Below are 55,957 nucleotides of genomic sequence, written 5' to 3'. Positions count from 1 at the left end.
AGATTCCATCGAATAGGCAAGCACTAGGCGCAACTTGCCCCATCTTTTGTCATGTTTGCCCTGCTCATGCCAACCGCGCAATAAACCGCAAAAATCCACCTCGATCGCTTCGTGTAGAAATATCCGATCCAAGTTTTCAATCGCAATCACTAACGGGCGATCGTCGTCGTTATTTAACAAATATCTTTCAAAAAATTCCTCACAGTTGCTGTTTGCGCCAAACATTTCATCCCAATCATCAGTTGGTTTTGCCTTCACTCCCAAATCACGCCCAATCACCGCACAAAACCACTGCAAGAAGCGATCCATATTTTCAAAGAACTTGCGATCGCATTTTTGCAAATCTAACCATGTGGTGCGACTATCCAACCGCCGCGCTTCTTCCAAGACACGCACCAATAGCGAAGACTTACCCATGCGGTCAGGTGATTTTAAACGCAGTAGGGCATGGGGCATGGCGATCGCTTTAAAGCATTGTTCCTGTTGAGGCGATCGCGGAATATAAAACTCGGAACCAATCCGCACCGCGCCTTCAGGTTCTTCGATCGCTATATTTACCTTCGGTAAAACCTGACTTTCATAACGGCGTTCTAACAACACAGGCGTTTGCGTTTCAGGAATATTTTTGAGAGCAATCAGATTTTTTCCCAACTCAAAAGCATCTTTAACTGATTTCCCCTCAAATAAAGCCCCATAAAATCCCTTGGCAAACTCGATCGCCGCCACATCACCGATCGCCTGATTCATCCCTAAAACGTAAGGCACATAACGGGCGATCGCCTCCGCTTGCACCTTTGAGAAACAAGCATTCAGCACCACGCAATCGATGCCATTTTGGAGAATCCGAAACAAATCTGCTAGAGCCTCAGTGGGTGCGAGTTGCCAAGTGCCATCATCATGTTCTAACACCAACCCATTTTCCGCCGCCCCATGCCCTGAGAAATGCACCACACGCGGTACTTCCTGAAGCAAAATTGGTTGCAAGTCATCGATTCGGACTGCGCCTTTAGTCACAATGGCAAAGCGATCGCGCAAGCTCGACTTCTGACAACATTCCTCAATTTCCCGAAATTCCGCCTCAACCCGCAAGCGATCGGTATTCGCAGGATTCGCCGATAGCAATAATACTTTTTTCTTATCCATTTGCGAGCTTGGGGGAGGCTATTTAAGTTGGAAGCAATGTGTTTTGGTGCGGCGAAGCCTCACTACTCAATTTTAAATGAGTGCCGCCCGAATTATTTAGCATTGTTTAAAAAAGCACCTGAAGGAGCTTTTTTAAACAATGCTAAACTACAAATCATCGGTGTATCGCGCTACTCATGGGAATTATTACCAAACGTTCATCTAAAAAAGTTCGGGCTAACGAAATCCTAATTCGTCTCAAACGGCTTTATCCCGACGCAACCTGTTCGCTTGATTACGAGACACCTGTGCAGTTATTGGTAGCAGTCATCCTCTCGGCTCAATGCACCGATGAGCGCGTGAATATGGTCACACCCAAACTATTTGCACGATATCCCGATGCGATCGCCTTAGCTAATGCCGATCTCGATGAACTCATGGAGTTAGTCCACTCCACAGGCTTTTATCGCAACAAAGCTAAAAATATTAGAAGTGCCTGTGAAATGATCGTGCGTGACTTTGATGGGAAAGTACCAAATACAATGGAAAAACTGCTCAAGCTTGCAGGAGTGGCTCGTAAAACTGCCAATGTGGTCTTAGCCCATGCCTATGGGATCAATGCAGGCGTGACCGTTGACACCCATGTAAAGCGGCTTACTAAAAGACTGGGATTAACCAAATTTGAAGAACCAATAAAAGTCGAGCGGGATCTGATGGGAATGCTGCCCCAACGGGACTGGGAAAATTGGTCAATTAGGATTATTTATCACGGACGTGCTGTATGTAATGCCCGTAAACCTGCTTGCGATCGCTGTGAGCTAGCCGATTTATGTCCATCAGCAAATTATCAAAACCCGTAAAGTTGCGCCCCTGCGGGGCGCAACTTTACGGGTTTTGGTTTGTAATTATTTATGTCTAGCTACTCAAAATAAAAACTTGGCTTTGCCAAGTTTTTACTAGTGGTTGTGAAGTTTTCTAAAGATACGCCCTCTTTATGCAGAGACATCAGCGCTTATTCCCTAAAATGAAGACAAAATTCTCCCTGCAATCTTTAACTTAATAAAGACTTATGACAGATTTTGTAAAACCCTTCAAGAACGATCCCCAACTAGGGAATTTGTCTACACCCGTTAGCGATTCTGCGATCGTTAAGGCTTTTATCGGCAACCTTCCCGCTTACCGCGCAGGCTTGTCTCCTAGCCGTCGTGGTCTAGAAATCGGCATGGCTCATGGCTACTTCATTTACGGGCCATTTGCATTATTGGGACCTCTGAGAAATACAGAATTAGCCAGCCTTGCTGGTCTGTTGGCAACGCTCGCATCTGTTGTGCTGTTGACCGTCGGCTTGTCCTTATATGGTCAAACTGTAACTAAGTTGCAGTCTAGCTCAGCCTTAGAAGCCCCTGCCGAATTAGGTACTCCTGCTGGTTGGAGCGAATTTGCTAGTAGCTTCTTGCTTGGTGGTGCTGGTGGCGCTGCATTTGCATACTTCCTCAACTACCTAGAGCCAATGCAAAAATTCCTTGGTCTGCTTTGGAATTAGATTTATTTTTGGTGTTGTTAACTTCAGCTCCAAATCATATTAATTTAATCTAAATCAGATCCTCAAAAATTTATATCTTAATTCAAGGAAACCCACGACCATGACTGGATACTACGCACATTACTACGTCTCTTTCATCTTCGTACCACTTATTGGTGTAATCCTCCCGATCGCCACCATGGGACTACTTCTCAACTACATTGAGAACTAATTTACAAAATTGGAAAACAGGCTCTTTGTAGTCTTAATTTTCAATATCTTTAAACTCGCTCTTCGTATTTTTTTATCACATTCTCAAAAACAGGAAAGGCGATCGCTACAATGTAGCGATCGCCTTTCCTGTTTTTATAGCTGTCGCCATTCTTGTTAGGACATAAAACCCAAATAGTGTGAGGCGGCGCGAAGCGCCGCCTCACACTATTTGGGTTTTGATTTGTCCTGATACAGATGGCTATAGCTATACCAGACGCTAAGATAAAGCCATTATCTTTAGTTTTATTTCTATGCAATTTTTAAAACCGTCTTCATTTTTGCGCTTAGCGATCGCTCTAGTACTTGCGAGCGCCTGTTTACTAACATCGCCTATCAAGGTCCAAGCAGAAACACTCTCATTTAGCCATGCCCAGTTAAAAAACAGAGACTTTTCAGGGAGAGATCTGGTCGGTTCAGGCTTTGCCAATGCCAACATGGAAGGAGCCAACTTTGAAAATGCCGATGTGCGCGGAGCCGTATTTAGCGCCTCCATTTTAAGAAGAGCAAACCTCAAAGGGGCAAATTTTTCAGGCGGATTACTCGATCAAGCAGATTTTGCTAAAGCCGATCTCAGTGATGCGTTGCTAGTCGAGACAATCTTATTACGCAGCACCTTTGATTTTGTGAATATTGATGGGGCAGATTTCACGGATGCGATCATGGATGGTGGACAACGCAAATGGCTATGCACCAAAGCGAAAGGCACAAACTCGAAAACTGGTATTGATACCAGAGAATCTTTAGAGTGCAACTAAAAAGCCGCCCAATTGGGCGGCTTTTTAAAAGTGTATTTCGTGATTAGCTTGTCTATGGAAGTTTGCTAACCAAAAGTGCGATCGCTACTAAAAGCCCACCTGTGAGATAAAAGAATTTGACCACATGTAACTCATGCCAGCCGCTCAACTCTAAGTGATGGTGAAAAGGAGCCATTTTGAAAAGACGCTTACCCATTCCAGTTTCATCTTTGGTTGCCTTGTAATAAGAAACCTGAGCAATTACTGAAATTGATTCCCAGATAAAAATTGCTCCGACAATTAAAAATGCCCATAGCAAGTTACCAAGGATAGCAGTCGAAGCAAGTGCACCACCTAAAGCCAGCGATCCCGTGTCACCCATAAATACACGGGCTGGATAGCGATTGTGCCAGAGAAATCCTAAATAGCTACCGCTGAGGCACATGCAAAAAATGGCGAGTTCTTTGTTCTGAGGAAACAGTAGTAGCCCCATACCAAATAAGGCGATCGCACCAGTACCACCAGCTAAGCCATCTAAGCCATCGGTGAGGTTGGTCGCGTTGCTACTGCCAAGGAATACAAACAGAGCCAGAGGGAAAAACAGTAAGCCCAGAGGAATCACAAATTTCAGAGGCAAATTAATCGTGGCGATCGCCTGCCAGTTTTGGGTTAAACCTAGCCAAGTACAAAAACAAGCCGCGAAAAATGCTTGGAGTAAAAGTTTGGCTCGTGGAGACAAGCCTTTATTGGAGTGACGACGCAAAATTTTCCAATCATCTAGCCAACCGATAAATGCAAAGGAAAGCGTGAGCAAGCTACAAGCTATGACTTTGTCATTAAAGCCAGACCATACCAACGACAATAAAATTCCGACAGGTATAATGAATATCCCCCCCATCGTCGGCGTACCTTGTTTTTTGAGGTGAGCCTGTGGACCATCTTCACGGATGATTTGACCAGCCTTGAGGCGACGCAACGCGGGTACAGCAAAAGTCCCCAATGCAGCTACACCAGCCCCCCCAAATGTGAATGGTAACAGCAAACTTGAACTTATATTAGGATTCAAGAAAAGATCGACACCAACAATTAAACTTATTAAACCGATTGCTAAACCAAGTGCTAGGCTACTTCCTGTCGGAAATTTTGCTTTCCTAACTCTCACACCAGTATCAACCATTGCCGCTCCTCACACCCACAGTAACCATCACACTTTTTTTAGATCGAACTTTAGATCAGCAGCTTTTTTACGGCTTTGTAACAGATGATTAAATATCACCTGAATATACGCTCTTAGATACCAAATAATGACCGCATTTGTCTACAGTGCAACCATTGAATTTTGATAATTATTGAATCCTTGAACTCAATTTTTGTAAATAGCCCTTTAATTTTAAGTTTATTAAATTGCCGATGACGAGTAAGAATTCTCGACAAATTGCTTTAGAAGCACTACGTTTGATTCAAAGACGCAATGCCTATGCGGATGTAGCGCTTGACTGTACGCTGTCGCGGGCGCGTCAGGATAACATTAATCTCCCAGAAAGCGATCGCCGTCTGATCACGGAGTTAGTGTATGGATGTACGCGCCGCCAAAAAACCCTGCAAGCGGTTTTGCAAAACTTCTCACAAAAACCAACCACAAAATTACCACCCGACTTATTAATAATCTTACACATTGGTATCTACCAACTATGTTTTCTCGATCGCATCAAGCCATCTGCGATCGTTCATACCACGGTGGAATTGGTCAAAGAAAATAATTTAAAGGGCTTGTCAGGATTTACAAATGGGGTAATGAGATCCATACTCAGAGCTAAAGAGAAGGAAGATATTCTTGCTAATATTACCGATCCCGCTAGTTTTTATAGCTATCCTGAATGGTTGATCGAATTATGGCAAAAAGAATTTGGTCAAGAAGCGATCGCAAATATTTGTAATTGGTTTAACCAAACGCCCCATCTTGATTTACGGGTAAATCTTTTATATGCGACAAGGGATCAAGTCCTAGCTGCTTTTGCTGAATCTGAAATCAAAGCTGAGCCGATTCCCTATTTGCCCGATGGTATACGTGTGGCGCAGGGATCAGGGGATGTGAGCCAATTACCCAAGTTTAAAGAGGGTTGGTGGTCAGTGCAGGATGCAAGCGCACAGTTAGTTACTTACTTATTAGATCCACAACCTAATGAGATCATTATTGATGCCTGTGCTGCCCCCGGTGGTAAGACGACACATATCAGCGATCGCCTGAAAAACACGGGCAAAGTCTATGCCTTGGATCGCCTTGCTAATCGTCTTAAAAAAGTTGAACAAAATACGGCGCGTCTGGGGATCACGAATGTGCAAACCGTTGAAATCGATGCCCGTGAATTTGATGCGGACAAAGTATTAGAGTCAAAATGCGATCGAGTCTTATTAGATGTGCCTTGCTCTGGCTTAGGAACATTACACCGTCACGCCGATGCGCGTTGGCGACAAACTCCCGAAGAACCCTATAAACTAGCCAAAACCCAAGCCGAAATTCTGGAACGCGCTATCCAATGGGTAAAGTCTGAAGGTGTAATCGTTTATGGCACTTGCACCCTACATCCTGCTGAGAACGAACAAGTAATTACCCAGTTTTTAATCAATCATCCCGATTGGCAAATTGTGCCGCCGAGTGGTGATAATCCTGCCGCTCATTTTGCCAGCGATCGCGGCTGGGTAAAAGTCCTGCCCCATAAACATGATATGGATGGCTTTTTTATGGTTAAACTCCAAAAAACATAAGAGTTATACGATAGTAGGCTTCGTAAACTCTCGTATAAAAAATATTTGCTAACACTTTCTATATCTAGCTTAAGTACGCTATAATTGCAAACCTATGCCTATAGGTTTTACTAAAAATATTAACAACACAAATAGGCGTAGGATGTAAACCGCAACAAGCTGTAACGGCTACTGCTCTTACATTTCTGGGAGGAAACCAGATAAATTCAAAACAGGAACAAGGAAAAATTTAGTTATGATCAATCGGGCCAAAACTGCCACAACCACCAATGTCGGCTTCACACATGAAGATTTCGCGAAGCTTTTAGATAAATACGATTATCACTTCAGCCCTGGCGACATTGTTGCGGGTACAGTATTTAGCATTGAGCCTAGGGGCGCACTTATTGACATTGGCGCAAAGACAGCAGCCTATATCCCGATTCAGGAAATGTCGATCAATCGTGTTGATCAACCTGAAGAAGTATTACAAAACAATGAAACCCGTGAGTTTTTCATTCTCGCTGACGAAAACGAAGAAGGACAACTAACCCTTTCGATTCGTCGCATTGAGTACATGAGAGCATGGGAACGTGTACGCCAGTTGCAAGCAGAAGACGCAACCGTGCGATCTCTTATTTTTGCTACCAACCGTGGTGGCGCACTAGTCAGAATTGAAGGACTACGCGGATTTATCCCTGGTTCACACATCAGCACTCGCAAGCCTAAGGAAGAACTAGTTGGCGAAGAATTGCCACTTAAGTTCTTGGAAGTAGACGAAGACCGCAACCGTCTTGTTCTCAGTCATCGTCGCGCCCTTGTTGAGCGCAAGATGAACAAGCTCGAAGTTGGCGAAGTCGTGATCGGTGTCGTCCGTGGTATCAAGCCCTACGGTGCATTTATCGATATCGGTGGTGTCAGTGGCTTGTTGCACATTTCCGAAATCTCCCACGAGCATATCGAAACTCCTCACAACGTCTTCAATGTAAATGACGAAGTGAAGGTAATGATCATCGACCTTGATGCCGAACGTGGACGTATTTCGCTTTCCACCAAGCAACTCGAAGCAGAACCTGGTGATATGGTCAAAGACCCTCAACTGGTTTACGCTAAAGCCGAAGAAATGGCTGCAAAATATCGTGAGCAACTAAACGCACCTCCTGCGGTAATGGAAATTCCTGTAGCCGCAGTTGAAGAGGAAGAGTATGAAGTTCCTGATGCAATGGAAGAGCCTGAAATTCCTGAAGAAGTTGTAGCTGAAGCAGTAGAAGAAACTGTAGCTGAAGCTTAGTCAAGACTAACCAAAAACTAAAAGAGAGTTGCGGCGCAAAGCGCCGCAACTCTCTTTTAGTTTTTTATGTCCTGATACACTTGGCGAAGCTATATTTTTGATGTGGTTAAAGGTTATATAGAGTTTGAAAAAGCGTTTAGATGTCTTATTGGTTGACTTAGAGCTAGCACCATCGCGGGAGCAGGCTCAAAAGTTTATTCGAGCTGGCTGGGTGCAGGTCAATCAGCAGGTGATTGATAAGGTTGGTACTGAGGTCAAAGATGACGCAGTGATTTTGGTGAAGCAACGATCGCCTTTTGTGTCCCGTGGTGGTGAGAAATTGGCAGGAGCGCTTGCTAAATTTGCGGTGAATTTGGGCGATCGCACTTGTTTTGATGGGGGGATCTCGACGGGTGGATTTACGGACTGTATGCTGAAGCAGGGGGCTGAGAAGGTCTATGGGATTGATGTGGGCTATGGTCAGGTAGCTTGGGAAATTCGCAGTGATCAGCGAGTGGTGTTGCGAGAGCGGACTAATCTCAGACATCTTACTCCTGAAGATTTATATGCGCCTGAAGATATTGTTCCTGACTTTGCGGTGTTGGATTTATCGTTTATTTCGCTTACTAAAATTTTGCCTTCACTATGGAATTTATTGCGATCGCCGCGCGAGACATTACTGCTCGTCAAGCCGCAATTTGAAGCGGGTAAGGGACAAGTAGGCAAAAATGGGATTGTTCGCGAACCAAAAGTTAGAGCTGAGGCGATCGCTAATGTTTTAGCAACTGCTCAAGGTTTGGGTTGGCAATTTCAAGGTTTAACGCCTTCACCAATTCAAGGTCGGACTGGTAATTACGAATATTGGCTATGGCTAAGTGAGCAGTCTTCAGAAATAGTTACGCCTAGTTTTGAGGAGATTTTGTCAATGGCTCATGGCAATTAAATTTCTTATTATTTCAATCTCGTAAATTGCGGCAAAATAATAGAATTAAATCTATGTAACCTATAGCTTACAGACATGAGAACCTATCAGCCCAGTAATATCGCTCCCTCTCAAGGAGTCGCGATATTAGCTATCTCTTCTTTAGTCTCAGGTGTGGCGATCGGCGGAGCAACCGCATTTATCAGTAAATTTATTTACTTTATTGTTTTATTCCCTCTAGGAATGGGATTTGCAACTGGTGCTGCAATGGGGTTTGCAGTCAAAAAAGGCAAAATTCGGAATCCACTTACTGCTCTTGGATTAGGTATTTTAGGTGGACTGGTTACCTACGGCTCGCTGATGTACGGACAGTACATCAATTTTCAGCAGGAAACCGAAAAAATCATGGAGCGTGAATATAATGTCACCGACAAGAATCAGGCAAAAGAGCAAATCAATAGCTTTTTGCAACAGGAAACTGGTTCTTCAGGATTTGTTGGCTTTTTAAAAATGTCAGCCAAAGAAGGAATTACCATTAGTAGAAGAAGTAGTTCCTTCGAGATCAAGGATAATTTTGCTTATTTACTCTGGTTGATCGAGTTGGGAGTTGTTGGATTCTTAGCAGCTTCCATTCCTTTTAAATCTGCAAACGAACCATTCAACGAAGAAGCTAATGAATGGTATGGAGAGAAACAATGGGTAGGCAGTGCAACAGAGGAATCTAGGGATGAACTCATACGTCTCTTGAATATGGATGATATGGCAGGAGCTTCTGCTTTATTGTCTAGTCAGACTGATGTACCGACTCCTCGCATTGATATTTATTCCCAATCCTGTGCTGGTGTTCCTTTTAGCGATTCTGTAATTACAGTTAGCTATGTCTCCACCAATGCGAAGAAACAAAATGAATTTAAAGATATCTTGACAGGATTGGTCTCAGAATCTCAGCGATCGCTCCTTGTCCCTCAAATATCTACAGCAACCTCTGAAATTCCCCCAGAAGCCTAAATTTATAGCTGCCGTCGATTGTGTTAGGACAAAAGCAAAACCCAAGAAGAGAATAGCGGCGCTTCGCGCCGCTATTCTCTTCTTGGGTTTTATGTCCTCATACACTTAGCGACAGCTATATAAGAATAAAGAAAGGCAGCCATTAGGGCTGCCTTTCTTTATTGCTGGACAAACACAAAACGGCTAGCCGCTTTGTGTTTTGGTTTAGACCGTAGGAATCGGGAAAGTAACACCTTGCAGATAAGCGTCAAAATGCTGTTTGAAATATTGCCATGATGTCATTTCTTCCCCTTCAGTTTTTTCAGATGGTGCATCTCTAAACAGAGGTACACGGGTTTCAATTTCTTTTTTGAGAATCAGTGGTAGCTCGTTAAAATCTTTAACTTTTTTACCAGAGGCGCTATAAATCAGATTCCCTTCACGCCGTCCCATTTTCATCCAAGGTAGCCATGGACCCACCCGATTCCAAGACAAGACTAATTTGGAGACCGTTGTGGTTGTGGGATCTTCGAGATCGGCGATGGGAACAGAGAGTTTAAATAACTCGACGGCATTGTATATCGGGCGATCGCAATATTCAGCAAATTTAGGATCGTCAGCAAGGGGATTAGGATACTGAGCAAATAAATCGAAAATGAAAGTTGCAGTGTCGCCTTCCACCTCGGCAGGAATATTGTGGCGAAATGTACCTTGAATCGGACTATGGGCGACATGTACCACAGATAACATTTCCCCTGTCCAAGGATTTTGCCAATGGCGAATTATCTCTCTAGTCTCAGGATCAAGATATAGAATCACTTCGCGAGAGGTGAAGTCCCATGAGCCATCACCCTTGTCTATACATCGTGCCACATTCATCCCGACGATTTGGAACAACTTACGCTTTGGCTCGTTAGGCATAAAGGAATATAAATAACCACTCCAAGCCAAAAAAGATGGTGTGCCATTAGTGGAACATCTGGTTTTAGCAAACTGCGTAGCCGAAAATTCTCGCGTTTCTGCAAACATTGATTTTCTCGCTATTTTAGGTTTGGATCACTTATCGCTAGCTTCAGTGTACAAAACTTATGCAAAGTAAAAAATATATAAACAAACCCAAATTGTTGGGCTGCCCGCTAAGCGGGCAGCCCAACAATTTGGGTTTGTTTTATATAGCTATCGCCATTTAGGACACAAAAAGTGTGAGGCGGCGCGAAGCGCCGCCTCACACTTTTTAGGTTTTGATTTGTCCTAACAAGAATGGCGACAGCTATAACTATGCTGAGCTACTTAGGAAAAGACAAAATGCTGCTTAATGACATCAAATTTAGTACATTCCCAATAGTCAATGTGAGAAATAATTAGTTCTCCCGCCATATCTAGAGTGAGGTCACTCCAGCCCGTCACACTAATTCTTGGTTTCCAAGGTAATGGTGCATCCCAACTCATTGTCCAGCGAGCCTTGACAAGATTATCGGTGCGGGTGATATCGTGAAGCTCTAGCTTGAGATTTTTAAACCAAAAGGTAATGAAGCCAATCATCTTCTGATATTGCTTGATGCCACGAAAGTTATAGACAGGATCTTTAAAATAGACATCTTCGCTATAGATGCTATAGGTTTGCGCTTCAGGGAATTTTGCATAATCCGCCTTAATAATGTCGAGAATATTGGTCATTTTGCGATCGCCTTTTAAAAATAAGTACGTTTAGCTTTGTGAATAGAATAAATCTAAGTTTTATAGCGCCAAGCTCGAATTGAAAACCAAACCCAGAAAACTACAGCAGGCTTAGCCTACCGTAGTTTTCTGGGTTTGAATATTCTGGGGAGACAACTAAACTGGTCTAAAAACAGCCTTCAACATTCCTGCCTCAGCATCTTGGTGTAATTGAAAGCCTAGTTTGCGACAGAGGCTTTGCATTTTGTCGTTGCTATTGAGGATATAACCAACGATCGCCTCAAGTTTTTCCTCCTTACCAACTTCCAACAGTTGGCGTAATAACTCAGTGCCTAGCCCTTGATGCTGGTAGCGATCGCTAACGATGAGTGCAAATTCTGCTTCGTTTGTGCCATGTAACTTACTGAGCCTTGCTACTCCCAGAATCTCATGCTCTAATGTTTGGGGATTTTTGTAGTCAGCAGCTAAAACGATTTCGCGATCGTAATCAATGAAGCAAATCCGAGTGAGTCGCTCATGGGAAATGCGTTGCTTGAGTTTGACCATGTGGGCATACCGCAAATAGACGCTCTCTTCTGAAAGACTTTGGTGAAACTGCACCATGAGCGGTTCATCTTCAGGGCGAATCGGGCGAATCTTGAGGAGATCTCCTTTCAACGATTCCCATAGCTGCACATACTTAGTGGGATAGGGGCGAATCGCTGGAACGGGACGCTTGTCAATATCGGCGGTTGTATGAAGAACCACTCGCGCATCTAGAGCAATCATCCCCTCAGGAGAGACCGTCAGAGGATTAATATCAATTTCCCGAATTTGAGGCTGCTCAACGATTAGCTGGCTAAGGTTAACCAATAATTGTTCAAGTTTAACGAGATCGATCGCCTTTCGACCCCTGACTCCTTGTAAAGCTTGATAGATGCGCGTTTGTTCCATCATTCGCCGCGCAAGGGTAGTATTTAATGGCGGTAATCCTAAAGCGCGATCTTGAAAGATTTCTACTAATTGCCCCCCCATCCCGAAAAGCATCACTGCACCAAACTGGGGATCGAGACTGCTTCCTAAAATCAGTTCGTAGCCTTCCATCTTTACCATAGGCTGCACAGTGACCCCCAAGAAAGCTTGGGGATCAATAGCACGCACTTTAGAAGCGATCGCCATAAAAGCACGAGTAACGGCTGCGGCATCAGATAGATTTAAACGCACACCACCCACATCAGTTTTGTGAGTAATAGTTTCCGAATGAAGTTTGAGAACGACGGGATAACCAAAGCGATCGGCAATTTCGACAGCTTCGAGATCACTAGTGGCAATTTCGGTCGGTACAGTGGGAATACCATAGGCAGCAAGTAAATTCTTGGACTCATATTCAGTTAATAGACGGCGATCGCTGCTAATAGCTGGCGCTAAGATTTTTTCAGCAAGAAGGCGATCGGGTGCATGTTGATCTGAATCCGTAGGCAAGGAAGGTGTTTCATAGATCCCTCGCAAATTGTAGGTATACCGCCACATATAGTTAAACAATCTAACGGCCGTATCGGGATAGGGATAGGTGGGAATATTTGCCTGATTGAGAATTTGGGTTGCTGCGGCAATTTCTGCACCACCCATCCAACTGGTGATTACAGGCTTGCCTAATTGACTGTAAGCCTTGAGCTTTTCAGCCGTCTGTGTAGGATTAGTCATTGCTTGGGGAGTCAAGATGACGAGTAATCCATCGCTATTGGGATCGTTCGCCACAACTTCTAAGGTCTTGGCATAGCGATCGCTACTGGCATCCCCCAAAATATCAACGGGATTGTGATGGCTCCATTGAGGCGGCAAAAATTGATTAAGTTGCTGTACTGTTTCTGCTGCTAGTTCTGACAATTCACCACCGCCACTGATCAGGGCATCGGTAGCGATCGCCCCAGGCCCTCCCGCATTAGTGACAATCGAGAGACGATTTCCTTTTGGTCTCGGTTGTTTAGAGAGAATCTCAGCCATATCAAATAGGTCGGAAATCGTATGCACCCGCAATACTCCACAGCGTCGGAATGCGGCATTCAGCACTTCGTCACTGCCTGTCAATGCACCTGTATGCGAAGCCGCCGCCTTTGCCGCCGCTTCTGTATGACCGACTTTCAACACAATAATCGGTTTGTCCATGGCAACTTCACGAGCTGCGGAAAGAAAAGCATGGGCATCACCAATCGATTCCATATACAACACAATGCTGTGGGTATGGGGATCATCGCCCAGATATTCAATCAAATCCCCCCAACCAACATCCAACATCGAACCAATGGAAACGAAGGCACTAAATCCCACATTTTCGCCGAGGCTCCAGTCTAAAATCGAAGTACAGAGCGCTCCACTTTGACTAATGAAAGCGACATTGCCTGCACGGGCGATCGTTCCTGCAAAAGTAGCATTTAGCCCTGCGAGAGGATTCATCAGCCCTAAACAATTTGGACCAATAATTCGCATCCCACCCCGTCTTGCTTCGGCGAGAACTTGTTGTTCTAAAGCTTCGCCTGCTTCACCAATTTCTTTAAACCCCGCCGAAACAATAATTGCACCCTTCACCCCCACTGCTACACATTCCCGAATCACCTGTGGCACTGTTGCCGCAGGTGTGGCAATTACGACTAAATCCACGACTTCAGGGACGCTAGCGATATCAGGATAGGACTTAATTCCTAATACACTATGGCGCTGAGGATTAACGGGAAAAACAGTCCCTCCAAAAGGACTACGAATTAAGTTCCATAACAATGTTCTGCCGACACTTCCCTCTCTTTCACTTGCACCAATGACTGCAACAGAGCGAGGATGAAAAATACAATCAAGGGGATGGCGCTGTCCTTTCCAAATATCATGGGCAGGATCACCTACACATATTTGATTCACTAAAACTTTTTCCATGCCATTATCCTAAGCTTAGATATCAAGGTGGATTACCCACCAAGGACAAAACAAGAAAGTCTCTTTTCTATCTCTTCAACTATAGCGGCTTTCAAATGAATAAGTACTTGTACAAAATAAATCATGTAAATCAGTCATGTCAGTATCCATAAAAGCCCGCGCAGCAGTTTCAGGATTGAGCCTCTCTAAGGTGAAGTATTGAGATGTGGACTGGGCTTAATGTTAGCAGCAATGGTCACTACGGTAAAATACAGAAACTATACTATTGAGAATTATGACCCAGAGTATTGTGGCGATCGCTAGTGTGATGATGATGTCCGCAGCAACTAGTTTTCAATCTGTTGCCCAATCCCCTGCCAGTGACGAATGGACTGCTCTCAAAGGCACAGGCAAAGTCGTACTAATGCGCCATGCGCTTGCCCCCGGCACAGGAGATCCGAGTGGATTTCAACTGGGAGATTGTAGCACTCAGCGTAATTTGTCAGAAACGGGACGAGAGCAAGCTCGCCAAGCAGGGAATGAGTTTCGGAGGCGACAGATTCCTGTTAAACAGGTTTTATCTAGTCAATGGTGTCGTTGTTTAGAAACTGCCAAGCTTTTGAACTTAGGAGAGGTGAAGCCAGAACCTGCCCTCAATTCCTTTTTTCGCGATCGCAGTACAGAGGATATCCAAACCGCTCAAACCCGCCGACTGATCACAGAAAATCGCCAACAGGAGGGCGTAGTGATTATGGTGACGCATCAGGTAAATATTACAGCTTTAACAGGGATAGTGCCGCGATCAGGATCTGCTGTAGTGGTACAAGCTAACTCCGCAGGCGAAGTAATTGTAATTGGAGAACTAGATCCTTAAGATAGGACAAAGAGACTGAGGTAAGGGAATACTTTGAAGCATTTATTTGAAGAGTTTAAGAGATATAAGTCTCAAAGAACCTTATTTTTTGTGGCGCGGCAAACGCGCCACAAAAAATAGTTCTTCATTTTACTGCGATACCTTAACTTACAATGAGTGCAATAAGTATTGCCATTGCTGTGACTAAGATAGCAAGTAGAATTTTATATTTAGAGTGAAGTCGATCTTTATCAGTTAGAAGAGTAGGCTCTTCCATATACATCGGAGTTAGAATTGCATAGTTATTGAGCAGTCCTTGATCATCTACGGTATAACCTCTTGAGAGAGGCATACCTGACACAGAACTGGTTTCAAAAGTGGTTTCTTGAACTGCTTCTGGAACTTCTACAGAGGGTAGCTCATTGCTATCACTACGACTATCTGCTACCTTCATTTCGTTGCGATCGATGGTATACATATCGGTGATTCCTCAATGAATAGTTTTATCTCTTCATTCTGTAATTGTACCACTTTCTACGATAGCGAGATCAACGATTAGCGATCACAAGTGTCAAATTACTACCAAAAATTAGTTTCGAGAAGGTCATCATGCTATATCGCTCAATCCTATCTACCTTGTTGATTTTGAATGCTTCGACTTTTTTAGCAAATTCAGCAAACGCCAAAATGCTTTTGCAGCCTTTAACTTCTCAACATAAACTGGCTCAAAGTCAAGCTCCAAAACCTGAACAAAGCAATCTAGATCGCGGTTTTCAGTTAGTGATTGATGGTCGAACTCGGTTGCAGCGTGGAGAGGCTCAAGAAGCAATTCAACTATTTCAGCAGGCGATCGCCATTTTCCAAAAAGAAGGGGATCGCTTTTCGGAAGCAAGAACTCAGAATTTTATTGGTAATGTTTATCTGAATTTACAGCAATTTGATCGGGCGATCGCCTCCTATCAAGGAGCTTTTAAGATTGTTAGTGATCTTCAGTTACAAAATGTTAAGGAAAATTTGCAAGTCAGATTAGATGAAGTCCAGATTTTGCAAAATCTAGGCTTTGCTTTGAATCGGGCTAATAATTGGCGGCAAGCGATCGCCACCTATGAGCAAGCATTGGTAAAAGCGAGAGCCATTAAAGCCCAAGAACGAGAACTGACGATTCTTAATAATATTGGCAATATCTATGTGGAGATTGGACAATTTAGTCAGGGGCTAGAACGATTACAGCAAGCTCTGGCTATTTATGAATCCACGAATAATCAAAAAAGTTCGGCAGGAGTCCTACTCAATATTGGTTTTGCCTATCGACGATTAGGACAATTTGAGAAAGCCCTAAACTTCTATCAGCAATCTCTCAAGATCGTGCAGGTCACAGGTGAGCGCAAAATCGAAACTAGCATTCTCAATAACATCGCAGGGGTATACCGCAGTCAGGGAAAATATTTACAAGCTTTAGAAGCTTACCAAGCTTCACTGGAAGTGTCTCAGCAACTTAACTTAACTAGTCAGGCGGCAACCACTCTCAGTAATATTGGAGTTGTCTATAAGGAATTAGGACAACTAGATAACGCCTTACGTTTTCAAGAATTAGCATTACAAAAAATTCAAAAACTTGGCGATCGGCAAGCAGAGAGTATTTTTCTGAGTAATATTGGTTCCATTTATGATGACAAAGGGAATCTCAAACAAGCATTAAGTTATTATGAAAAAGCCCTTGCGATCCATAAAGAACTCAATGATATTCCTGCTCAGGGCATCACATACAACAATATTGGTGAAATATATCGACTTTCAAAACAGAATGACCTAGCAATTAGTAATTATCAGAAGTCCTTAAAAATTTTACGGGAGATCGGCGATCGCTCTGCTGAAGCAACATCTTTGAGTAATTTGGGGCTAGTATATGCCGATCTCAAACGCTATCCCGAAGCTCTTGATGCGTATCAACAGGCTGCCGCCATCCATCGCCAGTTGGGAGAACGCCGAGGTGAAAGCATTGACCTTAGTAATTTAGGAAATTTATTTGCTAGTTGGCAGCAACCAGATTTAGCAATTCTCTTTTATAAACAATCGGTAAATATCCGCGAATCCATTCGCAAAGAACTGCGATCGCTATCAGTAGCCGATCAAAAAACTTTTACAGGGACAGTCGAAAGAACCTACCGTGATTTAGCAAACTTACTGCTCAAACAAAATCGCATTTTAGAAGCTCAACAGGTACTTGACTTATTGAAGGTACAAGAACTGGACGACTATCTCCAAAACGTGCGCGGTAATGTGGAAACAGCGAAGGGGATTGAACTTCTAGCTCCTGAACAAAGATTTTTAACCGATTATAGTGCGATTCAAAATCGGGCTATTCAAGCGGGGAAAGAACAACTTGATATTTTGAAGATTACTCAAGCAAACCGATCGTCACAGCAAATTCAGCGACTGCGGGAGTTGCTTGATGTCCAATCACAATCATCTCAACAACTGAATACCTATGTGCAGAGTCCCGCCGTGGCAACGATTTTGAACCAAATCAATCAAGGCGGTGATCGCTCAAATGCGTTAAATCTGGAGCAATTCACGGCTCTACAAAAGACCCTCCAAAAAATGTCGCAAAAAACTGCCATTTTCTATCCACTAATTTTAGAAGATCGCTTAGAACTAATTCTTGTAACAGCTAATGGCGATCCGATTCGGCGCACCGTTGCGATTAAGCAAGAAGATCTCAATAGTGCGATCGTGGATTTCCGTTCTGATGTCCGCGATCCAAGTTCCCTTGATATCTTGGACTCATCGCAACGCATATATACTTGGCTGATCGCACCGATCGCGGCTGACTTACAAAAAGCTGGTGTACAAACAATTATCTATGCCCCTGACGGGCAGTTACGCTATCTGCCGATCGCTGCGCTCTATGATGGCAAGCAATGGTTAGTGGAACGCTATGCGATTAATACGATTACTGCCGCGAGTCTCACGAATTTAAGCGATCGCCGCCGCAATAGTCAGCCCCTCGTACTTGCAGGTGCTTTTACCTCTGGCAAATTTATCTTCGATGTGAATGGTCAAACTTTTAACTTTTCTGGATTACCTTTTGCGGGTATAGAAGTTGACAACCTGATTGCCAAGTTGCCTAATTCCACGAAATTGATAGATCGGGATTTTAATGTTAAGTCTACTGTCGCTAAATTTAAACAATACAACATCATTCATCTGGCTACCCATGCCGCCTTTGTGATTGGGAAACCTGAAGACTCCTTTGTACTTTTTGGAGATGGCAGTCGAGCGTCCCTCAGAGATGTGTCCACATGGTCATTACAAAATGTCGATCTCGTAATTCTCAGTGCTTGTGAGACAGGGCTAGGCGGCACACTTGGTAATGGGACAGAAATAATGGGCTTTGGCTATCAAATGGAGTACGCAGGAGCAAAGGCTGCGATCGCATCTCTCTGGCAAGTTTCCGATGGTGGCACACAAGCTTTAATGGATGCTTTTTATGGCATACTCCAAGATACAAAGCTAACCAAAGCTGAAGTATTAGCCAAATCCCAACGAGTGCTGATTAATACTGGTAAAAATAGTAACTTTAGTCATCCTTACTATTGGTCACCATTTATCATTATTGGTAATGGCTTATAAGCATTTTTGTCCGCCTCTAAAGCTTGCCCTATGCCCATAACTAGTGATATCTCTCCGATCGCCACCCTAACGCTTCAAATTATTGCAGTGGCTATTTGGCTTGGATTTGTATTTCTAACTTCAGCAATCCTACGTCGCTTCAAACAAGATCCCGAACTCGTGCGTAAGGTTGTACATATTGGCACTGGTAATGTCTTGCTGATTGCTTGGTGGTTGCAGATCCCGACGTGGCTATGTGTGACCGCAGGCGTAACTTTTACCGCGATCGCCTTAGCCTCGCACTATACAAATATTTTGCCAATGATCCATGATGTGGGTCGCAAAACCTACGGGGTGTTTTACTATGCGCTCAGCATCACGATTTTAGTTGCTCTTTTTTGGGATCAGCATCCCCAATATGCGGTTATTGGTGTGATGGTGATGTCTTGGGGGGATGGCATGGCTGCCCTAATTGGCAAACGCTTTGGTCAGCATACCTTTGTGCATCTCGGAAATAAACGCAGTTTTGAAGGCTCCTTTGCCATGTTTGCCACCAGCTTGATCGTGATGCTTGGTATTTTTGGAATTACCCACGGTATTCAGCCCCGTGACCTTGGAGTTGCCATACCTGTAGCCGCGATCGCCGCCTTACTTGAAGCCTATTCTCCAGGGGGAACTGATAATCTATCAGTTCCTTTATCTAGTGCAGCTTTAAGCTATGTACTCCAATCATTTCTGTGACGCAGTGACAAAGATCGCATCTTCGAGCCAATAGTCTTTCATCTCATCGAATCTTTTCTCTTGGATTCCAGATAAAGGATTTGCTACAGTTATTTTTTCCTTTAGAGGGTCAATCGCTAATAAAGCGATCGCATGTTGGATTCTTGTCCCTGATACTGGCTCCATCACATGCAAAACTGCCATTTGTCTGCGCTTCACCAAATCTGAGATCGTGAGATTGCGTTCATACTAAGGAGCAAGTCCTAATTGCTCCATTGCTTGTATTTCTGAGAGAATATTTGTCCCTTGCCGACTCGTGCCTGCGAGCTTAACGACATCCAACTCTGTAGTCTGTGCTAATGGATTGACCCGCCGTGAAAGTGTAGCAATGGTGGCGGCGGCACAACTGTAGGGCGTTGTCTGCAAGACGACTCCTTTGAGGATTCGAGGAGATTCAAGTAAATCTGTTATCGGCAAATTTTGATAAAACAACAAAAAAACTGATGAAATGCTAATGAGTAGAAAAAGAATTAGTTGCTGTAGGCATTGCCAATCTTTCCAAGCAGATATTTCTAATAAAAGCATCAGCCCTATACAAAAGCTACAAATGAGCAAAACACCTTGCCATGCGTAAGCTCCTACATAAAGTAAAATCCAAGCAGGAACCCAAGGACTATTTTTGCCAGAATTCATCAGGATGATGATCAATATAATGATTCCGAATGTGATGGAACCAATCCAGTAAACTTGCTTTTGATAATGGCGTAATGCATTGTCAGCAGTTAGCCCTTTTTGAGCAAAATATCTGCCAAAGTATGAACCGATCAAGAAAAACATACAAATTGCGATCGCTAGAAACATCAGTTCATTGGTTTTATGATTTCCAAAATGTTTTATCTATACGGCGCTTTGCGCTGGTTTAAAAACTAGAAAGATTTTTGAAAGCGTCGCAAAGCAACGCTTTCAAAAATCTTTCTGTACTACTCAAAGCCTCAATAGGCTGTAGGAGCTACCCTAAATATAAATTCTAGAGAACTTACCAACGGAGCAAGTTAAATTGCTCCATGTCCACTGTGTCACGACTCCTATAAATCGATAGCACGATCGCCAGACCAACGGCGGCTTCGGCAGCAGCGATCGAGATGACAAAAATGGTAAATACTTGACCACGAATACTCGCTGAATCCAAGAAGTTAGAAAAAGCCATCAGATTCAAATTAACGGCATTTAACATTAGCTCCACGGACATTAATACGCGCACAGCATTACGACTGGTAATTAATCCATAGATGCCAATACAAAAGAGCGCAGCAGCAATAATCAAAAAAGGTTCTAAAGACATATCTGTTTACTATTAATTGAAATTTACAGCGCTTTGCGCTTTCTTAAAACCTGCGAAATTTTTTAAAAGGCTAGCTTAGCCAGCTTTTAAAAAATTTCTTGTATACGAATCCTCAAAAGACTTTGTTACTTATTTATTTAGAAGCAACAAGTTGCTCTTTGGGCTTTTCTAATAACTCCAGTGAGTCTTCATCAACTTGCCCAACCTTCACAGCGTCAGGGACAAGCTCACGACGAGCCAATACGATCGCCCCAATCAGAGCCACCAACAGCAAAACTGATGCTAATTCAAAGGGCAGTAAGTAGTCGCTGAAGAAGTGCTGACCAATCACCACCATTGTCGAAGGCAACTTAGCGATCGTCGCAGTAACAGCCCAGTCTGTCGAAATGACAGTGGCTCCTAACAATCCAAATAAACCTAAACAAACAACACCAGTAACAACACTGCGTAAAGCTCCATATTTGACATCTTGGTAGTCTTGACGCTTGTTGACCAACATGATCGCAAACAGGATCAAAATATTGACAGCTCCAACATAAATTAGGACTTGAGCCGCCGCCACAAAATCAGCATTGAGTAGCAAATACAAACCCGCCACACTGATAAAAGACGCGCCGAGCAGAAAAGCCGCATAGACGACATTTTGTAACAGCACCACACCCATTGCCGAAGCCGTCAGCATTGCAGCTAAAACGACCAAAGATACGGTTTGTGAACCATCACCTAGACCGATATTACTCATTAAAATCTCCTTCAGTAATCTTGTCTGTTATACCAATTTCCGAAATTGTGGCTACACTTTTGGAAATTAAAAGCCAAACCCAGCAAGGGTTTTAAAAACACAAAATGGCATAGCCATTTTGTGTTTTGGTATTATTTGTTCTCAGAAGTAGCTTCGGCAATTTCTTCAGGACGTAGCCCCGCACGCTTAGCTGTGTGAGGTGTTTCATGCCCCTCCATTACACCCTTCGGCAAATAGCCAAGCTCACGAATTGGCGTGACCAAAGGATCTTCAGTAACTTTGGTAGGCATCCGTCCGAGAGCGACGCTATCAAAGTTTAATTCATGGCGATCGAAGGTTGACAGGTCGTATTCCTCAGTCATAGACAAGGCATTAGTGGGGCAGTATTCTACACAGTTACCACAAAAAATACATACGCCAAAGTCAATGCTGTAACTCTTCAGTTCCTTTTTCTTCATTTCTGTGTTGAATGTCCAGTCAACTACAGGCAAGTTAATCGGACATACCCGCACACAGACTTCACAGGAAATACACTTATCAAATTCAAAGTGAATGCGTCCACGAAAACGTTCAGAAGGGATCAGCTTTTCGTAAGGGTACTGCACCGTAATCGGACGACGACGCATATGGTCAAAGGTTACCGACATGCCTTGTCCGATATACTTAGCTGCCTGTACAGCTTCTTTGGTGTATTCACCAACTTTATTAAGAAATTTCAGCATTTTGGTAATAGGGGTTTAAGTTTCTGCTTTAAATTCAAAAATCTTGTTCCCCTCTCCCAGAGGGAGAGGGGTGAGGGCTTATCCGCCAAAAGCAAAGGGGAAAGCCAACTTCAAAGCGGCGGTAATCAACAAATTAGCAAGTCCAATTGGTAATAAAAATTTCCAGCCTAGATCGAGCAGTTGGTCGATCCGAACACGGGGAACTGTCCAACGTAAGAGGATCGCAAAGAAAATAAAGGCATAGGTTTTGACTAGGGTTGCCGTTAGTCCAATGAAAGCAGCAATAACTTGCCACCAAGCTGTATTTGCTTCAATACCAATAGCTTCGCTAACTTTGTCGATGGGGAATGGTAACTCCCAGCCGCCGAGATACAAAATGGAGGCAAGTAGACCAGCTAGCAAGAGGTTAGCGTAGGAACCACCATAGAAAAAGGCAAACCTAATCCCTGAATATTCAGTTTGATAACCAGCAACAAGTTCTTCTTCTGCTTCTGGCAAGTCAAAGGGTAAGCGTTCGCATTCAGCAAGAGCCGCGATGATAAAAATTACAAAACCAATCGGTTGTCGCCAAATATTCCAAGAGAGGATGCCATATTCAGCTTGTTGATTGACAATATCAATGGTGCTAAGTCCATTGGTCATTAGGGCTACAGCAAGCACTGCCAAAGCTAGAGGAATTTCGTAGCTAATTGACTGTGCAGCGGCACGTAAACCACCTAAGAGCGAGTATTTATTGTTAGAAGAGTAACCTGCCATCAGTAAGCCGATGGGAGCAATACTGGAAATAGCAATGATAAAAAATACACCCGTACCAATATCAGAAATGATCAGGTTTTGACCGAAGGGGATAACTAGATAGCACAGGAAGACAGAGGTAAATACCAACGCAGGTCCAATCGTGTAGAGCAATGGATCGGCTTTGGCAGGAATCGTACCTTGCTTGATCAAGAGTTTGCCAACATCGGCAAGGGGAATCAGTAAACCAAAGGGCCCTGCATATTCAGGACCAATCCGTTGTTGAGCCGCAGCAGAAATTTTCCGCTCTAACCATGTGCAGACCAGTGCGCCCACGGTTACGCCTAAAACCATTACTGCCATGGGCAATAACATCCAAATTACTTTAGCGACATCGGCGGGTAAGCCCAGCCCTGTCAGGATTTCAATTAAAGATCTTTGTAAATCAATTCCACCGTACATTAGCGATCGACCTCACCCATAATAATGTCCACACTTCCTAAAATTGCCATGATGTCTGCGAGCTTCATACCCCGCACTAGGTCTGGCAAGATCTGTAAATTAATAAATCCTGGTGGACGAATCTTAAAACGCCAAGGGAAGACACTATCTTCACCAATGATATAGACACCCAGTTCACCCTTTGGTGCTTCGACACGAACATAATGTTCGCCTGAAGCAACTTTGAAGGTAGGGGATGGTTTTTTGCTAATAAACTGATAGTCCATAGAGTTCCATTCGCTCTTAGGACCAGCAAGCACTCTTTGCGCTTCGAGGTTTTCGTAGGAGCCACCAGGAATTTGCTTGAGGGCTTGCAGGATCATTTTGGTGGATTCGCGCATTTCACGGACGCGCACCAAGTAACGGGCTAAACAGTCGCCGCCATTGTCCCACTGTACATCCCAGTCAAGCTCGTCGTAGAGTTCATAGTGATCGACTTTACGCAGATCGAGTTTTACTCCTGAACCACGCAACATTGGACCTGATAAACCCCAGTTAATTGCCTCATCGCGGGTAATTGTGCCAAGTCCTTCAATCCGTTTACGGAAGATCGGGTTATTGGTGATTAATTTTTCGTATTCGTCAATGACGGGAGTGAAGTAGTTGCAAAAGTCTTCACATTTCTCGATCCAGCCATAGGGTAGGTCGGCGGCAACTCCCCCGATGCGGAAATAGTTGTGCATCATCCGCATCCCTGTTGCAGCCTCGAACAGGTCATAGATCATTTCCCGTTCGCGGAAGACGTAGAAAAATGGTGTTTGTGCACCGATGTCTGCGACGAATGTGCCAAGCCACAGCAAGTGAGAGGCGATGCGGCTAAGTTCTAGCATAATCATGCGGATGTAACTGGCGCGACGAGGCACTGGTACATTAGCTAGTTTTTCGGGTGCATTAACGGTGATTGCCTCGGTGAACATGGTTGCGAGGTAATCCCATCGGGTCACGTAGGGCAAATATTGGATAATCGTGCGATTTTCGGCGATTTTTTCCATTGAGCGATGTAAGTAGCCTAAAACAGGCTCACAATCAACTACATTTTCGCCGTCTAGCGTGACGATAAGTCTGAGAACGCCGTGCATGGATGGGTGGTGAGGTCCCATATTTATGACCATGCGTTCGGCTTTGGTTTCAATCATCACCATGATTTGCGATCGCCTCTTTACTCTGTAAACTGTTGCTCTGGTTAAGTAGTGCTAGTTTTTGCTAGTTATTTAGGATCTGTTGTGCTAAGCGCGACAAATCCCAAATCTTTGTTATTTTAAGTCACTGTTTGAGCTATTGCTTTAGCAAATGACTCTATTAGTTATGTTGTTTAAGTAGATATACCTTGATGGTTATCAGTATATCGCCATGTTGAGGCGGGAATATGTGTTAAAAAGTAGTAAGTCTATGATTTTCGCCATAATTTATCTTGTCAATTACATAGATAAAAATCTATGCTTAAACAAAAAACTATTACTTAACAATTGTAGTAAATCCATATAAAACTTGAGGCTTTTACTGAGAGATAAATTACGTTGACAGTAAAGCACTTTAGTTACTCAATATTCATGGCAGGAATCAAACGACGTATTACTCCCGCCCCTAGATCAAGTTTGATTGATAAACATTTGCCGAATACGCTTCAAGTTCAACGATTGCTGAGGAGGGAAGGCAGAGCAAATATTTTTAGCGATCGCGAAACTCTAGAAAAAGTTATACAGCCTATCATCTTAGGTGGAGAACGCACTGGCATCGATAATGAAGAAGATGACTATGAAAGGTATGGGTTGTATTTTGCCGAGACAATTGGTTACATAATTAACGTGAGTTCGGGATAAGCTACATAATTTTAAAAGCCAAAACAGTAAAAGCCTCGCTTCGCGAGGCTTTTACTGTTTTGGCTCCTAGAAACGGTTCGCGGTGCGAACCATTTCTAGGAGCCAATTTGAAATTAACCCGAACTGAGGTTAATTAGAGTAGATGGTAGCCAAACGCCTATTTATTACGGTGAGATCAAAGTCCTAAAAGCCACAGGTGAGTATCATGCCATCCCTCGTACCAGCCCTCGAAAAACAGGCTAAAACTTGGCAATTTATCGAACTTTGGGTTGATCCCATCCCTTTCCCACCTAAAATTTTGATGCTTGTCGGCGATCATGATGGTAGATGTAATATTTTTAATCCTGCATCAGATTACAGACTAGTAGTTTCTCATTCAAACTATCAAGCAGCCCAAGATTGATTTCTTGAAGATGATTATGAACGTGTCAAGGGTAAGCTTTTGGCTGAAGAAATTATGTGAGGCTAGGCGATCGCCTATCTGTTGATTTTTTATAAAGTGTATTTCCTTAAATATAGATCTTAACTACTAATCCCAAAACACAAAATGGCTACGCCATTTTGTGTTTTGGGATTAGTAGTTAAGAAAACCCGTAAAGTTTTGCCCCGCAGGGGCAAAACTTTACGGGTTTTGCTTTGTAATTAATTATGCATAAGTAATTCCCTGTAGTGAAATTAGGGCGACTGCGACAGATCAGTATTAAGACAATTGCTCTATATTTTTTTGGGCTTGATATTGGTATAAATGTCTTTGATTAAGTAGATAGCCATAAAATATTGAATCCGCAATCCTTGAACACAAGAACAAAAAGCATTAAAGACTTGGGTTTTGATTTTATCCATATCGAGCTACTTAAGATTCAGAATCGCTACCATTATTTAAATCATGGGCAAAGCAAGAAAACATGAATCAGCCCAAGCAGACTAAGCTTCAGTTTATTCGCTTTGATCGAGGTATTAGTCAGTACAATCACGACTACTACGCTGCTTTGGGTTTACCAATCATTAGCAATTCTACTTACATTCGCAATGTGTATTTGCGGATTGCCCGCATCTTGCATCCTGATGTATATGGCTTTTCGGCAGAAGAAAAAGAAATTGCCACCCAATATCTCGCAAAACTAGTCAACCCAGCCTATAACGGGCTAATGAGAGACCAAGATCGCACAGCCTATCAAGGGATATTTAAGTTGCTTTCCAAACGTTTAATGCAAAGATCTCGGAATATCCAGATTCATTCGGAGAGTGCCTGTGAGTTAGTCATGAATCCTAGTGATGAGGTTTACGAGCGCTTAGTTACAGAAATCGCCAAAGTACAATACCAATCACTCACCCAAATTCTGGAGCATACGGCAGAAATCAGTGAGTTAAATCTGGTTTACATCCTTTATAAAGAGGGTTATCGACATGGGGCAGTTAATATGCCACCAGTACTTGCGCCAAAGTTGACACCCAAAAGCACCAAAGCGCTTACCACAAACTTTCTTCCACCACCCTCCAAACCTAGCTATACCTATAACCTCCAGTATGCCACCGATCAACAGGCTAGTAATCTGCCAGCCAACCCTGATGAGACAATCATTCAGCCGAGAGTAACAGACTACGATTTCCAGAATGCTAGTCATCTACGAGCTAAATCTGATGAGACAATCCTTCAGACTGGCTTTGCGAGCAATGACATGCAGATGATTAACAATCGCATCAAGGTATGTGAAATCTATATATTGCAGAATAATTGGAAAGCGGCTCTCCAAGACCTGCGAGACATCTTGAGAACCGATGAAAACAATAGCAAATGTCTTGCTTTGTTAGGTGTGGTTTACACCAATATGAATCAACCCCAAATGGCAAAAGCGAGCTTCAAGCGATCGCTTTATCTCAATCCTCAAGAAGCTCTAGCTCTCAAGCATCTTCTAGAATTAACCGACTCCAATGCTGACCAAAATCACGCAAAAAATGCAAACAGTAGTAAAGGCGATCGCAAAATAATTTCCTCAGCTATTAAGAAAACCCCTCTACCCCAAGAACAAGGCTGGCTAGCCCATTTACTCAAATGGGCTTTCTCCCGACGCTCATAATACCAATTCACGAAAGTGTGGCAACACTTTCATGAATTATAGCTACCGTCGATTGTGTTAGGACAAAAGCAAAACCCAAGAAGAGAATGGCGGCGCTTCGCGCCGCCATTCTTTTCTTGGGTTTTTTGATTTGGAACCTACCTATCTTTTGCATTGCTACCCATAGAGAATTTTCTGGGTTAGCTGGCGGGATAAACGTGTCATGAAAGCATAAAGTAAATTTTAGTAGTGATGCTATCAGCACCAATTGATGTCAATTAATTTGTTAGAAGCCTTTGTGCTTGCGTCGATACTTTGTGGTTTTTTAGGGATTATTCTCAAGAAAAATCTAATCATGAAAATCCTTTCGATGGATGTGATGAGTTCGGGTGTAATCGCTTATTTTGTGGTGATTGCGTCCCGTAGAGGCGTATTCACACCGATTCTTGGCAATACGCCAAGAACTGATTATGCTGACCCAGTACCACAGGCGGTAATCCTGACGGCGATCGTGATTGGCTTTTCAATTCAGGCGTTGATGTTAGTCGGAACAATCAAACTAGCGCGGAATAATCCTACCTTAGAAATTAATGAGATCGAGAAGGGCGACCTATCATGACCGTCTTAACTTTGATCTGGATTGTCTTGCCATTTTTGGTGGGATTCATTATTTATCTGCTCCCAAAGGGCGATCGCTATTTGGCGTTAATGGGGGCAGTTGCCTCAGCGTTGTATGTAATTCCGTTGTTTGTTCAACAAACGCCGATCAACCTACAACTGCTCGATAACTTTGGTGTGACCTTGGTTCTTGATCCCTTGGCAGGATTTTTTATCTTGACCAATGCTCTGGTCACGGCGGCTGTGATTATTTACTGCTGGAATAGCGATCGCAGTGCCTTTTTTTATGCTCAAGTCATATTGCTGCATGGCAGTATCAATGCGGCTTTTGCCTGCTCCGACTTCATCAGTTTATATGTGGCTCTAGAAGTAATTAGCATTGCCAGCTTTTTATTGATTGCCTATCCCCGTAGCGATCGCTCCATTTGGATTGGTTTGCGCTATTTATTTGTCAGCAATGTTGCCATGTTGTTTTATTTAATTGGCGCAGTGTTGGTATATAAAGCCACCCATTCCTTTACTTTTAGCGGACTGCGAGTCTCACCTCCCGAAGCGATCGCCTTGATCTTTTTAGGGCTGTTAGCCAAGGGCGGCATCTTTGTATCAGGACTATGGCTGCCATTGACCCATGCCGAATCTGAGTCGCCTGTCTCGGCGCTAATGTCGGGTGTGGTGGTCAAAGCAGGCGTTTTGCCATTAGTGCGTTGTGCATTATTGATCGAAGAACTTGACCCAATCGTACGTATATTTGGGGTTGTAACCGCCCTACTTGGCGTTTTTTTTGCTGTGTTTGAGAAAGATGCCAAACGGATGTTAGCCTTTCATACCATTTCGCAGTTAGGTTTTATCCTCGCAGCTCCAGAGGTTGGCGGCTTCTATGCGCTTACCCATGGCTTAGTCAAATCGTCTCTGTTTCTAATCGTGGGAAATTTACCTAGCCGCAACCTGAAGGAATTGCAGCACCAGCCTATTCCTAATCAACTCTGGATACCTTTGGTGATTGCTAGCTTTTCCATTTCTGGGTTTCCCTTACTATCTGGATTTGGGGCAAAAGTATTAACCATGGAAAATCTCCAGCCTTGGCAGGTGATCGGCATGAACATTGCGGCTTTAGGCACTGCGATCTCCTTTGCTAAGTTCATTTTCTTACCCCACAATCATCAAGATCCATCAGTGCTTAAAGCGCCTTTGCGGGCTGAGTTTTGGGTAGCGATCGCCATTTTATTGGGCGGCTTGTTTGTGGCAAATGTCGTTTACTATGAAGCCTATACTCTGGAAAATTCCGTCAAACCTTTGGCAACAATCGCGATCGGTTGGATAGCATATTGGCTAATTTTTAAACACGCTACGGTCAAATTTTCCAAGTTATTTGAGGATTTTGAGAATCTGATTGGTGTTATGAGCCTGACGTTAATTCTACTGTTCTGGATGGTGATGGCATGATTGGACAATTTATTTTGCGAATTGTGATCTGGTTTTTGCTAACCGCCAATTTCAGTATTACAAATATCATCATTGGCGTGAGTATTTGCCTGCTAATACCCTATTACCGATCGGAAAACGTGCGCTTTAAAGATGTTCTACAAGGCATCGGCAGAATTATTAAGGCAGTTCCGCAAACCTATATCGAATCATTCGAGATGATCTGGCAACCTCATAACCACGAAGAAGTATTGATGGAAAAAGCCAAGTATCAGCGATCGGCGGCATTAGTTTTCTTGGACATTTTCCTAATTACATTTACTCCCAAAACCATTGTGCTTAGACATCACGAAGAAGGTTGGTATGTGGTGCATCATGTGATCAAACGCCAAAAGAGGTCAAACCCATGAACATTGATTTATCAACTAAGGCTGTTTTGAATTTTGCTGTTAGCGCGATGGTAGTCTCCATGCTAATTCCGCTATATCAGGCTTGGAAACACAACGACAATATCTGGGAAATTATGCTCGCCTTTTCCAGTATTGCTGCCAAATCCGCAGTGATGATTTTGGCGATCGCGATCTTGCGAGATGATTGGATGATTGGCGTAGCTGGTGTAATTATCTTGAGTGTCGGCAACGCTGGCTTTATGCTCCTAGCCCATATCATTAGACGCGCAGGAGAAGTATAACCGTGGCAATCTTCATAAATATTCTCAGCTACATCTGTATTTTCGGTGGATTAGTGTTCTGGTTTTGGGGAACTGTGGCTCTACTGACAAAGCGATCGGTTCTTTTTAAGCTCCATAGTCTATCGGTATCCGACACCATCGGCTCGATCTCGATCGTGTTCGGCTTGATATTACTCCGTCCTAGGGAGTTACCATTACTGATTCTTGCGGTTATTTCCTTGGCTTTATGGAATACGATGCTGTGCTACGTGATGGCTTACTGCTCTAGCAGTACAAGAAGTAATAAATAGCGATTGATTATCTAGATCCTCCCCAGCCCCCCTTACGAAAGGGGGGAGAATCAATTAAATTATCTTCTTCCCCTTTTTTAAGGGGGATTGAGGAGGATCTCTTAGAGTCTCTGAGCGTAGAAAGTAATTCTTAAATGGTTTCTTAAAAATTCAATAAGCAAGTATAAGCAAATAAAAGAGGTAAAGAGGTAAATGAACAGTAATTATGATGGTTATGTCTATGCGATCGCCGTACTGTTACCCATATCAGCAGGAATGTTGGTTTCTCAAAGTAATCCCTACAATGCCCTAGTCATACGCGGCATTTTGGGGACATTATCGGCATTGGTCTATACGATCTTGGGAGCGGCGGATGTGGCGCTGACTGAGGCGCTAGTGGGTGCTTTTTTAGCGACAATGCTCTACGCAGTTGCCGTGCGCTCTTCTTTAGTTTTGCGCCTAGGTGTAGTTGAATCAATTGCGATCGCCCACAATTTAGAAGAAGAAGCACTAAATAAGTTTAATCTTCCCTTTGAACAGCTAAATCAACAGTTAAACCAGCTAAACCAGCAAATGGATCAACAATTGGATCAATCTGAGCAGAATCGCGATCCAGTTCCTAGCTCTGATTTAAAAAAACTGATCGATGTTCTCAAAAGTACTTTCAGTAAGCACTATATGCGGGTTGAGCTAGTTCCCTATCAAAGCGAAGCAGAACTAGAACAAGCACTAACTGATAAAATCGTCCATGCAACCTTACACAATTCAGAACATCAAGATGCTGCGGAATATCAAGAAGGTGTGCAATCCAACTTTTACCAAATCAAAATCCGTCTGCATCGTCTCTATGAGATCATGCTAACAAATCCAGTTTTAGCAAACGTTCAGTTGCTTTATACCAATGCAGCAAATGGCGTTGCCATTTCCTAGATGGCTTTGCACTATGCAGGAAAAAAGAACCAATTTTTGGTGGCGAGGCTTCGCCGCGCCACCAAAAATTGGGTTCTTGATTAAATCGCAGAACCCTTTGCACTCAAGTCAAACAAATTTTTAAATAAACTTTTATAAGCCTTGCCAAGCAGCACCTTTAAAAATTTATTTGTGATTCAACCATAAAAAACACCTTTGAAATAGATTATGAAATGGATTTATATAGTTGCTGGCATTGCTTTTGTTGTGAAAATGCTATTTTTGCCAAACCCTGCCCCTAGTTTGCCTTTCTCGATTGTCGAGGCGATCGCCCAAGACAGTGGGGTTAGTAATGTGGTATCAGGCATCATTTTTCGCAATCGCCTCTATGACACCATTTTTGAAGTAATCGTCTTCACAATCGCAATCATGGGCGCTAATTTCTTGCTTGCCAATGAGAAACCATTTACGCGAATTTACCAATTTACCGATCAAACTTCAATTGTCCTTGCTCAGTTGGGCGCAACTGTTGCTGCTTTAGTAGCGATCGAGTTGGCAATTCGTGGACATCTCACCCCAGGGGGAGGATTTGCGGCAGGTGTGGCTGGCGGAACTGCGATCGGTTTGATTGCGATAACTTCTCCTCCAGAGCGACTGCAAAAGCTCTATAAACGCTGGCACGCCGCAACTTGGGAAAAGATATCAGTACTGATTTTTATTGTTTTATCGGTGATCACCCTATCAGGGATAGAATTGCCCCATGGTCAGTTAGGAGAACTAATTAGTGGCGGCATCATCCCGATTCTGAATATTCTAGTTGCGATTAAGGTGGCGCTAGGGTCGTGGGCAGTCGTATTAGCTTTTATCCGCTATCGCGGTTTATTGTAGGAATATTAGCGAAAAGCACCGCCATTCATTTACAAGAAAATTTTTGAAAGCTCTGCAATGCAAAGTTTTCAAAAATTTTCTTAGGTTAGATTTAATTGCAAAGCGTTGTAATATAGCTGTCGCCATTCTTGTTAGGACATAAAAGCCAAATAGTGTGAGGCGGCGCGAAGCGCCGCCTCACACTATTTGGCTTTTGATTTGTCCTGATACAGGTGGCTATAGCTATAAAAGGGATGACAGCGTTATGATGGTAATTACGATTTATGGTTGTGATCTATGCAGAACATATTTGCAGGGTTTCTCTTTTCCATAGGATTTATCTTTCTGACTGTAACCGTCTCATCGCTAGCCATCAAAAATCCTACTCCTGAAGATCGTAGTGCGGCGGCTGGAGGAATTATGATTGGTGTTCCTGCCATAGCGGCTGGAACTTGGCTCGTCTGGAAAGAGAAAAAGAAACAAAAACAGGATGATTTGATCGAAGTACGTCAGCGTCAACTTGAATTTAACTTTTTAACAACTTTGCAAGCTAACAATGGCATTATTACGCCGATTAGTTTTGCGATCGCTAATCAGCTATCTCTAGAAGAGTCAAAGCAATATTTAGACAAAAAAGCCACCGAATTGAATGCCGATTTTGAAGTTACAGAAGATGGCGGAGTTAGCTACAAGTTTTATCTCTCTTAAACCCTATACAGTGCTTTTTTTAATCTGAGCCGATCGCTATAAAATTTGAGATAGAAACTTCTTCGTGCGTTCTTCTTTAGGATTTAGGAAGAACTCTTCAGGATCTGCCTCCTCAACGATTATACCGCCATCCATAAACACAATGCGATCGGCGACTTCACGCGCAAAGCCAACCTCATGCGTCACTACCACCATCGTCATTCCTGAATCCGCTAGCGATCGCATAACATCTAATACTTCACGCACCATCTCAGGATCAAGCGATGAAGTCGGCTCATCAAAGAGCATCACTTTCGGTTGCATCGCTAAAGCTCTAGCGATCGCTACCCGTTGTTGCTGACCACCAGATAGCTGTAATGGATACTTATGCGCCTGTTGAGAAATACCGACCCGTTCTAATAACTGTGTCGCAACTTCTGAAGCCTTAGCCTTTGACCATTTGCGAACCCATGACGGTGCGAGGGTAATATTTTGGAAAACCGTGAGATGAGGGAAAAGATTGAATTGCTGAAATACCATACCCACTTCGCGACGGATCGCATCGATATTCCGATGATTTTCGGGTGAAAGCTCAAACCCATCAATGACAATTTTGCCCTTTTGATATTCCTCTAAAGCATTGAAAGTTCTAGCGAAAGTCGATTTTCCTGAACCAGATGGTCCCATAATTACCACTACTTCACCACGGTTTACGGTCAAGCTGACACCTTTAAGCACATGAAAGCTGCCATACCACTTATGCACGTCTTGGGCAACAATCATCGGCTCAGTCATAGATGGATTTGAGGCTATTTGTTCTTGCATGATGATTGAGTAGTTTTGCTAATTATAGCGCTCCTAAATGAGTTGTAAGATTTTGAGTGTTGTGTGCGCCCCGAAGGGGCGCACACAACCTATTTAGGATTGCTATATGAAGAATGAGAACAAAATTTGCTCTGCAAATTCTGTTCTCTATAAACTATTTTGATGTATTACGCGAGCATCAAGCCCAATAGCCGATCGCATAATTACTTTTAAGACTTCAGCGCGATCACGATCGGGGTAGCCTTGTACCAAAATAATATTGCCAAATCGAGAAGGAATTACTTTACCACTGGGGACAACACTACGAACTCGATTGAGAGCTTCAGCATCTGAAGATGGAATTACAACTAAATAAGGGGTAGTATCCCTTGCTGGGGGTGGTACTAGTGCTGCAATTTGAGGATTGTAGGGGATTGTGGCTGTCTGTGCTGGTGGCGGTGTAGCTGTTGGGGGGATAGAAGTTGTTGGGGGAGTAGTTGTTGGAAGAGGATTTTTTGCGGGTGGAGTAGTAGTTGTGGTAGGTGGTGGATTACTGGGGACAAATATTGATCGCGGCGGGGTAACTTGCCTTGGTGGGACGACAGGAATAGGATCTCGATCAATGAGAACTTCGGTGGGACTTTGAGCGAGATTAACGGATGGAGCCACTGGTCTAGACGTAGTTACGGGAGACGTAGTTACGGGAGACGTAGTTGGAGGAATTAGAGGAGTGCTTGGTTTAGCGGTCATAACTGGTTGGGGGACATCGGGCAATGGCTCAATCAAGATGCTGTTATTGGAAGGCGCTAAAGCATTTGGTGACGTAGCAGGAGGAATAAAACTGGTTTGGGGTCGTGTGATTTCGACAGTATCAATATTGCTGGGATTAGCAGTATTCCGAGCAGGAGCCAAAGTTGCTGTAGCCGCAGGTAATGGAGTGCTGGGGATCTGCGGTGCTGGGGCAGTTGGAGATTCTCCGACAAAGGCAATATTTCCTGCAATCTTTTTGGGGTCAAGTTGATTGCCAACGGCAACTTGGGTAACACCAGAATTATTGTTAATATCTTTACCTAGATTGTTACGGAATATGTTTTTGCCAAGATTTGTGGAAGTCCCCAAATCTGGAGTGGGATAACCTTTACGATCTTTGAGGATGACAATTCCATCACGCTTATTATCAGAAATTAAATTATTTCGCAAAGTCGGAGCCGAAAGATTAGAAACAATAATTCCATCAGTATTATTAAGAATATTGTTATTGCTGACATTCACTCGCGAGTTCTGCCCGATCGCTAATCCAAACCCTGTACTTTCAAAAGTATTATTCCGAATCTCGCCTGTACTGCTGCCCACTGCCGAGAGTCCATTTGCGCCATTCTTTTTAAAGACATTATCACTGACGATCGCATCAGCAGTACCCGTCAAAAATAATCCTTCGCGATCGCTATTGATAAAAGTATTATTGGTGATCGCCACGCGCTTACCTGACTCAACCCACACCGCAGTACCCCTCGTATTAGGATTAGTAACGGTAACCCCTTCAATCCGCGCATCATTATCGGCAAGCATCGTAATATTTTGGCTAGCAAAGCTGGTACTAATAAATCTACCTCCACCGCGAATCACCGTATTCAAACCCCTAGCCGTGGGTGCGCCGCGTAATGTCACACCTGCGGGAAGTTTAATCGGAAAAGACTCCCCTGTATCAGTACTGTAAAGTCCTTCCTGTAATTGAATCACTGTCCCCGCAACGGGTTTAGTAGCAAGAGCAGCCGCGATCGAGGGATAGGGACTATTGGGTGAACCATTACCGTTAGGATTAGCACGCGGAGCAACATAAATCAGTGAGGCTGTCTGCGGTAATTGGCTAGTTTTCCATGTTTGCGCCTGTGTTATTGATAGGGCAGGATGCGCTAACATTGGTGGGGCGATCGCCAAAACCGTGATGCTTATAGCGATCGCGCTGAAGAAACTAAGCTTGCACCGCATACAGGAAATCCTCTTAACCAACGGACAAAAAATTACACAAACACACAATTAATTGTGTGTTTGTGCCAATCAAAATACACGAAAATTCCCCCACTTGCAAAAAATCCTGATGCAGCAAATTTTTTATAGCAATGCAAGTTTTGCAAACCCAAATAAACAAAGGCGGCGCAATGCGCCGCCTTTGTTTATTTGGGTTTTGAATAGAATTGATCTGCCATTAAGTAACAAACCTGTTAAGGTTGCACCCCTGCGGGGTGCAACCTTAACAGGTTTGTTACTTAATTTGCCTATTTACATTAGCTGACTTTGAAATGATAAAATTTCGCGATGTATGACAATACCTGCAAATTCCTAGCCGAGAACTTCCCCGAAGACTTTGCCAGTTGGCTCTTGGGAAAATCCATTCCCCTAACAAAACTTGAGCCATCGGAACTCTCCGCCGAGCCTATTCGCGCAGATTCGGTCATCTTTCTAGAGTCATCGGAAATAGTTGTCCATTTAGAATTTCAGACCAAAATCGATGACACAATGGCATATCGGATGGCGAACTATTGGTTGAGACTTTACGGTAAATATCCCACCAAAGCAATTCATCAAACTGTCATCTATTTAAAGCCTACAAAATCACCTCTCGTCTACCAAAACAGCTTTAAATCTCAGCAACTAAACCATGAATTTAATGTCATTCGTCTCTGGGAACAACCTACTGATATCTTTCAGCAATATCTTGGGCTGTTGCCTTTGGCTGTCTTAACCAAAACAAACAATCCTGAAGAAACTCTAAGAGAAGTGGCTAGACAAATTAATAATATTGCCGATAAACGAGTACAAAGTAACGTGGCAACTTCTACCGCTATAATATCGGGTATAGCCTTAGATAAAGAAATCATCCAAAGACTACTAAGGAGTGAAATCATGAAAGAATCAGTGATTTATCAGGATATTTTACTAGAAGGCAAGGCTGAAGGTAAGGCTGAAGGCAAGGCTGAAACTACTCGTCAAATAGCTCTAAACATGTTGCGTTCCAACGTCTCTACAGATTTAGTTGCCCAATTTACAGGACTGACTCTCAAACAAGTCCAAAAATTACAAAAGCTTTCCGCTAAACAATCTCCAATGCCAAAGCCATTAAAAACTAAGCGATCGCCTAAATCTTAACTTCTAAAGATATTGCTATAGTTTCGACTTGAGTACCTCTTCACTCAAAGCAACCCACTGAGCAACATCTAGATCCTCGGCTCTCACCTGTCCATTAATTCCCATTGATTCCAAAATGAGAACTAATTGATCGCGATCTATTTCTGAAATTAAATTATTTCGCAGCATCTTGCGTTTAGTTGCAAAACCAAGTGTGAGCAGTCGCTCTAAAAATTTAGGATCACTTGCAGTAGTAACTGGTGGACGCGGAATGATACGAACAACTGCCGAGTTAACTTTGGGTGGTGGATAGAAGGCAGTCGCAGGAACATCGCAAATAAACTGACATTCTGCAAGATATTGAATCTTAACGCTGAGAGCATTGTAGGCTTTATGTCCCGCTTTTGCCGCTAAGCGATCGCCAATTTCTTTTTGAACCAATAGAACAATTTGATCAAACTGCTGCACGGGTTCAGAGAGAGTTCCCAATAGCTTTTTGAGAATTTCGCCTGTAATGTTGTAAGGAATATTGGCGATTACTTTGTTGGTATGAGCAGGAAGAGGAATATCGAGAATGCTCCCTTCGATCAATTGAAAATTCTTTTGCGTCATGGTCTTGCGAAGCTTTTCGCAAAGATCACGATCAATTTCCACGGCGGTAAGCGACTCAACAAATGGCAACAGTAACCGAGTAAGGTTACCAGTCCCTGGCCCAATTTCTAAAATGCGATCGCTTGGTTGCAATTGCCCCGCCCGCAAAATTTTATTCAGCACATCATCGCTTCGTAACCAATGCTGTCCAAATTGTTTACGAGGGCGAATAGTTTTACTAGGGACATAGATGGGTTTGTCGGAATTGGTCATTGCGATCGCACAAGTAGATCCAAATTTGCAAGGTTACGCCCCTTTGGGGCGCAACCTTGCAAATTTGGGGTAATTTATTAGTGATAATAACTGAGATCGTTAAATTATTTTCGCTAAGCCGTTAGCGCTGAATGTGCCAAGCCCATCTCCTTCGTTTACTATTCGTCACGCTAGCTCTAGAGATGTTGGGCATGTATCCGATATCTTGACGGAGAGTTTTTATCGAAATACCGATCACCCAGTTAACTTTCTACAGCGATGCTTTACGGATCTGGTATATCCACTTTTGCGCTATGGCATCATGCTTGATCTCAGTAGTCGCTTTGGCGATAAAACACCTTGCTATGCTTGTCTTGTGGCTACCCATCCTGTTAATAAATTTCAAGCGATCGCCTCCTTAGAAATTTGTATGCGTTACGTGCCTGTCAAAAACTACCGAGAATTTTGGTTAGGTCGCGAAATGCAGCAATATCCATATGTGTTTAACTTGGCTGTACATCCACAATGGCGGAGGCGCGGCGTAGCCAAGCAACTATTACTAGCAGCAGAGCAAACCGTAAAACAATGGGGCTTTTCGCGCCTGTACATGCATGTACTTGAGAACAATCAGCCAGCGCGGAGTCTGTATAATCGCATTGGCTATCGACTACATAGCCAAGAAGGTACTGTCAAGTATTGGCTAATGGGACAACCAAGAAGATTTTTACTGCACAAAAGGTTCTAAACATTTACAGCGAAATCCAAACCAGATGAGCGGCGGCGCGAAGCGCCGCCACTCATCTTCTGGTTTTAGCCTGACTAAGGCTATAAAAACCGATTTTAGTGTTTCTAGCGCCTTCGGTGCTAGAAACACTAAAATCGGTTTGATAATGAGAATGGCAGTTTCACATGTTTAGGCAATGCCAAACTTAAGACCTAACTTGGAGATCAAGTTACAATATTGATGTGCTGAAATAATTTATCAGGAGTACATCTGCCAACTATGACCATCGCAACCGATATCGCTACCCCCACGGATCTCAATCTCAATGAGAGAGAGCAAGACCAAAGCTATCAGATAGCACAAGCAGCCGCGATCGCAGCGGATGATCGCAAGGGAGAAAATATCGTTTTGCTCGCGATCGGTGAAGTGTCGAGTTTGGCGGAGTATTTTGTCATTGCGTCGGGATTTTCTAAGGCGCAAGTACGGGCGATCGCAGGTATGGCTGAAGAATCCATCTTGGAAAAATTTGGACGTAAGCCTAGAAATATTGCAGGAGAGCAAGATGGTTCATGGATTTTGCTAGATTATGGCGATGTGATCGTCCATGCAATGATGGCTCAAGAGCGTGAATATTATGACCTAGAAGCATTTTGGGGTCATGCGCCAAAGCTTGAAGTATTTTTACCAGTGCCTGAACCAGAGCAATCAGCATAATAACAAAATCCTTACTGGTTTTTGTTATTATGAAACCGATTTTGGTGTTTCCTACGCCTTTGGCGCAGGAAACACCAAAATCAGTTTTTTGAAAGCCCGCCGTTGGTGGACTTTCAAAAAACTGATTTTTATAATGAGAATTGCTGTCACTCTACTTTTTGTTTTTGATGTTAATTAACACGTCAGACAAGCGATAATTGACAAATCTCGTTTACATTTGGATATATTAGAATTTTATGAAGGTTGGCGATCGCGTTCGTGTTAAAACAGGTTTAAATGTTTTCCATCATCCTGAACACAAAGGTAAATCCTTTGATATCGTAGGAATGGAAGGCGAAATTGTCCGTGTGCATACGGAGTGGAATGGTCGCCCGATCAGTCCTAACTATCCCTATGAGGTGAGATTTACACCTAAATTTGTAACTCATCTAGGCGATCACGAAATAGAATCAATTAGTTAAGATTTTAAGAATTTACAAAAGGCTTGCTAAGCAAGCCTTTTGTAAATTCTTAAAATCTGAATAAATCGCTACCATTGGTTTACATATATGGAAGCAACAATCTTCGGCATTGTCTTTGCACTCTTGAGTGGTACTTATATCTATCGTTCCTTTCAGATCATGGAAGAAGGTCAGATCGCACTGGTTGAAAGGTTTGGGAGGTATCAAAAAACAATGGAACCAGGGATCAACATTGTTCTACCATTTATAGACCGTGTCTCTTTAATTAAAAGCTCTCGTGAGCAGGTGTTAGAGCTTCCTCCTCAACCTTGCATGACCTCCGATAATGTTAGTGTCAATGTCAGTGGTGCAATGTACTGGCAAATTGCTGATCTCCAAAAAGCTCGCTATAACATTGAAAATGTCGATCAATCTTTACAAATCTCTCTTTCAACCCAAATTCAAACTCAAATTGGACGCTGTGAGCTAGACACCATTATTGGCGGGCAAGAGCGGATTAACGCTGAAATTTTAACTGGCATTTCTGGTGATACCCAAGACTGGGGAATTAATGTCCTGCGCGTCAGACTAGGCGAAATCACGATTCCTACTTCTGTACTTCAGTCGATGGAAAAACAAAAGGCAGCCGAGATCGAGAAAAGAGCAATGATTTCGCTATCTGAAGGTGTGAAGACTTCAGAAATTACCAAGGCTGAAGCCGAAGCTCGCTCTAATCGCGTATTAGCTGAATCAGAACGTCAAGTGCAGTTAGAACAAACTGAAGCGATGGCTTTATCGATTGAGCGGATTGCTAATGCGATCGCTAAGCATCCCAATGGCAAGGAAGCAGTGCAATATTTGTTAGCCCAAAAGTATCTAGAAATGGGACAGGCGATCGGTGAAAGTCCCAGCAGCAAAGTTTTATTTATGGACCCAGATTCTATCCCTGCGGCGCTGCAATCATTATTGGCAATGAGCAATCGCAATCTCCCTGAAAAAACGACGGAGGCGATCGCCAAGAAGCCTTTTGGGGAAAGTACAAATATTTCACCCACATTACGCAATTTACCTGAGATTAAACCATTCAACGCACCACGAGATAGTGAGAAAGGTGATCCTAGTACTAATTAAAGAAGCAAATCTTTGTGGCGCAGCGAAGCCGCGCCACAAAGATTTGCTTCTTTATTAATTAAAAGGGTTTGATTCCCCGCCTTCGGCGGGGAATCAAACCTTTGTACCTCGCTAGACACGCTATATAAGCAAGTGATCGTTACAAAAAGCGCAACAGACGGCATTCCTAAAATTTAGGCAGTTATACTGATCCAAACTTTAGGTTAATCAGAAAGCTATGCAGTCATTAAAGTTGCCTTTCGCGATACCGCGATCGCTTTTCAGATTTTTCAGTTTTGGTCTCGCTCCTTTCCGAGATGCCCGTGATTATCAAATTCTATTTCTATCAGTTTTTTTGTTGTTAGGGGTTAGCACCCGTGATTGGTCACTAAAACCGATCGCGATCGCGCTAACATTTGTGACTTGTTGGTTGACGCAAATATGCATGATATCGATATTTCCTCCAGCAACACCACAAAAAAATGAACGTTGGCTATCCCTTAAAAGCGCGACAATCACGGCATTGGGCTTAAGTTTATTATTACGTTCTGATAGTTACGGGGCGATCGCCTGTGCCTCATTTTTGGCGATCGCTAGCAAATTTATCTTCCGCACCAACGGCAAACATTGGTTCAATCCTGCTAACTTCGGGATCGTCGTGGTTTTGCTGCTCGATAGTTTTGTTTGGAATAATCACGCATGGGTTTCTAACGGACAATGGGGTGAAGATAGTTTATACGCTCTAGTGTTTCTCGGTTTAGGTGGCATCGTTCTCAAAAAAGTAGGGCGTTGGGATACGAGCGTCATGTTTTTAGTTGCCTATTCTCTTTTAGAAGGATTACGAAACCTTTGGCTGGGTTGGACTTGGGATGTCTTAGCCCATCGCCTAACGAGTGGCTCTTTGTTGCTGTTTGCGCTATTTATGATTACCGATCCGCGTTCCATTCCGAATGCTAAAGTGGCGCGATTAATATGGGCTGTGGCGATCGCGGTTTTAGCCTTTATCTTCCGCAATGTTTTCTTTAACTCTGATGCGATGTTTTATGCATTATTTCTAATTTCACCACTTACAGTTTTATGCGATCGGCTCTGGAATGCTCCACGATTCCAATGGTTGCCCAAACGCTATAGCACTTTCCTTTCCAACTAAAAACAATATGAATGAGAGCGCTTCGCACTCTCACTCATATCACTGATTTTCAAGGATAGATATATGAAAAAATTTCTGATTTGGATGCGTATACTTTTAAGTACCGCCCTTGCTTGTTTAGTTGTCTTTGCCTATTCACCTGCTGTCTTTGCCTTCTGTGGATTTTATGTATCGCAAGCCGATGCTAGCCTCTTTAACAAGGCTTCACAGGTGGTGATTGCCCGTGATGGCAAGCGAACCGTTTTAACGATGGCGAATGACTACCAAGGCGATGTTAAAGACTTCGCTCTGGTTGTGCCAGTACCAGTATTGCTGAAAGAAAAGCAAGTTCGCATTGGTGAACAGAAGATAATTGATCGCCTTGATTCCTTTAGCGCCCCTCGCTTAGTGGAATACTTTGACTCCGATCCCTGTGCTAGATATGAAGCCTATGATCGGGTTAATCTTGGGGGCATAACCAGAGCAAGTGCAGCCCCAGTAACAGAATCAAAAGCACGCCGTGACAACTACCAAGTTACAATTGAAGCTAAGTTTTCGGTTGGAGAATATGACATTCTCATTCTTAGCGCCAAGGAATCCGATGGTTTGGAAGCTTGGCTCATTGACAATGATTACAAAATTCCACAAGGAGCAAAGGAATTACTTCAGCCTTATATTCGCCAAAACATGAAATTCTTTGTGGCTAAGGTGAATATTGCTGAACTAAGTAAAACAGGTTCTCAATCACTGCGTCCTCTGATGATGGCTTACGAATCACCAAAATTCATGTTGCCCATCCGTTTGGGAATGCTCAATGCTAATGGCGATCAAGATTTGCTCGTTTATATTCTCTCACCCAAAGGACAAGCAGAAGTTGCCAACTATCGCACCATCAAAGTACCTTCCGATGCCGATATTCCCGTTTATGTGAAGAATGAATTTGGCAATTTCTATAAGTCAATGTTCCAAACCTCCTATAACAAGGAGGGACGCAAAGTAGCCTTTTTGGAATATGCATGGGATATGTCAAACTGTGATCCTTGTTCTGCGGAACCGCTCTCGCAAGAGGAACTTCGCAAAGCAGGTGTATTTTGGATTGGTGCGCCCGATTCTAGCCAGCCTTCAAGTCGGCGCATAATGCCTAGACCTCCTAGCCGCAGCGTCTTTATCACACGCTTACATATTCGATATAATCGCGACAAGTTCCCAGAGGACTTAACCTTTAAGGAAACTTCCAATCAGGAATTGTTCCAAGGACGCTATGTGTTGCGACATGCCTTTAAGGGCGAGATGAATTGCGAAGCAGGAAAAGAATATCAGCGATCGCTACGTCCTCGCTTCGAGAAGGAAGCCCAAACTCTAGCAAGTTTAACAGGATGGAACATCGCCGATATTCGCCGCAAGATGAATATCTCTAGTCTTCCTACTCCTGTGGAAACGCCTTTCTGGGAAAACATTTGGAAGTAATCATCAGATAGGATTCTGCGATTTAAACAATAAGCAATTTTTGTTAGTGCGGCGAAGCTATAGCAATGTAAGTTTTGCTTAGGACATAAAACCCAAAAGATGAGTGGCGGCGCTTCGCGCCGCCACTCATCTTTTGGGTTTTGATTTGTCCTGATACAGGTGGCTATAGCTATAAAATCTCGTAGAAACAGTTCGTGAATTGTTTCTACGAGATTTTGAGATAAACTCACTTCGATTTTGCTAAATCTTCTTTTGCTCTTGATTATAATAATATTGAATTGTTTTGACAATTGTTATTAGTCTCACAGCAATTTGAGACAAAACAAATTGTAAGATTTTCATTGAACGTGTTGATTCATAATGCTTTCAACGAAAATCATTGTTCTTATTCACTTAATTTAATTTGTGATTTTTACTCTCAATTATCCTTAAAACTATTATTTTGAATACCTATGCTAAATAACAAATATCTATGAAAGCCCCAGATTACCCAGAGAATGAAGACATTCGTCTTGCCACACTGCGATCGCTAAATATTCTTGATACGGAATCAGAAGAACGCTTTGATCGCCTCACTAGAATCGCCAAGCGACTATTTAGAGTGCCGATCGCCTTAGTTAGCTTAGTTGACACAAATCGTCAATGGTTTAAATCCTGTCTAGGTATAGAAGTTAACGAAATGTCACGCGATATATCCTTCTGTGGTCATGCCATCTTAGGCAATGATATTTTCATGATTGCCGATGCCTTAATGGATGAACGGTTTTACGATAATCCTCTAGTTCTAAATGATCCGAAGATTCGCTTTTATGCAGGAGTCCCACTAGTTGTCTCTAACGGAATTAAGGTCGGTACGCTCTGTTTAATTGATCAAGAACCTCGCATCCTCAGTGAAGAAGACCGAGAGTTGCTGCGTGATCTTGGTCAAATGGCAGCTCAAGAACTATCATCCGTACAGCTAGCAACAATCGATGAATTGACCCAAATATCTAATCGGCGCGGCTTTAGTGCTTTAGCACACCATGCCCTAAACCTATGCAAACGTATGGGTAAGCCTGCTTCTCTCTTCTTTTTTGATCTAGACTTTTTTAAAGAAATCAACGATCTCTATGGACATGCAGAAGGAGATCAGGCCCTAATAAATTTCAGTAGAATCTTAAAAGAAGCTTTTCGGGAATCAGACGTAGTCGGCAGACTAGGCGGAGATGAATTTGTGGCTTTATTGACTAATGCCAATCAGACTGAAACGCATCTCATTTTAAATCGTTTAGAACAAATACTAAAAGACTTTAATAATCAACAGGGATCTCGTGGGTACAATATTATTTACAGCGTTGGCATGGTTGAGTTTGATCCAAGTCGTCATCATTCAATTAATGATCTGTTAGTAGAAGGCGATCGCCTGATGTACGCACAAAAACGTGAGAAACGAACAAGGGAAGTCATTTCATCGTAGGGGCAATTCATGAATTGCCCCTAAATTTCGTTCTTCGGTGTAAGTCCTAACTTTTAGTTCTTCTTCCGACCTTCTTGATCATAATAATCAGGCTTAATGACCTGCTTCGCTCTGGCGATCGCTAAAGCATCAGCTTCCACATTTTCCACAATTGTCGAACCTGCGGCAATATTGACGTTCTCACCAATTTGAATTGGTGCAACTAGAACCGAGTTAGAACCAGTCTTACTGCGATCGCCGATTACAGTCTGATGCTTTTTAAAGCCATCATAATTAGCTGTAATCGTACCTGCGCCAATGTTTACTTGTTTGCCAAGAGTCGCATCACCAAGATAGCTAAGATGAGCAGCGTTAGTGCGATCGCCTACTTTGGCATTCTTCAATTCCACAAAGTTCCCAATCCGACATTTTTCTCCCACTATTGACTCACCACGAATTCGCGCAAAGGGACCAATCCGACAGTTATCCGCGATTTGACTATCTTCAATTACCGAGAATTGCACCGTACAGTTCTCGCCAATAATGCTATTTGACAACATACTCGAAGGTCCAATCGTCGTACCTGAACCAACCTTAGTATTACCGCGCAAATGGGAATGTGGCTCGATAATTACATTCGGCGCAAGTTCCACTTCATCATCAATGGTAATTGTTTCAGGTAGAAGCATGGTGACACCAGCACGCATCCACTTTTCTCTCGCTCTTTTTTGCAAGACATCATAGGCATGGGATAGCTGGATGCGATCGTTAATTCCTAAACTCTCATCAGGATCTTCTAAATCACTTGCATAAACCGATTTGAGATAATCAAAAACTTCAGTCAGATAATACTCCTGTTGAGCATTATTCGTAGTCAGTTTCGGTAGAGCCTGAGCTAATTCTTGCCAATCAAAACAATAAACACCCGTACTAACACGCTGATTGAGAAGCTGTTCAGGATTACAATCACGATGTTCGATGATGCGTTCGATCTTCATATCGTGATCGCAGAATACACGACCATATCCCGTCGGATTTGGCAAAATGGCTGTGAGGACAGTTGCAGAAGCTTTGTGTTGGCGATGACTATCAATTAAAGCTTGAATCGTTTCTGTACGCATCAAAGGTGAGTCACCAGTAAGTACAACTAGTTCACCTGCAAAATCTGCTAAAGGTTCCAATAGTTGCTGGATCGCATGACCCGTTCCTAATTGCTCTGTTTGCTCTGCAAATTCTAGTTGCGGATAATCTGCGAGCGCAGCCCGAACCTGATCGCTACAATAACCAATAATCGCAATACGGCGATCGGCTTTGAGAGAGTCTGTAGCATTGAGAACACGCTCAACTAATGATTTACCTCCCAGTGGCTGTAATACTTTAGGTAACGCGGACTTCATGCGCGTTCCTTTACCTGCCGCCAAGACTGCTACTGCTAACATATTTTTCTCATTCTCCATTGATAATAACTATTGGGGCTTGGAGACCAAGCCCCTACCTTTACAAAAATATGTAGGGATTTGATCTCCAAATCTTCTTTTAAAATGACATAGAAAAATCATGAGTGCTATCCATTGGGACGGCTCATTTGCTCAAGATCAAGAACTTCGGCTAGCTTCTCCTCTGTCATCAATCCCTTATCCAAAACCACTTGACGTAGAGATTTGCCTGTTGCTAGGGATTCCTTGGCGACATCAGCAGCATTGAGATAACCGATGTGGGTATTTAAGGCAGTCACCAGTGAAAGGCTACCTTCGGCATAGGCTACACAGCGATCCTCAACTGCCACGATTCCTCTAATGCATTTTGTTGCAAGGGTATCGATCGCATGACCCAAAATCTCAATACTCTGAATCAAATCGTAGGCAATCAAAGGCATCATCACATTCAGTTCCAATTGACCTGCTTGCGCCGCAAAAGCGATCGCTGTGTCGTAGCCGATAACTTGATAGCAAACCATATTTGTCATCTCAGCTATTACAGGATTATACTTGCCTGGCATGATGGAAGAGCCTGGTTGTACTGGTGGCAATTGAATCTCGCGCAAACCAGTTTTGGGGCCTGAATCCATCAAGCGCAAGTCATTGGCAATTTTGCAAGTATCTTGGGCAAGGTTGCGGATTGCACCCGATACATTCACAAAGGGAGCCATACTTTGCATCGCAGCCATCAAGTTACTAGCGGGCTTCAGTTCAAAGCCAGTAATCTCGCTCAATTTTTCAGCAACGCGATCGCAATATTGGGGATGCGTATTTAGTCCTGTACCTGACGCACTCCCGCCTAAACCCAAGGTTTTTAAATCATTGGCTGCTAGGTGAATGCGTTTAATGTGATCGCTAATAATTTGGGCATAGGCTTGAAATTCATCACCAAGTCTGACGGGGACAGCATCCTGTAAATGGGTACGTCCAGATTTGACGATTCCTGCAAAGGCGATCGCCTTAATCCGTAACTGTTCACTGAGATTTGCTAAGGCAGGAAATAGAACGTGATCAAGGGCTAATAATGCTCCAATCCGAATCGCTGTGGGAATTACATCGTTAGTAGACTGTCCGTAATTCACATGATCGTTAGGGTTTACATTTTGGTAATTCCCCTTAATGTCACCCAAAATCTCAAGGGCGCGATTGGCTAATACTTCATTGATGTTCATATGATGCGATGTACCAGCCCCCGCCTGATAAACATCAACAACAAACTGATCCCGTAACTGTCCATCTAATATTTCATCTGTCGCCGCCGCGATCGCCATGCCCATCCCGACAGGAATACAACCGAGTTCGGCATTAACTAATGCTGTAGCTTTTTTGATCAGCAAACAAGCATCCACAAAGGTGGGTAGGGGCTTAAGTCCACTAATTTTAAAGTTATCGATCGCCCTTACAGTTTGAATACCATAGTAAACATCATCGGGCAGGGACATTTCCCCCATGGAGTCGCGTTCGGTTCTAGTCATAGGAATCTTGTTAATCGGCTGTTTTTTTAGGTATGCGTTATAGCTTAATGTTAACTTGGCAAGTCGAGATTAAATTCATTTATTTGCCCTAAAGAATGGCGATCGCTCTAGAACATATCAATTTGAAAGTAATGTTATAGATTAGCGATCTCGCTTATTAGGCGATCGTTTAAGAGCTTCACAATTCAAAGCTTTATGATCTCATCCCAAAAAGTACGTGGCTTGATGACTGAAGTATTTTGAATTGGGTTCAATACAAGCAAGTCACTGTCTCCAGTAATCAGATGAGAAGCCTCACCATTTAGCGCTAAGTCTATAAATTTATCATCTTTCGGATCTCGACATAATTGAACTTGATTCAAAATCTCGACAAACAACCATACAGTTTTGATGCGGATAGATAATCCATCAATATCGTCATGATCAATTGTATCGAGAACTAAACGCATAGAACTATTGGTCGTCACTCAACAGTTCATTTAACTTTTCTTCCGTTAAGCCACGTTTTTGTGCTTTTTTTGCAATGCTAGATCTGAATTGTTGAAATTCTTGAATATTAATACGAGTAATGCGTTGATAGTCTTCAATAGACATAATTACAGCGACATCACGATTCTGTTTGCGGATCATTACAGGTTCAAGCTGGGCTTTGTCGATGATTGCACCAAAGGATTGTTTGGCTTCTGTTGCTGAAGCAATTTGCATAGCTTTAGCTCTTTTTCTTATATTATAGACAAAATAGACAATTTGTCCGTAAGCATGATAGCGATCGCGCTTATCAGGCGATCATTCAAGTATCTCCATCTTGAAAGCTTTTGGTATAATTACTGATAATCAAACGGCTTAGGATGTAAATCATGAGTATTGCCTTAAAAATTGAGCAAGAGCAGTTTATTCAAAAAAAGCTCAATAGTGGTAAGTATGGCTCTGCTGATGAGGTGATTTTTGAGGCATTTCGGTTACTTGAGGAAAGAGATCAGCATTACGAGCAATGGCTGCAAGATACTCGCCAAAAGGTAGCTGAAGGTATAGCTCAACTAGATCGGGGTGAAGGATTGGATAGTGAAACTGTGATGGCAAGATTGAAGGAACGGGTTCGTAATGCTCGTGAGAGCCATCAATGACAAGCTACATTATTTCTCCATTAGCAAGTCGAGATTTGGATGATATATTTGACTATTTTGCAGAGTTTAGTGTTGATGCTGGCGAGAGATTTGTTGATGACTTCAATAAGAAATGTCGTAACTTAGTCGCTTTTCCTAGTATTGGTCGTGCCTATACTGAGATAGATACTTCTTTGCGTGGTATTCCTTTGAGTGGCTATATCATCTTCTATCGAGTGAATGAGAACTCCATAGAGATTGTCCGAGTGGTAAGTGGATATAGAGATTTAGATTCTTTGTTTACTGAAAGTAATGATACAAATTAGCGATCGCCATATCAGGTGATCGTTTAACTACATCTGCTTTTAAAGCCGTAAGCCACAATATTAATTTTATATGATATGCTAGTCTTAGCATATTTGTAATGTGAGTAGTTTATTTTTGAAGCCTGTTGAATGGATTGGAAGTTCTCTAGATGATTTAAAAGATTTCCCAAACGAGGTTCAGCAAGTTGTGGGTTATGCCTTGTATATAGCTCAATGTGGAGACAAGCATCCTGTTGCTAAGCCACTTAAAGGGTTTAAAGGTGCTGGGGTTGTGGAAGTGGTAGATGACTTTGATGGAGATACTTATCGGGCAGTTTATACGATCAAATTTTCTGATGTTGTTTATGTTTTGCATTCCTTTCAAAAGAAATCGAAACAGGGTATTGCTACTCCAAAGCAAGATATGGATTTGATTGAGGCAAGACTAAAACGGGCTAAAGAACACTATGCTGAGCATTACAACAAGAAATAAATGGAGGTGTTAAATGACTGAAGAGATTAAGGTGCAAAGAAGTAGTGGCAATGTGTTTGCTGATTTGGAATTAGAGAATTCTGATGAGTTGCTGGTTAAAGCAGAACTTGCTTACAAAATTAGCAGTATCATTACTAAGTTAGAAATAACTCAAGTTGAAGCGGCTAAACTATTGGGAATCGATCAGCCTAAGATGTCGGCTTTGATCAATGGCAAGTTATCAGGCTTCTCGACTGTGAGGTTATTTAGATTTTTAAATTCTCTAGGTCGAGATGTAGAGATTGTTGTGAAAGATAAGCCTAAATCTCGTTCTCAGGCTCGTACTCAGGTTGTGAGTAGATAAGTTACTTTATTTGGCTTATTGGAAGTAGTAGTATAGATTAGCGATCGCCATATCAGACGATTGTTTAACTACATCTGCTTTTAAAGCTTTATGTCCCGAAGCTTGAGCTTTTTCGACTACTTCATACTCATATTTTGAGCGTAAGTCTGGTGAAGCCATTAACTTAAGTTGATCACGAAGAGATTCAAAATGAGATTTTGGTTTTAACTCGTCATAGATTTTTTGTTCGGGAACTTCAAAGCTGCTAAGTGCAGAGGTCATTTCTTGAGGAACTGGGCTTAGTTCAGAGCTTTCTAGTAATTTCAAGTCAGAAGCGGGTAAAGATTGAATCCATTCTGATTGTTCTTGCCAAGATGACAGAACTGCGAGATCTTGGGTGCAAATACGGTTAATTTCTGGATAGAGTAGGTCTATTTCTTCTTGGTACTCTACAGCCTCGCTCACATTCAAAATATCTTGACAAATACTGTTTTGTAGATTTTGGAGTCTGTGGGTAACTGCTCCTGATTGCTTTTGGATTTGGTAGGTCATGATGATCATCTGCTCGATCGCCCAAGCACATTCCTTTCTTCTGAGTTGCCCGATTGCTGAAAGATCGGAAAGTAGTTGAGGATTGCGATAGTCTCCAAGGGCTATAGAAAGCATTTGTCGGGCATTGGCTAAATCGTGATCTTTAATTTTAATGTCGTCACAAGCTAAGGCGGATTTAATTAGCTCAATGGCTTGCAAAAACTGACCATAGGCACGAATGAGAACGACTCGATGCTGTTCAAATTTGATGTCTGTGGCGACTTCATCAATGTGATTTAAGATTTCAGTACCTTGATCTTTAAGTGCTTTTTTGAGGTCAATAAAGCCATCTTTAATCTCAACGCGCATTTGGCGAACGTCTTCGCGTAGTTTCAGGATTTGATGTAAGCTTGCTGCGGAAATTGCTACATTTGCGATCGTTCCCACCCCGATTAATGCTGTTGTGGCTTGTAATACTCCTAAAGTTTGCTGAATCTGTGTGATTCCACCTAATACCGCAGTAAATCCTTTATGAGTTTGGTACATTTGCAAACCACCCATAGCAACCTGTACTGGAATCGCTAAAGGATTACAACAAGATGAACTGACTCCAATCGCCATTTCTATAAATCTACCTGTAATCGGATCTCTTACTATTGGTAACAGTTGACCTGCTTTTGATATTACCTGTACCAATTGACCAGAATTTAGCAATGCTTGACTTGCGCCAGAAAAGATGTAATCCATAGTACATAAATCATAGAAAAAGCTCTTTAAAAGCTTTATTTGATTAAATATTATCAGATTTTATTGTGTAAATGATTTTTTTGGGCTGTATTTCTGATAAATTCTAGATAACTAGATTTTTAACCCAAGCATGAATACTCAACTTATTGGTAGCCAAGCGGTCAAACTCTTGTCAAAGTTGACTGGTCAAGACTTGACGGTACACGACATTACGCCGCAAGTGGTGTTTATGGCTAACGTGATCGCGTTGTTGAAAGGGGTAATTCATGCGGATGCGAAAGTTAGCGAAGATGAGGTTTCTCAATTCAGGGCGACACTTAGCAAACTCAATGTGGGCAATAAACAGACATTTGAGTTGTCAAAGCTTTTGTATTCAGGTATTCAAAAATATAAACTACATTCTGAAATAGATGATTTTCTGATTTTGCTTGTTCCACTAAGTGAAGCAGAAAAACTGCTTTTATTTGGCTTAGGGTACAGAATGACAATGGCAGACTCTAGTTTAGATGAGAGTGAGAGTAAATATTTAAGGGATTTAGGCAAACGATTAGAACTAGAATCACGTTATCTTGACATTTTGGAATCTAGTTTTGCTGGTAAGTCTTACAACAATCAAGATTTTCAAGAGGTATGCGATCTAGTCGATCCTGCTCGTTTTCATGATTTGGGAACTGTGTTTGTGAATGCAGCAGATGATTTGCTCACTGCGTTAAATCAGCTTGTTAAAATTGAGATTAAGGAAGCTCAGCCTGTAGCCAGTCCGACAAATTCAGTAAGTGGTGAATATCAAAAGCTGCAAGGTTTTCAACTACAGAAACAATCTTTGCTCAAGCGGATTAATCATTTATCTGAACTTATTGATGGCGGTATTAAGGAGAGCTTTTTACCTGTTACTTTTCAGGATGAGATTCAAGCTATTAAAGACAAATTAGAGTCTCAGCGTTTTCGGGTGGCGGTGATTGGTGATTTTAGTCAAGGTAAATCGACTTTGCTCAATGCTTTGCTAGGTGAAGAGATTCAGCCTGTGAGGGCAATTCCTTGTAGTGGTACTTTGTCGGTTTTGAAATATGGCGATCGCAAGCGGGTAGTTTGTCGTTATCGTGATGGCAGTGAACAAGAAATTGCGGTTGAAGATTATCAGAAAAAAACGGCTATTTCTAAGGAAGCGGCTCTAAATAATCGTAGTGAAGAACTGCTTAAATCCAATATTGCCGAGATTGTTTTTGAGCATCCCAATCTGTTGCTATGTCATAACGGTGTAGAAATTGTGGATTCCCCTGGGCTAAATGAACATCCAGATCGTACTAGGGTTACTGAGGAGTTGCTGAAAGAAACTGATGCAATTTTATTTATGACCAATGCGAATAAATTATTAACTCAGGGTGAAAGGGATATCATCACCAGAATCAAGGAACGTGAAGGCGATCGCCCCTTAGAAAATCTATTTCTAGTTGTTAATTTTATGGACAATTTGGATAGTGATGAAGATCGCGAAGATGTGCAAATTGCCGCTAACAGCATCATCAAGGATGGCTCTATTACAGGCAAAGAGAGAATCCATTTTGTTTCTGCTAAGTCTGCTTTAAAAGCTACTCTCAGCAATACATCGAATGAGTATCTAGTCAGTTTTCAAAACTTCACTGGTACTTTAGAAGCTTTTCTCACTGATGAACGCGGATCTGTAATTTTGCAATCTGCTACGCAAAAGCTTAATGAGCTTACCCAAGATTGCGTCAATGAGCTAAATAATGCGACTGACAGCATTAACACAAACTTAGCAGCTTCCTATAAAGAGGAAATCTTAGAACGTATTGGTGAAGCAAGCGGAAGATTTATAACCATCCGTAAAATGGTTGATTTTCTTAGAAAACAGACCACTGATTTAGCTCTAGTCTCTTGGCAGGAAAACAGCGCTAAATTTCAAGCAAAGATTGAGCAAAGAAGCAAAGAGTGGAAAACTGACCATAACCCGCTTTTTAGTCGTGACTCACTAATCCAAGATTATGTAGGGCAATTTAGTAAATCACTTCAAGATGAAATCAACTTATGGGTACAACTCCACTTAAACAATGAGATTATTGCCCCTAAACTAAATCTACTGGATAGAGGAATCAAAGAAGAATTGACAGCGCTTAATTCTAGTTTTTCTGGACTTGACAGAAAAATTGGCACAAATTTTGACGATAATTTCAGCCCAGCTTTTAATAATTTTGATGCGAGTTATGTAGCTGCGTTGACTGCTGGTGGTGTTGTTGCAGGTGGTGCAGGTGCAGCAGCAGCTTTCTTTATGATTCCAGCTTTAGCATTAGGACCTGCAATTATTATCGGCATTGCTGCGGCTGCTCTATTGGGAGGAGGCGGTTTATTTGCTTCAATGTCAGATGCTTACTATCAGATTGCTAAACAGGTCTGTGATTCTGGATTTAAAGAGTTTGAGAAATCAGAAGATAGTATCAAAGAAAAAATTGGTGAGTTCATTGCTACTTTATTTGATAACCGTATTCAGTCAGTTGATGCACTAATCAAGCAAGTTATTTCTGAATGTGAAAATCGGTTAGAACTTGAGGATCGGAAACAACAGGAAGAAGGCAATCGGCTACGTTCTTTAATCTCTAGCAAAAAACAAGAATTTGAAAAATCTCTTTCGATTTAATCAGAGTAAAATCATCTCAATCCATTCAACAAGGACTATGTAAATATGCTATTACAACGTATCACAATAGATTGGAATATCTGTCATGGAAAACCCTGCATCAGAGGTTTGCGCTATCCTGTCGAGATGATCTTAGAACTTCTCAGTTCAGGCATGACTACCGAAGAAATTTTAGAAGACTATGACGATCTAGAGCGAGATGATATTTTTGCAGTCCTAGCCTATGCCACAAAACTTAGCCAAGTAAAGAGCATTCACAAGTTTCTTGTATGAAATTATTGAAATGTCACGAGACACAGTAATAGTTTATCCATAAATACATCAGTTATATACAATATATCTAAAAAATGAACTTATGCTAATTTTCCTCATTCATGGGGTCGCCACGCAAGATGCAGGTTACGGCGATCAATTTAAGAAAAAAATCAAAGAAATTTTGAGTAAGAAAAATGCCCAATCACCGATCTTTTACTCTAGCTTTTGGGGACATGCCTTTAAAAATAAAACCGATCAACTCTTTAACTGGGTCCACTCAGATATTAAAGAATTATCTGAAAAATGCAAAGCACTACGCGGCAGTGAATATGATATCTATCGCTACCAAGAACAGCGCGAAGACTTTATTGCCAAGTTCTTTGGAGACTTTTTGGTATATCTCAATCAGGACAAAGGCGCATCTATCCGCAAACAAATCTTGCATCAATTCCAAGACTTTGTGGATAACCATCCCGAAGACCAAGAAATTGTGATCGCCTCCCATTCGCTCGGCACATTAGTTCTCTGGGATCTCCTGTTCACCAAAGACTTACCCGAAAATGATCCTGCTTACGAATTTCGCAAATTATTCAACTCAAGCGATTCTAAGTACAAATTACGCGGAATTGTGACAATGGGATCACCACTGCTATTCATGCGACTCAAGCAAAATATAGACTTTTCCACAGTTGATGATTTTGTTGCCACCAGCTACAACGCGCTCACTTGGCTGAATATCATTCACTCTTCAGACTTAATCGCCTATCCTCTAGGTAACGCCATTAAACACGACAGAGCTAAAAATTTTTTCTTTACTGATCAGTATCTCTGGATGAATGCCAATGGCGCAGAATCAGGCGCATTAAGACTTGCTCAAGTTCATGCTGGCATGGCTTTAGGTATGGCAGATGCTCACTGCTCTTATTGGAACAATAATATTGCTGCGGACTTAGTGGCTTCCCTCATCAGCGGAGACTTAACTACCTTAGCCACTCAAAAAGTACATACAGGTTGGATCAGTTACAGAGAAGATTTACCTAAAAATTCTTGATTAGATGTAATCGCTTAGAACTTGAGGAGAAAAAACAACGGTCAGAAGGCGATCGCCTACGTTCTCTCATCTCTAGCAAAAAACAAGAATTTGAAAATACTCTCGAATCCTCATAAAACTATGATCAAACAAATTACCCTAGAAGTCGAATCCCCCATCGCTGACGCATACCAAAATGCAACCCCAGAACATCGTCAAGCATTACAGGCGATCGTCAGTCTATATTTAAAATCTATCTCTATCCCACAGCAAATAGTCTCTAAAGAAGCTAATGCAAAATCAGAGCAAAAAGACGTTAATCCCGATCAAGAAGGTCCTAACAAAAAGCCAAAGCGCACAACCCCAACCCATCTAGCTGGAAAAATCGAAATTTTAGGTGATATTGTTAGCCCAATCGTAGATGAAGAGGACTGGGAATGCCTGAAATGATAATTCTCGATACCCACATCTGGATTTGGTATGTCAACGAAAACTTCGATCAAATTCCTACACAATGGCTAGAGCAAATTCGGCAATCAGAAATAGTTGCAGTGTCAGCAATGTCTTGCTACGAAGTTGCTCTAGCCTATAACAAAGGCAGATTAGCGATACATATACGCGTTCAAGATTGGCTTACTGATTCGTTAGCTCCCGCAGGAATCGATCTATTGCCACTGACTCCAGAGATTACAGTCAGAGCCGTAAATCTATCGCCCATTCACAAAGATCCCTTTGATCGCCTAATCATCGCTACCGCATTAGAATATGGCGCAAAACTTGCAAGTGTTGACAACTTATTTTCTAAATATCCTGAGCTAAAAAATTATTTGATGTAAATTCTGCACAAATAAAAAAGCCCCTCCTTGCGGAGAGGCTTTTTTATTTCGAGAAGACTAGATTAGTCGATTAACCATTGATAGCAGGAGCAGCCATTGCTACAGGAGCTACATCAACTGCTGCCAAATCGAGTGGGAAGTTGTGAGCGTTGCGCTCGTGCATTACTTCCATACCCAAGTTTGCGCGGTTGATTACGTCTGCCCAGCTAGGTACAACACGACCTTGGCTGTCAGA

General features: G+C 42.5%; 61 protein-coding genes and 1 pseudogene (1 of these 62 cut by a window edge). 40 read left to right on the top strand and 22 right to left on the bottom strand.

Going from position 1 to position 55,957, the window contains the following annotated elements:
• Window positions 1–1,143: the 5' portion of an AAA-like domain-containing protein gene (locus H6G05_RS18205; RefSeq protein WP_190580073.1), read on the bottom strand. 63 nt of this gene lie to the left of the window's left edge; 1,143 of the gene's 1,206 nt are visible here — the first part of the coding sequence; the start codon lies at window positions 1,141–1,143; its stop codon lies beyond the left edge, outside the window.
• 176 nt (window positions 1,144–1,319) lie between these two features.
• Here H6G05_RS18205 and nth point away from each other — a divergent pair, with 176 nt between their 5' ends.
• From nth to H6G05_RS18185, 4 genes are all read left to right on the top strand, one after another.
• Complete coding sequence (gene nth / locus H6G05_RS18200) at window positions 1,320–1,982, top strand: endonuclease III (RefSeq protein ID WP_190580071.1); 663 nt, start codon at window positions 1,320–1,322, stop codon at window positions 1,980–1,982.
• 209 nt (window positions 1,983–2,191) lie between these two features.
• Entirely contained in the window at window positions 2,192–2,665 is a 474-nt protein-coding gene (locus H6G05_RS18195) for a photosystem I reaction center subunit XI (protein ID WP_190580069.1), read from the top strand.
• Window positions 2,666–2,765: 100 nt separating this feature from the next.
• Entirely contained in the window at window positions 2,766–2,876 is a 111-nt protein-coding gene (locus H6G05_RS18190) for a photosystem I reaction center subunit VIII (protein WP_071590184.1), read from the top strand.
• Window positions 2,877–3,168: 292 nt separating this feature from the next.
• Entirely contained in the window at window positions 3,169–3,672 is a 504-nt protein-coding gene (locus H6G05_RS18185) for a pentapeptide repeat-containing protein (protein ID WP_190580067.1), read from the top strand.
• Window positions 3,673–3,724: 52 nt separating this feature from the next.
• On the opposite strand, the gene mraY is transcribed toward H6G05_RS18185, so the two are convergent.
• Window positions 3,725–4,828: a phospho-N-acetylmuramoyl-pentapeptide-transferase gene (gene mraY / locus H6G05_RS18180; RefSeq protein WP_190580065.1), complete on the bottom strand. Its 1,104-nt coding sequence runs from the start codon at window positions 4,826–4,828 to the stop codon at window positions 3,725–3,727.
• 233 nt (window positions 4,829–5,061) lie between these two features.
• Between mraY and H6G05_RS18175 the strand changes: the two genes are divergently transcribed.
• The 4 genes from H6G05_RS18175 to H6G05_RS18160 all read left to right on the top strand — a co-directional run bounded on the left by H6G05_RS18175 (window position 5,062) and on the right by H6G05_RS18160 (window position 9,596).
• The gene (locus H6G05_RS18175) at window positions 5,062–6,417 is read left to right on the top strand and encodes a 16S rRNA (cytosine(967)-C(5))-methyltransferase (protein WP_190580064.1); all 1,356 of its coding nucleotides are present in this window, start codon (window positions 5,062–5,064) and stop codon (window positions 6,415–6,417) included.
• 235 nt (window positions 6,418–6,652) lie between these two features.
• Window positions 6,653–7,687 (top strand): 30S ribosomal protein S1, encoded by a 1,035-nt coding sequence (locus H6G05_RS18170; RefSeq protein WP_190580062.1) that lies wholly within the window; start codon window positions 6,653–6,655, stop codon window positions 7,685–7,687.
• A 124-nt stretch (window positions 7,688–7,811) separates the two neighbouring features.
• Window positions 7,812–8,609 carry a TlyA family RNA methyltransferase gene (locus H6G05_RS18165; RefSeq protein WP_190580060.1) on the top strand — a complete coding sequence of 266 codons (798 nt, stop codon included), beginning with the start codon at window positions 7,812–7,814 and terminating at the stop codon, window positions 8,607–8,609.
• A gap of 75 nt (window positions 8,610–8,684) precedes the next feature.
• A complete protein-coding gene (locus tag H6G05_RS18160) occupies window positions 8,685–9,596 on the top strand; it encodes a hypothetical protein (RefSeq protein WP_190580058.1) in 912 nt (303 codons plus the stop codon).
• Window positions 9,597–9,800: 204 nt separating this feature from the next.
• Here H6G05_RS18160 and H6G05_RS18155 read toward each other — a convergent pair whose 3' ends face one another.
• From H6G05_RS18155 to H6G05_RS18145, 3 genes are all read right to left on the bottom strand, one after another.
• A complete protein-coding gene (locus H6G05_RS18155; RefSeq protein ID WP_190580056.1) occupies window positions 9,801–10,604 on the bottom strand; it encodes a DUF1838 domain-containing protein in 804 nt (267 codons plus the stop codon).
• Window positions 10,605–10,865: 261 nt separating this feature from the next.
• The gene (locus H6G05_RS18150) at window positions 10,866–11,252 is read right to left on the bottom strand and encodes a DUF2358 domain-containing protein (protein ID WP_190580054.1); all 387 of its coding nucleotides are present in this window, start codon (window positions 11,250–11,252) and stop codon (window positions 10,866–10,868) included.
• A 156-nt stretch (window positions 11,253–11,408) separates the two neighbouring features.
• Window positions 11,409–14,156, bottom strand: a complete 2,748-nt coding sequence (locus H6G05_RS18145) for a bifunctional acetate--CoA ligase family protein/GNAT family N-acetyltransferase (protein ID WP_190580052.1) — start codon at window positions 14,154–14,156, stop codon at window positions 11,409–11,411.
• A gap of 274 nt (window positions 14,157–14,430) precedes the next feature.
• On the opposite strand from H6G05_RS18145, the gene H6G05_RS18140 reads away from it, so the two are divergent.
• A complete protein-coding gene (locus tag H6G05_RS18140; RefSeq protein ID WP_190580050.1) occupies window positions 14,431–15,009 on the top strand; it encodes a histidine phosphatase family protein in 579 nt (192 codons plus the stop codon).
• Window positions 15,010–15,151: 142 nt separating this feature from the next.
• Here H6G05_RS18140 and H6G05_RS18135 read toward each other — a convergent pair whose 3' ends face one another.
• Window positions 15,152–15,466 carry a hypothetical protein gene (locus H6G05_RS18135; protein ID WP_190580048.1) on the bottom strand — a complete coding sequence of 105 codons (315 nt, stop codon included), beginning with the start codon at window positions 15,464–15,466 and terminating at the stop codon, window positions 15,152–15,154.
• A 131-nt stretch (window positions 15,467–15,597) separates the two neighbouring features.
• On the opposite strand from H6G05_RS18135, the gene H6G05_RS18130 reads away from it, so the two are divergent.
• Window positions 15,598–18,621 carry a CHAT domain-containing protein gene (locus tag H6G05_RS18130; RefSeq protein WP_190580046.1) on the top strand — a complete coding sequence of 1,008 codons (3,024 nt, stop codon included), beginning with the start codon at window positions 15,598–15,600 and terminating at the stop codon, window positions 18,619–18,621.
• Window positions 18,622–18,651: 30 nt separating this feature from the next.
• On the top strand, window positions 18,652–19,341 hold the full coding sequence (locus H6G05_RS18125) for a diacylglycerol/polyprenol kinase family protein (protein WP_190580044.1): 690 nt from the start codon (window positions 18,652–18,654) through the stop codon (window positions 19,339–19,341).
• On the opposite strand, the gene H6G05_RS18120 is transcribed toward H6G05_RS18125, so the two are convergent.
• The 7 genes from H6G05_RS18120 to H6G05_RS18090 all read right to left on the bottom strand — a co-directional run bounded on the left by H6G05_RS18120 (window position 19,330) and on the right by H6G05_RS18090 (window position 24,504).
• Window positions 19,330–19,524 (bottom strand): hypothetical protein, encoded by a 195-nt coding sequence (locus tag H6G05_RS18120; RefSeq protein WP_190580042.1) that lies wholly within the window; start codon window positions 19,522–19,524, stop codon window positions 19,330–19,332. The genes H6G05_RS18125 and H6G05_RS18120 overlap by 12 nt on opposite strands.
• A gap of 45 nt (window positions 19,525–19,569) precedes the next feature.
• Complete coding sequence (locus H6G05_RS18115) at window positions 19,570–20,181, bottom strand: cysteine peptidase family C39 domain-containing protein (protein ID WP_190580040.1); 612 nt, start codon at window positions 20,179–20,181, stop codon at window positions 19,570–19,572.
• Window positions 20,182–20,356: 175 nt separating this feature from the next.
• Window positions 20,357–20,662, bottom strand: a complete 306-nt coding sequence (gene nuoK / locus H6G05_RS18110) for an NADH-quinone oxidoreductase subunit NuoK (protein WP_009627748.1) — start codon at window positions 20,660–20,662, stop codon at window positions 20,357–20,359.
• A gap of 133 nt (window positions 20,663–20,795) precedes the next feature.
• Window positions 20,796–21,395, bottom strand: coding sequence for an NADH-quinone oxidoreductase subunit J (locus H6G05_RS18105; RefSeq protein WP_322096396.1), 600 nt, complete (start codon window positions 21,393–21,395; stop codon window positions 20,796–20,798).
• A gap of 140 nt (window positions 21,396–21,535) precedes the next feature.
• The gene (gene ndhI, locus H6G05_RS18100; protein WP_190580093.1) at window positions 21,536–22,123 is read right to left on the bottom strand and encodes an NAD(P)H-quinone oxidoreductase subunit I; all 588 of its coding nucleotides are present in this window, start codon (window positions 22,121–22,123) and stop codon (window positions 21,536–21,538) included.
• Between the two features lie 81 nt (window positions 22,124–22,204).
• Complete coding sequence (gene nuoH, locus H6G05_RS18095) at window positions 22,205–23,323, bottom strand: NADH-quinone oxidoreductase subunit NuoH (RefSeq protein ID WP_190580037.1); 1,119 nt, start codon at window positions 23,321–23,323, stop codon at window positions 22,205–22,207.
• Window positions 23,323–24,504, bottom strand: coding sequence for an NAD(P)H-quinone oxidoreductase subunit H (locus tag H6G05_RS18090; RefSeq protein ID WP_190580035.1), 1,182 nt, complete (start codon window positions 24,502–24,504; stop codon window positions 23,323–23,325). The genes nuoH and H6G05_RS18090 overlap by 1 nt, the downstream gene beginning before the upstream one ends.
• A 408-nt stretch (window positions 24,505–24,912) precedes the next feature.
• On the opposite strand from H6G05_RS18090, the gene H6G05_RS18085 reads away from it, so the two are divergent.
• From H6G05_RS18085 to H6G05_RS18035, 12 genes are all read left to right on the top strand, one after another.
• Window positions 24,913–25,182, top strand: coding sequence for a DUF6972 family protein (locus H6G05_RS18085; protein ID WP_190580033.1), 270 nt, complete (start codon window positions 24,913–24,915; stop codon window positions 25,180–25,182).
• Between the two features lie 123 nt (window positions 25,183–25,305).
• Window positions 25,306–25,425, top strand: a complete 120-nt coding sequence (locus H6G05_RS26040; protein WP_408962484.1) for a DUF6972 family protein — start codon at window positions 25,306–25,308, stop codon at window positions 25,423–25,425.
• Window positions 25,388–25,585 carry a hypothetical protein gene (locus H6G05_RS18080; protein WP_190580031.1) on the top strand — a complete coding sequence of 66 codons (198 nt, stop codon included), beginning with the start codon at window positions 25,388–25,390 and terminating at the stop codon, window positions 25,583–25,585. Before H6G05_RS26040 ends, H6G05_RS18080 begins: the two co-directional genes overlap by 38 nt.
• Window positions 25,586–26,087: 502 nt before the next feature.
• Entirely contained in the window at window positions 26,088–27,260 is a 1,173-nt protein-coding gene (locus H6G05_RS18075; protein WP_190580029.1) for a DnaJ domain-containing protein, read from the top strand.
• Between the two features lie 262 nt (window positions 27,261–27,522).
• Window positions 27,523–27,858 (top strand): cation:proton antiporter subunit C, encoded by a 336-nt coding sequence (locus H6G05_RS18070; protein ID WP_199310631.1) that lies wholly within the window; start codon window positions 27,523–27,525, stop codon window positions 27,856–27,858.
• On the top strand, window positions 27,855–29,300 hold the full coding sequence (locus tag H6G05_RS18065) for a cation:proton antiporter (protein ID WP_190580025.1): 1,446 nt from the start codon (window positions 27,855–27,857) through the stop codon (window positions 29,298–29,300). The genes H6G05_RS18070 and H6G05_RS18065 overlap by 4 nt, the downstream gene beginning before the upstream one ends.
• Window positions 29,297–29,689 carry a Na+/H+ antiporter subunit E gene (locus H6G05_RS18060; protein WP_190580023.1) on the top strand — a complete coding sequence of 131 codons (393 nt, stop codon included), beginning with the start codon at window positions 29,297–29,299 and terminating at the stop codon, window positions 29,687–29,689. Before H6G05_RS18065 ends, H6G05_RS18060 begins: the two co-directional genes overlap by 4 nt.
• Entirely contained in the window at window positions 29,686–29,970 is a 285-nt protein-coding gene (locus H6G05_RS18055; RefSeq protein ID WP_190580021.1) for a hypothetical protein, read from the top strand. Before H6G05_RS18060 ends, H6G05_RS18055 begins: the two co-directional genes overlap by 4 nt.
• A gap of 2 nt (window positions 29,971–29,972) precedes the next feature.
• Window positions 29,973–30,260, top strand: a complete 288-nt coding sequence (locus H6G05_RS18050; protein WP_322096395.1) for a monovalent cation/H(+) antiporter subunit G — start codon at window positions 29,973–29,975, stop codon at window positions 30,258–30,260.
• Window positions 30,261–30,515: 255 nt separating this feature from the next.
• Window positions 30,516–31,169 (top strand): hydrogenase subunit MbhD domain-containing protein, encoded by a 654-nt coding sequence (locus H6G05_RS18045; RefSeq protein WP_408962483.1) that lies wholly within the window; start codon window positions 30,516–30,518, stop codon window positions 31,167–31,169.
• 207 nt (window positions 31,170–31,376) lie between these two features.
• Window positions 31,377–32,036: a Na(+)/H(+) antiporter subunit B gene (locus tag H6G05_RS18040; RefSeq protein WP_190580017.1), complete on the top strand. Its 660-nt coding sequence runs from the start codon at window positions 31,377–31,379 to the stop codon at window positions 32,034–32,036.
• A 276-nt stretch (window positions 32,037–32,312) separates the two neighbouring features.
• Window positions 32,313–32,723: a hypothetical protein gene (locus H6G05_RS18035; protein ID WP_190580015.1), complete on the top strand. Its 411-nt coding sequence runs from the start codon at window positions 32,313–32,315 to the stop codon at window positions 32,721–32,723.
• A 36-nt stretch (window positions 32,724–32,759) separates the two neighbouring features.
• Here the strand turns inward: H6G05_RS18035 and H6G05_RS18030 are convergent, their stop codons facing one another.
• On the bottom strand, window positions 32,760–33,527 hold the full coding sequence (locus tag H6G05_RS18030) for an amino acid ABC transporter ATP-binding protein (protein ID WP_322096394.1): 768 nt from the start codon (window positions 33,525–33,527) through the stop codon (window positions 32,760–32,762).
• Window positions 33,528–33,674: 147 nt separating this feature from the next.
• Window positions 33,675–35,495: a DUF1565 domain-containing protein gene (locus H6G05_RS18025; protein ID WP_190580013.1), complete on the bottom strand. Its 1,821-nt coding sequence runs from the start codon at window positions 35,493–35,495 to the stop codon at window positions 33,675–33,677.
• Window positions 35,496–35,822: 327 nt separating this feature from the next.
• Between H6G05_RS18025 and H6G05_RS18020 the strand changes: the two genes are divergently transcribed.
• Entirely contained in the window at window positions 35,823–36,653 is an 831-nt protein-coding gene (locus H6G05_RS18020) for an Rpn family recombination-promoting nuclease/putative transposase (RefSeq protein WP_190580011.1), read from the top strand.
• A gap of 15 nt (window positions 36,654–36,668) precedes the next feature.
• Here H6G05_RS18020 and rsmA read toward each other — a convergent pair whose 3' ends face one another.
• Complete coding sequence (gene rsmA, locus H6G05_RS18015) at window positions 36,669–37,496, bottom strand: 16S rRNA (adenine(1518)-N(6)/adenine(1519)-N(6))-dimethyltransferase RsmA (RefSeq protein WP_190580009.1); 828 nt, start codon at window positions 37,494–37,496, stop codon at window positions 36,669–36,671.
• 133 nt (window positions 37,497–37,629) lie between these two features.
• Here rsmA and H6G05_RS25420 point away from each other — a divergent pair, with 133 nt between their 5' ends.
• The 7 genes from H6G05_RS25420 to H6G05_RS17980 all read left to right on the top strand — a co-directional run bounded on the left by H6G05_RS25420 (window position 37,630) and on the right by H6G05_RS17980 (window position 44,515).
• Window positions 37,630–38,220 (top strand): GNAT family N-acetyltransferase, encoded by a 591-nt coding sequence (locus H6G05_RS25420; protein ID WP_190580007.1) that lies wholly within the window; start codon window positions 37,630–37,632, stop codon window positions 38,218–38,220.
• A gap of 258 nt (window positions 38,221–38,478) precedes the next feature.
• Window positions 38,479–38,913, top strand: coding sequence for a ribosome silencing factor (rsfS, locus tag H6G05_RS18005; RefSeq protein WP_190580005.1), 435 nt, complete (start codon window positions 38,479–38,481; stop codon window positions 38,911–38,913).
• Between the two features lie 236 nt (window positions 38,914–39,149).
• Window positions 39,150–39,374 carry a ferredoxin-thioredoxin reductase variable chain gene (locus H6G05_RS18000; RefSeq protein ID WP_190580003.1) on the top strand — a complete coding sequence of 75 codons (225 nt, stop codon included), beginning with the start codon at window positions 39,150–39,152 and terminating at the stop codon, window positions 39,372–39,374.
• A gap of 87 nt (window positions 39,375–39,461) precedes the next feature.
• Window positions 39,462–40,484 (top strand): SPFH domain-containing protein, encoded by a 1,023-nt coding sequence (locus H6G05_RS17995; RefSeq protein WP_190580001.1) that lies wholly within the window; start codon window positions 39,462–39,464, stop codon window positions 40,482–40,484.
• Between the two features lie 217 nt (window positions 40,485–40,701).
• Window positions 40,702–41,613 (top strand): RnfABCDGE type electron transport complex subunit D, encoded by a 912-nt coding sequence (locus H6G05_RS17990; protein ID WP_190579998.1) that lies wholly within the window; start codon window positions 40,702–40,704, stop codon window positions 41,611–41,613.
• A gap of 63 nt (window positions 41,614–41,676) precedes the next feature.
• Window positions 41,677–43,059, top strand: coding sequence for a DUF2330 domain-containing protein (locus H6G05_RS17985; RefSeq protein ID WP_190579996.1), 1,383 nt, complete (start codon window positions 41,677–41,679; stop codon window positions 43,057–43,059).
• A 472-nt stretch (window positions 43,060–43,531) separates the two neighbouring features.
• Window positions 43,532–44,515 (top strand): sensor domain-containing diguanylate cyclase, encoded by a 984-nt coding sequence (locus H6G05_RS17980; RefSeq protein WP_190579994.1) that lies wholly within the window; start codon window positions 43,532–43,534, stop codon window positions 44,513–44,515.
• Window positions 44,516–44,568: 53 nt separating this feature from the next.
• Here the strand turns inward: H6G05_RS17980 and glmU are convergent, their stop codons facing one another.
• From glmU to H6G05_RS17960, 4 genes are all read right to left on the bottom strand, one after another.
• Window positions 44,569–45,933 (bottom strand): bifunctional UDP-N-acetylglucosamine diphosphorylase/glucosamine-1-phosphate N-acetyltransferase GlmU, encoded by a 1,365-nt coding sequence (gene glmU, locus H6G05_RS17975; protein ID WP_190579992.1) that lies wholly within the window; start codon window positions 45,931–45,933, stop codon window positions 44,569–44,571.
• A gap of 125 nt (window positions 45,934–46,058) precedes the next feature.
• Window positions 46,059–47,447, bottom strand: a complete 1,389-nt coding sequence (locus tag H6G05_RS17970) for an aspartate ammonia-lyase (protein WP_190579990.1) — start codon at window positions 47,445–47,447, stop codon at window positions 46,059–46,061.
• Window positions 47,448–47,632: 185 nt separating this feature from the next.
• Complete coding sequence (locus tag H6G05_RS17965) at window positions 47,633–47,914, bottom strand: putative toxin-antitoxin system toxin component, PIN family (protein ID WP_322096393.1); 282 nt, start codon at window positions 47,912–47,914, stop codon at window positions 47,633–47,635.
• The gene (locus tag H6G05_RS17960; RefSeq protein ID WP_190579988.1) at window positions 47,901–48,152 is read right to left on the bottom strand and encodes a type II toxin-antitoxin system Phd/YefM family antitoxin; all 252 of its coding nucleotides are present in this window, start codon (window positions 48,150–48,152) and stop codon (window positions 47,901–47,903) included. The genes H6G05_RS17965 and H6G05_RS17960 overlap by 14 nt, the downstream gene beginning before the upstream one ends.
• Before the next feature lie 152 nt (window positions 48,153–48,304).
• Between H6G05_RS17960 and H6G05_RS17955 the strand changes: the two genes are divergently transcribed.
• From H6G05_RS17955 to H6G05_RS17940, 4 genes are all read left to right on the top strand, one after another.
• Window positions 48,305–48,571 carry a type II toxin-antitoxin system ParD family antitoxin gene (locus H6G05_RS17955; RefSeq protein ID WP_190579986.1) on the top strand — a complete coding sequence of 89 codons (267 nt, stop codon included), beginning with the start codon at window positions 48,305–48,307 and terminating at the stop codon, window positions 48,569–48,571.
• Window positions 48,568–48,876, top strand: a complete 309-nt coding sequence (locus H6G05_RS17950; protein WP_190579985.1) for a type II toxin-antitoxin system RelE/ParE family toxin — start codon at window positions 48,568–48,570, stop codon at window positions 48,874–48,876. The genes H6G05_RS17955 and H6G05_RS17950 overlap by 4 nt, the downstream gene beginning before the upstream one ends.
• 100 nt (window positions 48,877–48,976) lie before the next feature.
• Window positions 48,977–49,348 (top strand): type II toxin-antitoxin system RelE/ParE family toxin, encoded by a 372-nt coding sequence (locus H6G05_RS17945; protein WP_190579983.1) that lies wholly within the window; start codon window positions 48,977–48,979, stop codon window positions 49,346–49,348.
• Between the two features lie 13 nt (window positions 49,349–49,361).
• Window positions 49,362–49,691 (top strand): helix-turn-helix domain-containing protein, encoded by a 330-nt coding sequence (locus tag H6G05_RS17940; protein ID WP_094530877.1) that lies wholly within the window; start codon window positions 49,362–49,364, stop codon window positions 49,689–49,691.
• A gap of 15 nt (window positions 49,692–49,706) precedes the next feature.
• Here the strand turns inward: H6G05_RS17940 and H6G05_RS17935 are convergent, their stop codons facing one another.
• Window positions 49,707–50,948 carry a hypothetical protein gene (locus H6G05_RS17935; protein ID WP_190579980.1) on the bottom strand — a complete coding sequence of 414 codons (1,242 nt, stop codon included), beginning with the start codon at window positions 50,946–50,948 and terminating at the stop codon, window positions 49,707–49,709.
• A 130-nt stretch (window positions 50,949–51,078) separates the two neighbouring features.
• Here H6G05_RS17935 and H6G05_RS17930 point away from each other — a divergent pair, with 130 nt between their 5' ends.
• From H6G05_RS17930 to H6G05_RS17910, 5 genes are all read left to right on the top strand, one after another.
• Window positions 51,079–53,601 (top strand): dynamin family protein, encoded by a 2,523-nt coding sequence (locus H6G05_RS17930; protein WP_190579978.1) that lies wholly within the window; start codon window positions 51,079–51,081, stop codon window positions 53,599–53,601.
• Window positions 53,602–53,646: 45 nt separating this feature from the next.
• Window positions 53,647–53,874 (top strand): DUF433 domain-containing protein, encoded by a 228-nt coding sequence (locus H6G05_RS17925; RefSeq protein WP_190579976.1) that lies wholly within the window; start codon window positions 53,647–53,649, stop codon window positions 53,872–53,874.
• An 82-nt stretch (window positions 53,875–53,956) separates the two neighbouring features.
• Entirely contained in the window at window positions 53,957–54,907 is a 951-nt protein-coding gene (locus tag H6G05_RS17920) for a hypothetical protein (RefSeq protein ID WP_190579974.1), read from the top strand.
• Between the two features lie 21 nt (window positions 54,908–54,928).
• Window positions 54,929–55,336, top strand: a complete 408-nt coding sequence (locus H6G05_RS17915) for a hypothetical protein (protein ID WP_190580095.1) — start codon at window positions 54,929–54,931, stop codon at window positions 55,334–55,336.
• The gene (locus H6G05_RS17910; protein WP_190579972.1) at window positions 55,324–55,722 is read left to right on the top strand and encodes a type II toxin-antitoxin system VapC family toxin; all 399 of its coding nucleotides are present in this window, start codon (window positions 55,324–55,326) and stop codon (window positions 55,720–55,722) included. Before H6G05_RS17915 ends, H6G05_RS17910 begins: the two co-directional genes overlap by 13 nt.
• Window positions 55,723–55,792: 70 nt before the next feature.
• Here H6G05_RS17910 and H6G05_RS17905 read toward each other — a convergent pair.
• Window positions 55,793–55,957 (bottom strand): annotated as a pseudogene (locus H6G05_RS17905) (photosystem II q(b) protein); the annotation flags it as partial.

It is taken from the genome of Phormidium tenue FACHB-1050, from assembly GCF_014696925.1.
GTDB lineage: Bacteria > Cyanobacteriota > Cyanobacteriia > Pseudanabaenales > Pseudanabaenaceae > Pseudanabaena.
Note: the sequence above shows the minus strand (reverse complement) of the source record. Positions and strands in the feature narration are given on the sequence as shown.

Excerpts from the sequence above, each read along its gene's own strand:
- H6G05_RS18090 (WP_190580035.1), bottom strand. The coding sequence starts at position 24,504 with ATGGTGATGATTGAAACCAAAGCCGAACGCATGGTCATAAATATGGGA.
- H6G05_RS17985 (WP_190579996.1), top strand. The coding sequence starts at position 41,677 with ATGAAAAAATTTCTGATTTGGATGCGTATACTTTTAAGTACCGCCCTT.
- H6G05_RS18075 (WP_190580029.1), top strand. The coding sequence starts at position 26,088 with ATGAATCAGCCCAAGCAGACTAAGCTTCAGTTTATTCGCTTTGATCGA.
- H6G05_RS18080 (WP_190580031.1), top strand. The coding sequence starts at position 25,388 with ATGCCATCCCTCGTACCAGCCCTCGAAAAACAGGCTAAAACTTGGCAA.
- H6G05_RS18045 (WP_408962483.1), top strand. The coding sequence starts at position 30,516 with ATGTTGGTTTCTCAAAGTAATCCCTACAATGCCCTAGTCATACGCGGC.
- H6G05_RS18170 (WP_190580062.1), top strand. The coding sequence starts at position 6,653 with ATGATCAATCGGGCCAAAACTGCCACAACCACCAATGTCGGCTTCACA.
- rsmA (WP_190580009.1), bottom strand. The coding sequence starts at position 37,496 with ATGACCAATTCCGACAAACCCATCTATGTCCCTAGTAAAACTATTCGC.
- H6G05_RS18135 (WP_190580048.1), bottom strand. The coding sequence starts at position 15,466 with ATGTATACCATCGATCGCAACGAAATGAAGGTAGCAGATAGTCGTAGT.
- H6G05_RS18000 (WP_190580003.1), top strand. The coding sequence starts at position 39,150 with ATGAAGGTTGGCGATCGCGTTCGTGTTAAAACAGGTTTAAATGTTTTC.
- H6G05_RS18055 (WP_190580021.1), top strand. The coding sequence starts at position 29,686 with ATGAACATTGATTTATCAACTAAGGCTGTTTTGAATTTTGCTGTTAGC.
- nuoK (WP_009627748.1), bottom strand. The coding sequence starts at position 20,662 with ATGTCTTTAGAACCTTTTTTGATTATTGCTGCTGCGCTCTTTTGTATT.
- H6G05_RS17925 (WP_190579976.1), top strand. The coding sequence starts at position 53,647 with ATGCTATTACAACGTATCACAATAGATTGGAATATCTGTCATGGAAAA.
- glmU (WP_190579992.1), bottom strand. The coding sequence starts at position 45,933 with ATGTTAGCAGTAGCAGTCTTGGCGGCAGGTAAAGGAACGCGCATGAAG.
- H6G05_RS18035 (WP_190580015.1), top strand. The coding sequence starts at position 32,313 with ATGCAGAACATATTTGCAGGGTTTCTCTTTTCCATAGGATTTATCTTT.
- H6G05_RS17940 (WP_094530877.1), top strand. The coding sequence starts at position 49,362 with ATGACTGAAGAGATTAAGGTGCAAAGAAGTAGTGGCAATGTGTTTGCT.
- H6G05_RS18160 (WP_190580058.1), top strand. The coding sequence starts at position 8,685 with ATGAGAACCTATCAGCCCAGTAATATCGCTCCCTCTCAAGGAGTCGCG.
- H6G05_RS17930 (WP_190579978.1), top strand. The coding sequence starts at position 51,079 with ATGAATACTCAACTTATTGGTAGCCAAGCGGTCAAACTCTTGTCAAAG.
- H6G05_RS18115 (WP_190580040.1), bottom strand. The coding sequence starts at position 20,181 with ATGTTTCTAGCGATCGCAATTTGTATGTTTTTCTTGATCGGTTCATAC.
- H6G05_RS18085 (WP_190580033.1), top strand. The coding sequence starts at position 24,913 with ATGGCAGGAATCAAACGACGTATTACTCCCGCCCCTAGATCAAGTTTG.
- H6G05_RS18175 (WP_190580064.1), top strand. The coding sequence starts at position 5,062 with ATGACGAGTAAGAATTCTCGACAAATTGCTTTAGAAGCACTACGTTTG.
- H6G05_RS18130 (WP_190580046.1), top strand. The coding sequence starts at position 15,598 with ATGCTATATCGCTCAATCCTATCTACCTTGTTGATTTTGAATGCTTCG.
- H6G05_RS17950 (WP_190579985.1), top strand. The coding sequence starts at position 48,568 with ATGACAAGCTACATTATTTCTCCATTAGCAAGTCGAGATTTGGATGAT.
- H6G05_RS18065 (WP_190580025.1), top strand. The coding sequence starts at position 27,855 with ATGACCGTCTTAACTTTGATCTGGATTGTCTTGCCATTTTTGGTGGGA.
- rsfS (WP_190580005.1), top strand. The coding sequence starts at position 38,479 with ATGACCATCGCAACCGATATCGCTACCCCCACGGATCTCAATCTCAAT.
- H6G05_RS17990 (WP_190579998.1), top strand. The coding sequence starts at position 40,702 with ATGCAGTCATTAAAGTTGCCTTTCGCGATACCGCGATCGCTTTTCAGA.
- H6G05_RS18140 (WP_190580050.1), top strand. The coding sequence starts at position 14,431 with ATGACCCAGAGTATTGTGGCGATCGCTAGTGTGATGATGATGTCCGCA.
- H6G05_RS18025 (WP_190580013.1), bottom strand. The coding sequence starts at position 35,495 with ATGCGGTGCAAGCTTAGTTTCTTCAGCGCGATCGCTATAAGCATCACG.
- H6G05_RS17920 (WP_190579974.1), top strand. The coding sequence starts at position 53,957 with ATGCTAATTTTCCTCATTCATGGGGTCGCCACGCAAGATGCAGGTTAC.
- H6G05_RS17910 (WP_190579972.1), top strand. The coding sequence starts at position 55,324 with ATGCCTGAAATGATAATTCTCGATACCCACATCTGGATTTGGTATGTC.
- H6G05_RS18030 (WP_322096394.1), bottom strand. The coding sequence starts at position 33,527 with ATGCAAGAACAAATAGCCTCAAATCCATCTATGACTGAGCCGATGATT.
- H6G05_RS18190 (WP_071590184.1), top strand. The coding sequence starts at position 2,766 with ATGACTGGATACTACGCACATTACTACGTCTCTTTCATCTTCGTACCA.
- H6G05_RS18120 (WP_190580042.1), bottom strand. The coding sequence starts at position 19,524 with ATGGCAGTTTTGCATGTGATGGAGCCAGTATCAGGGACAAGAATCCAA.
- H6G05_RS18060 (WP_190580023.1), top strand. The coding sequence starts at position 29,297 with ATGATTGGACAATTTATTTTGCGAATTGTGATCTGGTTTTTGCTAACC.
- H6G05_RS17935 (WP_190579980.1), bottom strand. The coding sequence starts at position 50,948 with ATGGATTACATCTTTTCTGGCGCAAGTCAAGCATTGCTAAATTCTGGT.
- H6G05_RS17980 (WP_190579994.1), top strand. The coding sequence starts at position 43,532 with ATGAAAGCCCCAGATTACCCAGAGAATGAAGACATTCGTCTTGCCACA.
- nuoH (WP_190580037.1), bottom strand. The coding sequence starts at position 23,323 with ATGTACGGTGGAATTGATTTACAAAGATCTTTAATTGAAATCCTGACA.
- H6G05_RS18040 (WP_190580017.1), top strand. The coding sequence starts at position 31,377 with ATGAAATGGATTTATATAGTTGCTGGCATTGCTTTTGTTGTGAAAATG.
- H6G05_RS18125 (WP_190580044.1), top strand. The coding sequence starts at position 18,652 with ATGCCCATAACTAGTGATATCTCTCCGATCGCCACCCTAACGCTTCAA.
- H6G05_RS18020 (WP_190580011.1), top strand. The coding sequence starts at position 35,823 with ATGTATGACAATACCTGCAAATTCCTAGCCGAGAACTTCCCCGAAGAC.
- H6G05_RS18150 (WP_190580054.1), bottom strand. The coding sequence starts at position 11,252 with ATGACCAATATTCTCGACATTATTAAGGCGGATTATGCAAAATTCCCT.
- H6G05_RS18185 (WP_190580067.1), top strand. The coding sequence starts at position 3,169 with ATGCAATTTTTAAAACCGTCTTCATTTTTGCGCTTAGCGATCGCTCTA.
- H6G05_RS17970 (WP_190579990.1), bottom strand. The coding sequence starts at position 47,447 with ATGACTAGAACCGAACGCGACTCCATGGGGGAAATGTCCCTGCCCGAT.
- H6G05_RS17995 (WP_190580001.1), top strand. The coding sequence starts at position 39,462 with ATGGAAGCAACAATCTTCGGCATTGTCTTTGCACTCTTGAGTGGTACT.
- H6G05_RS18195 (WP_190580069.1), top strand. The coding sequence starts at position 2,192 with ATGACAGATTTTGTAAAACCCTTCAAGAACGATCCCCAACTAGGGAAT.
- H6G05_RS18145 (WP_190580052.1), bottom strand. The coding sequence starts at position 14,156 with ATGGAAAAAGTTTTAGTGAATCAAATATGTGTAGGTGATCCTGCCCAT.
- H6G05_RS18155 (WP_190580056.1), bottom strand. The coding sequence starts at position 10,604 with ATGTTTGCAGAAACGCGAGAATTTTCGGCTACGCAGTTTGCTAAAACC.
- H6G05_RS17955 (WP_190579986.1), top strand. The coding sequence starts at position 48,305 with ATGAGTATTGCCTTAAAAATTGAGCAAGAGCAGTTTATTCAAAAAAAG.
- H6G05_RS17960 (WP_190579988.1), bottom strand. The coding sequence starts at position 48,152 with ATGCAAATTGCTTCAGCAACAGAAGCCAAACAATCCTTTGGTGCAATC.
- nth (WP_190580071.1), top strand. The coding sequence starts at position 1,320 with ATGGGAATTATTACCAAACGTTCATCTAAAAAAGTTCGGGCTAACGAA.
- mraY (WP_190580065.1), bottom strand. The coding sequence starts at position 4,828 with ATGGTTGATACTGGTGTGAGAGTTAGGAAAGCAAAATTTCCGACAGGA.